The 52813-nt window shown below is 42.2% G+C and carries 53 protein-coding genes, 2 tRNA genes and 1 pseudogene; 53 read left to right on the top strand and 3 right to left on the bottom strand.

The features are described 5' to 3' along the window. Positions 1–610 precede the first annotated feature (610 nt). The 10 genes from TY16_RS10295 to rsmI all read left to right on the top strand — a co-directional run bounded on the left by TY16_RS10295 (position 611) and on the right by rsmI (position 7825). Positions 611–817 (top strand): sigma factor G inhibitor Gin, encoded by a 207-nt coding sequence (locus TY16_RS10295; RefSeq protein WP_043931819.1) that lies wholly within the window; start codon positions 611–613, stop codon positions 815–817. Between the two features lie 80 nt (positions 818–897). Then, entirely contained in the window at positions 898–2358 is a 1461-nt protein-coding gene (locus tag TY16_RS10290; RefSeq protein WP_043931817.1) for an aminotransferase class I/II-fold pyridoxal phosphate-dependent enzyme, read from the top strand. Beyond that, a complete protein-coding gene (gene tmk, locus TY16_RS10285) occupies positions 2351–2986 on the top strand; it encodes a dTMP kinase (protein ID WP_043934642.1) in 636 nt (211 codons plus the stop codon). Before TY16_RS10290 ends, tmk begins: the two co-directional genes overlap by 8 nt. 221 nt (positions 2987–3207) lie before the next feature. Further along, the gene (locus TY16_RS10280) at positions 3208–3537 is read left to right on the top strand and encodes a cyclic-di-AMP receptor (protein ID WP_043931816.1); all 330 of its coding nucleotides are present in this window, start codon (positions 3208–3210) and stop codon (positions 3535–3537) included. Between the two features lie 51 nt (positions 3538–3588). After that, positions 3589–4596, top strand: coding sequence for a DNA polymerase III subunit delta' (gene holB, locus TY16_RS10275; protein ID WP_155922205.1), 1008 nt, complete (start codon positions 3589–3591; stop codon positions 4594–4596). After that, complete coding sequence (locus TY16_RS10270; RefSeq protein ID WP_043931815.1) at positions 4589–5416, top strand: PSP1 domain-containing protein; 828 nt, start codon at positions 4589–4591, stop codon at positions 5414–5416. The genes holB and TY16_RS10270 overlap by 8 nt, the downstream gene beginning before the upstream one ends. A gap of 13 nt (positions 5417–5429) precedes the next feature. Then, positions 5430–5789, top strand: a complete 360-nt coding sequence (gene yabA, locus TY16_RS10265; RefSeq protein ID WP_043931814.1) for a DNA replication initiation control protein YabA — start codon at positions 5430–5432, stop codon at positions 5787–5789. Positions 5790–5957: 168 nt separating this feature from the next. Next, positions 5958–6701, top strand: a complete 744-nt coding sequence (locus tag TY16_RS10260) for a tRNA1(Val) (adenine(37)-N6)-methyltransferase (RefSeq protein WP_043931813.1) — start codon at positions 5958–5960, stop codon at positions 6699–6701. Beyond that, a complete protein-coding gene (locus TY16_RS10255) occupies positions 6688–6975 on the top strand; it encodes a GIY-YIG nuclease family protein (RefSeq protein ID WP_043931812.1) in 288 nt (95 codons plus the stop codon). Before TY16_RS10260 ends, TY16_RS10255 begins: the two co-directional genes overlap by 14 nt. Beyond that, positions 6953–7825, top strand: a complete 873-nt coding sequence (gene rsmI / locus TY16_RS10250) for a 16S rRNA (cytidine(1402)-2'-O)-methyltransferase (RefSeq protein ID WP_043931811.1) — start codon at positions 6953–6955, stop codon at positions 7823–7825. The genes TY16_RS10255 and rsmI overlap by 23 nt, the downstream gene beginning before the upstream one ends. Before the next feature lie 157 nt (positions 7826–7982). Here rsmI and TY16_RS10245 read toward each other — a convergent pair whose 3' ends face one another. Further along, positions 7983–8261, bottom strand: coding sequence for an AbrB/MazE/SpoVT family DNA-binding domain-containing protein (locus TY16_RS10245; RefSeq protein ID WP_043931810.1), 279 nt, complete (start codon positions 8259–8261; stop codon positions 7983–7985). A 507-nt stretch (positions 8262–8768) separates the two neighbouring features. On the opposite strand from TY16_RS10245, the gene metG reads away from it, so the two are divergent. The 27 genes from metG to TY16_RS10115 all read left to right on the top strand — a co-directional run bounded on the left by metG (position 8769) and on the right by TY16_RS10115 (position 34633). Continuing rightward, on the top strand, positions 8769–10742 hold the full coding sequence (gene metG, locus TY16_RS10240; protein WP_043931809.1) for a methionine--tRNA ligase: 1974 nt from the start codon (positions 8769–8771) through the stop codon (positions 10740–10742). Positions 10743–10962: 220 nt separating this feature from the next. After that, the gene (locus TY16_RS10235) at positions 10963–11730 is read left to right on the top strand and encodes a TatD family hydrolase (RefSeq protein WP_043931808.1); all 768 of its coding nucleotides are present in this window, start codon (positions 10963–10965) and stop codon (positions 11728–11730) included. A gap of 238 nt (positions 11731–11968) precedes the next feature. Then, entirely contained in the window at positions 11969–13156 is a 1188-nt protein-coding gene (locus tag TY16_RS10230) for a G5 and 3D domain-containing protein (RefSeq protein WP_043931807.1), read from the top strand. A gap of 180 nt (positions 13157–13336) precedes the next feature. Beyond that, positions 13337–13897 carry a ribonuclease M5 gene (gene rnmV / locus TY16_RS10225; protein WP_043931806.1) on the top strand — a complete coding sequence of 187 codons (561 nt, stop codon included), beginning with the start codon at positions 13337–13339 and terminating at the stop codon, positions 13895–13897. Further along, positions 13890–14771, top strand: coding sequence for a 16S rRNA (adenine(1518)-N(6)/adenine(1519)-N(6))-dimethyltransferase RsmA (gene rsmA, locus TY16_RS10220; protein WP_043931805.1), 882 nt, complete (start codon positions 13890–13892; stop codon positions 14769–14771). The genes rnmV and rsmA overlap by 8 nt, the downstream gene beginning before the upstream one ends. A 116-nt stretch (positions 14772–14887) precedes the next feature. After that, positions 14888–15775, top strand: coding sequence for a sporulation peptidase YabG (gene yabG, locus TY16_RS10215; protein ID WP_043931803.1), 888 nt, complete (start codon positions 14888–14890; stop codon positions 15773–15775). A 228-nt stretch (positions 15776–16003) separates the two neighbouring features. Then, positions 16004–16267 carry a biofilm formation stimulator Veg gene (gene veg, locus TY16_RS10210; protein WP_043931802.1) on the top strand — a complete coding sequence of 88 codons (264 nt, stop codon included), beginning with the start codon at positions 16004–16006 and terminating at the stop codon, positions 16265–16267. Positions 16268–16397: 130 nt separating this feature from the next. Beyond that, positions 16398–16577, top strand: coding sequence for a small, acid-soluble spore protein, alpha/beta type (locus TY16_RS10205; RefSeq protein WP_043931801.1), 180 nt, complete (start codon positions 16398–16400; stop codon positions 16575–16577). Then, positions 16574–16750, top strand: a complete 177-nt coding sequence (locus tag TY16_RS26145) for a hypothetical protein (protein ID WP_155922204.1) — start codon at positions 16574–16576, stop codon at positions 16748–16750. The genes TY16_RS10205 and TY16_RS26145 overlap by 4 nt, the downstream gene beginning before the upstream one ends. A gap of 247 nt (positions 16751–16997) precedes the next feature. Then, positions 16998–17864 (top strand): 4-(cytidine 5'-diphospho)-2-C-methyl-D-erythritol kinase, encoded by an 867-nt coding sequence (gene ispE / locus TY16_RS10200; RefSeq protein ID WP_043931800.1) that lies wholly within the window; start codon positions 16998–17000, stop codon positions 17862–17864. Positions 17865–17918: 54 nt separating this feature from the next. Further along, complete coding sequence (gene purR / locus TY16_RS10195) at positions 17919–18755, top strand: pur operon repressor (RefSeq protein ID WP_043931799.1); 837 nt, start codon at positions 17919–17921, stop codon at positions 18753–18755. Continuing rightward, the gene (locus TY16_RS10190; RefSeq protein ID WP_043931798.1) at positions 18755–19129 is read left to right on the top strand and encodes a RidA family protein; all 375 of its coding nucleotides are present in this window, start codon (positions 18755–18757) and stop codon (positions 19127–19129) included. Before purR ends, TY16_RS10190 begins: the two co-directional genes overlap by 1 nt. Positions 19130–19287: 158 nt before the next feature. Continuing rightward, entirely contained in the window at positions 19288–19578 is a 291-nt protein-coding gene (spoVG, locus tag TY16_RS10185) for a septation regulator SpoVG (RefSeq protein WP_042453823.1), read from the top strand. Between the two features lie 229 nt (positions 19579–19807). After that, positions 19808–21181, top strand: coding sequence for a bifunctional UDP-N-acetylglucosamine diphosphorylase/glucosamine-1-phosphate N-acetyltransferase GlmU (gene glmU, locus TY16_RS10180; protein WP_043931796.1), 1374 nt, complete (start codon positions 19808–19810; stop codon positions 21179–21181). A 21-nt stretch (positions 21182–21202) separates the two neighbouring features. Beyond that, the gene (locus TY16_RS10175; RefSeq protein WP_043931795.1) at positions 21203–22159 is read left to right on the top strand and encodes a ribose-phosphate diphosphokinase; all 957 of its coding nucleotides are present in this window, start codon (positions 21203–21205) and stop codon (positions 22157–22159) included. 207 nt (positions 22160–22366) lie between these two features. Then, positions 22367–23014: a 50S ribosomal protein L25/general stress protein Ctc gene (locus TY16_RS10170; protein ID WP_043931794.1), complete on the top strand. Its 648-nt coding sequence runs from the start codon at positions 22367–22369 to the stop codon at positions 23012–23014. Between the two features lie 181 nt (positions 23015–23195). Next, on the top strand, positions 23196–23756 hold the full coding sequence (gene pth, locus TY16_RS10165) for an aminoacyl-tRNA hydrolase (protein WP_043931793.1): 561 nt from the start codon (positions 23196–23198) through the stop codon (positions 23754–23756). A gap of 105 nt (positions 23757–23861) precedes the next feature. Next, positions 23862–24092: an anti-sigma-F factor Fin family protein gene (locus TY16_RS10160; RefSeq protein ID WP_043931792.1), complete on the top strand. Its 231-nt coding sequence runs from the start codon at positions 23862–23864 to the stop codon at positions 24090–24092. Between the two features lie 535 nt (positions 24093–24627). Next, entirely contained in the window at positions 24628–28173 is a 3546-nt protein-coding gene (mfd, locus tag TY16_RS10155) for a transcription-repair coupling factor (protein WP_043931790.1), read from the top strand. Positions 28174–28404: 231 nt separating this feature from the next. Then, complete coding sequence (spoVT, locus tag TY16_RS10150; protein ID WP_043934640.1) at positions 28405–28941, top strand: stage V sporulation protein T; 537 nt, start codon at positions 28405–28407, stop codon at positions 28939–28941. Positions 28942–29124: 183 nt separating this feature from the next. Next, positions 29125–30729: a putative polysaccharide biosynthesis protein gene (locus TY16_RS10145; RefSeq protein ID WP_043931789.1), complete on the top strand. Its 1605-nt coding sequence runs from the start codon at positions 29125–29127 to the stop codon at positions 30727–30729. Beyond that, complete coding sequence (gene mazG / locus TY16_RS10140; RefSeq protein ID WP_043931787.1) at positions 30729–32198, top strand: nucleoside triphosphate pyrophosphohydrolase; 1470 nt, start codon at positions 30729–30731, stop codon at positions 32196–32198. The genes TY16_RS10145 and mazG overlap by 1 nt, the downstream gene beginning before the upstream one ends. Before the next feature lie 209 nt (positions 32199–32407). Then, entirely contained in the window at positions 32408–32677 is a 270-nt protein-coding gene (locus tag TY16_RS10135; RefSeq protein WP_043931786.1) for an RNA-binding S4 domain-containing protein, read from the top strand. Between the two features lie 101 nt (positions 32678–32778). Beyond that, positions 32779–33081, top strand: coding sequence for a sporulation protein YabP (gene yabP, locus TY16_RS10130; RefSeq protein WP_043931785.1), 303 nt, complete (start codon positions 32779–32781; stop codon positions 33079–33081). Further along, entirely contained in the window at positions 33078–33710 is a 633-nt protein-coding gene (gene yabQ, locus TY16_RS10125) for a spore cortex biosynthesis protein YabQ (RefSeq protein WP_043931783.1), read from the top strand. The genes yabP and yabQ overlap by 4 nt, the downstream gene beginning before the upstream one ends. Positions 33711–33722: 12 nt before the next feature. Beyond that, the gene (locus tag TY16_RS10120; RefSeq protein ID WP_043931782.1) at positions 33723–34112 is read left to right on the top strand and encodes an FtsB family cell division protein; all 390 of its coding nucleotides are present in this window, start codon (positions 33723–33725) and stop codon (positions 34110–34112) included. 95 nt (positions 34113–34207) lie between these two features. Continuing rightward, a complete protein-coding gene (locus TY16_RS10115; protein ID WP_043931781.1) occupies positions 34208–34633 on the top strand; it encodes a S1 domain-containing RNA-binding protein in 426 nt (141 codons plus the stop codon). 173 nt (positions 34634–34806) lie between these two features. On the opposite strand, the gene TY16_RS10110 is transcribed toward TY16_RS10115, so the two are convergent. Then, positions 34807–34878: transfer RNA gene (locus TY16_RS10110), tRNA-Glu, on the bottom strand. Positions 34879–34922: 44 nt separating this feature from the next. Continuing rightward, positions 34923–34996: transfer RNA gene (locus TY16_RS10105), tRNA-Met, on the bottom strand. Positions 34997–35271: 275 nt separating this feature from the next. Between TY16_RS10105 and spoIIE the strand changes: the two genes are divergently transcribed. The 16 genes and pseudogenes from spoIIE to lysS all read left to right on the top strand — a co-directional run bounded on the left by spoIIE (position 35272) and on the right by lysS (position 52418). Then, positions 35272–37737, top strand: coding sequence for a stage II sporulation protein E (gene spoIIE, locus TY16_RS10095; protein WP_043931779.1), 2466 nt, complete (start codon positions 35272–35274; stop codon positions 37735–37737). 84 nt (positions 37738–37821) lie between these two features. After that, positions 37822–38562: pseudogene (locus tag TY16_RS10090) on the top strand (VWA domain-containing protein); the annotation flags it as partial. After that, positions 38531–39544, top strand: coding sequence for a protein kinase domain-containing protein (locus TY16_RS10085; RefSeq protein WP_043931777.1), 1014 nt, complete (start codon positions 38531–38533; stop codon positions 39542–39544). The pseudogene TY16_RS10090 and the gene TY16_RS10085, both read left to right, overlap by 32 nt. Positions 39545–39690: 146 nt before the next feature. Further along, positions 39691–41103, top strand: a complete 1413-nt coding sequence (gene tilS / locus TY16_RS10080) for a tRNA lysidine(34) synthetase TilS (RefSeq protein WP_043931775.1) — start codon at positions 39691–39693, stop codon at positions 41101–41103. Position 41104: 1 nt separating this feature from the next. Next, positions 41105–41650, top strand: a complete 546-nt coding sequence (gene hpt, locus TY16_RS10075; RefSeq protein ID WP_043931774.1) for a hypoxanthine phosphoribosyltransferase — start codon at positions 41105–41107, stop codon at positions 41648–41650. A gap of 98 nt (positions 41651–41748) precedes the next feature. Then, positions 41749–43713: an ATP-dependent zinc metalloprotease FtsH gene (ftsH, locus tag TY16_RS10070; RefSeq protein WP_043931772.1), complete on the top strand. Its 1965-nt coding sequence runs from the start codon at positions 41749–41751 to the stop codon at positions 43711–43713. Between the two features lie 179 nt (positions 43714–43892). Next, positions 43893–44681: a type III pantothenate kinase gene (locus TY16_RS10065; RefSeq protein WP_043931771.1), complete on the top strand. Its 789-nt coding sequence runs from the start codon at positions 43893–43895 to the stop codon at positions 44679–44681. Positions 44682–44696: 15 nt separating this feature from the next. Next, on the top strand, positions 44697–45575 hold the full coding sequence (gene hslO / locus TY16_RS10060; RefSeq protein WP_043931770.1) for an Hsp33 family molecular chaperone HslO: 879 nt from the start codon (positions 44697–44699) through the stop codon (positions 45573–45575). A gap of 20 nt (positions 45576–45595) precedes the next feature. Next, positions 45596–46474, top strand: coding sequence for a peptidyl-prolyl cis-trans isomerase (locus TY16_RS10055; protein ID WP_043931768.1), 879 nt, complete (start codon positions 45596–45598; stop codon positions 46472–46474). Positions 46475–46627: 153 nt separating this feature from the next. Continuing rightward, positions 46628–47554 carry a cysteine synthase A gene (gene cysK / locus TY16_RS10050; RefSeq protein ID WP_043931766.1) on the top strand — a complete coding sequence of 309 codons (927 nt, stop codon included), beginning with the start codon at positions 46628–46630 and terminating at the stop codon, positions 47552–47554. A 262-nt stretch (positions 47555–47816) separates the two neighbouring features. After that, entirely contained in the window at positions 47817–48638 is an 822-nt protein-coding gene (folP, locus tag TY16_RS10045; RefSeq protein WP_043934639.1) for a dihydropteroate synthase, read from the top strand. Next, positions 48631–48990, top strand: a complete 360-nt coding sequence (gene folB, locus TY16_RS10040) for a dihydroneopterin aldolase (protein ID WP_043931765.1) — start codon at positions 48631–48633, stop codon at positions 48988–48990. The genes folP and folB overlap by 8 nt, the downstream gene beginning before the upstream one ends. A gap of 2 nt (positions 48991–48992) precedes the next feature. Further along, positions 48993–49520 (top strand): 2-amino-4-hydroxy-6-hydroxymethyldihydropteridine diphosphokinase, encoded by a 528-nt coding sequence (folK, locus tag TY16_RS10035; RefSeq protein ID WP_043931764.1) that lies wholly within the window; start codon positions 48993–48995, stop codon positions 49518–49520. Beyond that, positions 49472–49681, top strand: coding sequence for a helix-turn-helix domain-containing protein (locus TY16_RS25660; RefSeq protein WP_043931762.1), 210 nt, complete (start codon positions 49472–49474; stop codon positions 49679–49681). The genes folK and TY16_RS25660 overlap by 49 nt, the downstream gene beginning before the upstream one ends. A 54-nt stretch (positions 49682–49735) precedes the next feature. After that, entirely contained in the window at positions 49736–50734 is a 999-nt protein-coding gene (dusB, locus tag TY16_RS10025; protein WP_043931760.1) for a tRNA dihydrouridine synthase DusB, read from the top strand. A gap of 199 nt (positions 50735–50933) precedes the next feature. Beyond that, entirely contained in the window at positions 50934–52418 is a 1485-nt protein-coding gene (gene lysS, locus TY16_RS10020) for a lysine--tRNA ligase (RefSeq protein ID WP_043931759.1), read from the top strand. The last annotated feature ends 395 nt before the right edge of the window (positions 52419–52813 follow it).

Below are 52813 nucleotides of genomic sequence, written 5' to 3'. Positions count from 1 at the left end.
TCCCATCCCGAACACGGAAGTTAAGCTTCTCAGCGCCGATGGTAGTTGGGGCGTAAGCCCCTGTGAGAGTAGGACGCTGCCGGGCAACAACAAAAGGGCAACCCATTACGGGTTGCCCTTTTCTTATGCTTAGGAAATTATGGATACTGCGTCTGTGGATAACCATTTTATTGAACATATGTATGCCTAGCTCCACAAGGCGCTTTTATTCTTATATATAGTACAAATTGCATTTTCATTCTTTATGGTAAATCACTAATTTTGCAACTGTCTTCATACAGATAGAGTTCTGACTTTTAAGGCAAACCTATAACCTTCGGGAGGCAGCAGGAAGGTCGTAGGTGGAGAATAACAGAACAGTGTATCGCCATTGGCGGTGAATGGCTGTAGTATGCCGGGAGGGAAATTCTTCTTTTATCTTCCCTTTCACATCACCGTACGAGCTAACCCACGAATAGACTTGGTTTTCTTATTGTTCCACTGACAACCAAAAGAATTTCCGTTAGACATACACGAATTCAGCGGATACACATACACTAAGAATGGTAGTTATCTACGTGACAATTCATAAAATTGTATACAAATCTTTAGGAACGGGCATGCTTATTATATGGAGGTGGGAGAAGTGAATTCACAGGCAATAAGTGAAACATGTGTGGTTTGCGGGGAAATTAAAACAAAAGGAATCCATTTATACACTTCTTTTATATGCATGGAGTGTGAAATGGATATGATAAAGACTGAAACAAATGATCCCAAATATCCATATTATCTAAAACAGCTCCGAAAAGTTACAGCGCCAGGCATTTTTTCTTAAAAAGTCCACTAGGGCTTTTATTTTTTTGTTTCCAAAGAAGTGATACAATGAAAAAAGACTTTCGTCATTCAGGAGTAGACATGAATCAATCTAACACACCTTTATATACTGCTTTACATTTACATAACTTGAAAAATTATGTTTCTTACCATGTACCTGGACATAAGAATGGGTTTGTTCAGAGTAATATTAATGAGGATTATTTTTCAGCGATAATGAAAATTGATGCTACGGAGCTAGCTGGGTTGGATGATCTTCATTCACCAGAGAGCGTCATATTGGAAGCCGAGCAGCTGCTTGCGGAGCTGCACGGGGTTAAGAAAAGTTTCTTTTTGGTAAATGGTTCGACTGCCGGAAATCTGGCAATGATTCTTGCTGTTTGCAAGGAAAATGACCGGATGATAGTACAACGGAATTGCCATAAATCTGTTATGAATGGTTTACAGCTTGCGAAGGCAAGGCCTATATTTATAGAACCAAATTATATTAACAGCTGGGATGTAGCAGGGGGCATCAGCAGGGAGGCCGTTATACAGGCAATCAGGGAATATCCTGATGCAAAAGGAGTTATTGTGACCTATCCAAATTATTATGGTATGGCGGATTCCATAAGAGAAATAGTTGATGAGGCACATAAATATGGAATTCCCGTACTGGTTGATGAAGCACATGGAGCCCATTTTTCAGCGGGAGGTTCATTCCCAGAACCTGCTTCCTCACAGGGAGCTGACATTATCGTACAGTCAGCCCATAAAACTCTTCCTGCAATGACGATGGGCTCGTACTTACATGTTAACAGTAGCTTGGTATCTATAGATAAAATAAAGGAAAAACTTCAATTCCTGCAATCAAGCAGTCCATCTTATCCAATAATGGCTTCTTTGGATATAGCAAGGTGTTACCTTTCAGGATACAATCACAATGATTTGGGATTTTTGATGGATCAGGTAAGCTCTTTTCGACGAAAGTTAAGCCAAATTAAGCAAATTACTGTGCTTGACTATCCTGGAGAAGGGGATCTGTTAAAGGTCACTATCCAGTCAGCCTGCCAGCTCAGTGGTTTTGAGCTTCAAAGGGAACTTGAAAAAGCAGGGATATATACAGAACTTGCAGACTCAAAAAATGTTTTATTTGTCCTGCCCCTTTTAAAAAAGGGCATGTTTTACCCTTTTGAGGACACCGTACAAAGAATTAATGCTATTCTAAGCCCATATGAGCAAATTATAAACCACAAAGCGACAATTAAGATAGGGCGCCAGAGCCACTCCAAATTGTCATTGACCTATAAAAAAATGGAAGAGAGCGACTTTATTCTTTCTAAGATTATAGAAGCAGAAGGGATGATTGCTGCCGAAACTATCATTCCTTATCCTCCGGGAATACCAATTATCATAAAAGGTGAGAGGCTCCAGGGGGACATAATAAAAAGACTTATGGAAATGAAGCAAAATGGGGCCCGCTTTCAAGGCGGAATCCACTTGGACAAGGGGGAAATTCTTGTCTTTGTTGAAGAGGAAGCAGATGGAGGTTGCAATGGTTAAAGGATTATTTATAACAATAGAAGGCCCAGAGGGTGCTGGAAAGTCGACAGTAGCATTGATGGTTGCCGAACATCTAAAGAAATGTGGGTACGATGCTTTAATAACTCGTGAACCTGGCGGAATTGATATTGCTGAACAAATTCGAAAGGTCATTCTTGAGCCAGAAAATATAGCGATGGATCCTAGGACAGAGGCTCTGCTTTATGCAGCCGCCCGCAGGCAGCACCTCATGGAAAAGGTAAGACCAGCGTTGGGGAAGGGCAGTATAGTCATTTGTGACCGGTTTATTGACAGCTCTCTTGCTTACCAGGGCTATGCTCGAGGTCTGGGAATAGAGGAAGTCTACAAGATAAATCAATTCGCGATTGAAACAATGATGCCTGACTTAACCATTTACTTTGACATTGAACCACAAGAAGGTTTGGAAAGGATAGCAAAGCATAAGGATAGAGAAATTAACCGGCTAGACCTGGAAGAACTAAGTTTCCACAGCAAAGTGAGAGAAGGGTATCTTATTTTACTGGAGCGATTCCCTGATCGCATAAAAAGAGTTGATGCATCTTTTGAATTGGAAGATGTATTTCGTTCAGTCAAGACGATAATTGAAACATTCCTCCCTCAAAAGTAGGGAGGATTTTTTTACTCACTAATTAAAGTAACCCTCTTTGTGGGATCGAATGTAATCGTTGGCTGAAAACCTAAAAGTAAACTAGTGGGGAAATTCCTCAGTCCCTTTTCTCCCATAAGAAAGTGTAAGTACATTCAATGTATAGTTCCATAGGTGAAAGAGTGTCCGTAATCAAAATTCCTGATATAATGAAAGGAAGAACACTTTAGGGGGCTGGAAAAATGAAATTAATAATAGCAGTCGTACAGGATCAGGATAGCAACCGGCTTTCCAATGCACTTGTTGACCATAACTTCAGAGCAACAAAACTTGCGACAACTGGAGGCTTCCTTAAGTCCGGCAATACGACATTTATGATTGGGGTAGAAGATACTCGGGTACAGAAGGCTCTGGATATTATTAGAGATAACTGCAAGTCCAGAGATCAGCTTGTTGCACCGGTATCTCCAATGGGAGGAAATGCAGATTCATATGTCCCATATCCAGTTGAGGTCGAGGTTGGTGGAGCAACAGTTTTTGTTCTTCCAATAGAACAATTTCTCCAATTCTAATTTTAATTATAAAGATTATATATACCTAGGAACTTACTGAGGGTGAAAAATGTGGCAATGTCTTGGGATGAAGTAGCTGAAATGCAGCCCGATGTAATAACATATATCAAAAATAGCTTTCAAAAGGAACGAGTTGCCCATGCATACTTGTTTGAGGGAATGCATGGCACCGGAAAACGAGATACAGCGATCCTGCTGGCTAAGGCGCTTTTCTGTGAGAATCTTCATGAGCGCTATAAACCATGTGAATCTTGCTTAAATTGCAAACGGATTACCAGCGGAAACCATCCTGACCTGCATCTGGTTGAACCGGATGGTCTTTCAATAAAAAAACAGCAAATTAAAGACTTACAGGAGGAATTCTCTAAAAAGGGAATGGAATCATCGAGAAAAGTATATATGGTTATTGATGCTGAAAAAATGTCAGTCAGCGCGGCTAATTCTTTACTGAAGTTCCTTGAAGAGCCCGGAGCTGATACGGTTGCCATACTGCTGACTGAAAATCCACAGCGAATACTACCCACCATATTATCGAGATGCCAAATAATTGCTTTCCACCCACTTAAACCCGACTTTTTTATAAAAAAGCTAATTGAAAACGGGGTTGATCCAAACTCTGCCCATCTGCTGGCACAAATGACAAATAATGTTCATGAGGCCATGGACCTAAATGTACAGGATTGGTTTGCACATGCCCAATTGGTAGTGGTAAAATTATATGAAGTGTTGAAAAAAAAACCTCTTGAAGCCATGGTCGCGCTTCAGGGTGAGTGGTTTGTACACTTCAAAGAAAAAGAACAGATAGACCGCGGCCTGGATTTGTTACTTCTTGTCTTTAGGGACCTATTATATATACAGTTGGGAAAGCAGGAGCAAATTGTTTTCAGGAGGGAAGCTGCACGCCTACAGCAATTAGCCCTGCATACCCGGATGAGCAGCTTGCCAGACCAAATGGCTGCGGTGCTCGAGGCGAAACGGAAACTTCAAGCCAATATGAACCCGCAGCTATTGATGGAGCAGCTCGTGCTAAAATTGCAGGAGGGATCGGCATTTGTATGACGTAGTTGGGGTACGCTTTAAAAAAGCGGGTAAGATATACTATTTTGATCCCGGAGATCTGCCAATCAACAAGGATGAATATGTCATAGTTGAAACTGTACGGGGCGTTGAGTTTGGCAGGGTCGTCATTGCCAGGAAACAAGTGGACGAGCATGACGTAGTTCTGCCATTAAAAAAGGTCGTACGGATTGCGGATCAAAAGGACAAACTCATTGTAGAGGAAAACAAGCTTGCAGCAAAAGAAGCATATGATGTTTGCTGCGAGAAAGTCAGTGGCCATCAATTGGATATGAAGCTAGTTGATGTAGAATACACGTTTGACAGGAATAAAGTAATTTTTTATTTCACTGCAGATGGCCGGGTTGATTTTAGGGAATTAGTTAAGGACCTTGCTTCCATCTTTAGGACAAGGATTGAACTTCGTCAGATTGGTGTTAGGGATGAAGCCAAGATGCTCGGAGGAATTGGCCCATGTGGAAGGATGCTCTGCTGTTCAACTTTCCTTGGAGACTTTGATCCAGTCTCAATAAAAATGGCAAAGGATCAGAACCTGTCGTTAAATCCCACCAAGATTTCCGGTCTATGCGGACGGCTTATGTGCTGTCTGAAATACGAAAATGATGAATATGAAACAGCAAAGGATCTTCTTCCTGACCTGGGTGAAATTATTTCAACCCCGCTTGGCAGAGGAAAGGTCGTTGGCTTAAATATTCTTGAACGTGTACTCCAGGTGGAAATTAAAGATCAAGAGAAGGTTCTGGAATTCACTTTGGATGAAATCTTAAAAGAGGGTGCTTTATCTATACCATCCACAGACTAATGAGGTGGAACACGTGGATAAAAAGGAAATATTCGAGTCGGTAGGCTCTATGGAAACTCAGATAGGAAACCTCTATCAGCAATTGGGAGAATTGAAGGAACATCTTGCTGAAATACTGGAGGAAAATCACTCTCTCAAGCTGGAGAATGACCTTCTAAGGCGCCGACTGGAAAAATTCGAAGAACAGACAGGCCTGGCAGGTAAAAAGGGAAAGAAGGGCCGAACCGGGACCAAGCCTGTTGATATTGGAGAAGGCTATGACAATCTTGCGCGTCTTTACCAGGAAGGGTTCCACATCTGCAATTTGCACTTTGGAAGCCTGCGTAAAGAAGGCGACTGTTTATTTTGCCTTTCATTCTTGAATAAAAAATAGTGCCTTCCTTATTATAAGGAAGGCTTTTTTGAATGAGCGAAAGGATAACGCTTTTAAAATTTACCTTGTTTGTCATAGCAGCAGAGTTTCGAAAAGTGTGTAAAATAATACTATTGATTCAATAATAATTCAATTAGTGCTTGAGCAAATAGTGCCGGAGGATTAAAGATGGTAGAGTTAAAAGAAGATGAACGCCTTGACTATTTACTTGCAGAAAACTTGAGGATTATTCAAAGTCCTTCAGTTTTCGCTTTTTCTCTTGATGCAGTCCTATTATCAAGATTTGTTTATGTTCCTATCCAAAAAGGGGAACTTTTGGACCTATGTAGTGGCAATGGAGTTATCCCGTTGTTTTTAAGTACCCGTTCAAAGGGAAGAATTACAGGAGTCGAGATTCAGGAAAGGCTTTATAGCATGGCAGAACGGAGCATTCATTATAATGACCTGGACAATAGGGTGAAAATGGTTCTTGGAGATATAAATGATATGACAAAAAAACTTGGCTATGGCAAGTTTGATGTAGTAACATGCAATCCCCCATATTTTAAAACACCTCCCGAAGGGGAGATTAATGAAAATGAGCATTTTGCTATAGCCAGGCATGAAATTCTTTGTACTCTGGAAGACACTATTAGAGTTTCTGCCGCAATGGCCAGGGCTGGCGGGAAAGTTGCGTTTGTGCATAGACCAGAAAGGCTGATTGAAATAATTGAATTGATGAGAAAATACCGGCTAGAACCTAAAAGAGTTCAATTTGTACATCCTAAGGTAGGAAAGGAAGCTAACACATTATTAATAGAAGCTACGAAGGGCGGACAGCCTGGCCTCAAGGTTTTGCCTGCTGTTATTGTCTATAATGAGGAAAATGAATATACCCCTGAGTTAAGAGAGATTTTATATGGAAGAAACTAATCACTATTTTTATGTATTATCATGCCGGGATGGAAGCTTTTATGGGGGATATACAAATAACCTGGCCAGGAGAGTGCAGCTTCATAATCAAGGGAAAGGGGCTAAATATACAAGGGCAAGGGTACCCGTAACGCTTCTATTCGCCAAGTCATTTCCCACAAAGACCGAAGCTATGCAGGCAGAGTACCGTTTTAAACAGCTTTCCCGTCAGAAAAAAGAAGAATTTTTGGCCAATGAAAAGGGTGAGGATTATGTGGCAGCAAAAAAGCTTTGATAATGAGGAGTCAAAAGGAATCTTGTATCTTGTCCCAACACCTATAGGGAATCTTGAGGATATGAGCTTTAGGGCGGTTAGGATCATGAGGGAAGCAGACATAATAGCTGCCGAGGACACGCGCAATACAAAGAAGCTATGTAATTATTTTGAAATAACTACCCAAGTTATAAGTTACCATGAGCATAATAAGGAGGCAAGCGGCTCCAAGCTTATAGGGAAATTAAAGGATGGTCTGAAAATTGCCTTAGTAAGTGATGCTGGCATGCCAACAATCTCAGACCCAGGTTATGAGCTAGTTGTACAGGCAGTAAATGAACAGATTGCGGTTGTACCTCTTCCTGGTGCAAACGCCGCATTAACCTCATTAATAGCATCCGGCCTTCCTGCACAACCCTTTTACTTTTATGGCTTTCTGCAACGGCAGAAGAAAGATAAAAAAAAGGAATTGGAACTTCTTAGTCAGCAAACAGGGACTATTGTCCTTTACGAATCGCCACACAGATTAAGAGAGACATTAGGCCTTATTCTGGAAATTGTGGGGAATAGAAGGATTGTTCTTTGCAGGGAATTGACCAAAAAGTATGAGGAATTTATCAGGGGGACTGTTTCTGAAGCAATTGAATGGTGTGGGAATGGCGAGGTAAGGGGAGAATTTTGCTTAATATTGGAAGGGGGAACAGAGAACCCAATCCAAGTAGAATCCTGGTGGGAAAACCTGTCGATTGAAGAACATGTGAACCATTATATTAATGAAAAACAAGCATCCTCAAAGGAAGCAATTAAGCTTACATCAAAAGACCGAGGGATGAGTAAGCGGGATATCTATCGAGAGTTTCATATTGAATAAAAAATAAAAGTGCAAGCATCTTTGTGCAGGCAAATGGAAACCTCGTAAGAACGGCCTTGGGACAAGCCTATTCTTGGGGTCATTGCATTGCTTTTGCGGCTGAACGTACGTACAAAAAAAGGGCTTCACCATATAGGAGAAGCCTTTTTTTAGTAAATTATTTGGAAAATACATTCTGAATTTCTTTTATAAGAAGTTCTGCGCCTTCGCGGCTTAAGATGAGCTTGCCATCTGCAAGAGCTATGTTGTCATCAGATACTTCACCAGTTACCTGGCAAGTCATATTTGGTTTATATTTCTTAAGAATGATGCGCTCATCATCTACATAGATTTCCAATGCATCCTTCTCTGCGATACCCAAAGTACGTCTTAGCTCAATTGGAATAACAACACGTCCAAGTTCATCAACTTTACGGACAATACCTGTAGATTTCATTAAATTATCTCCTCTCATTTTCCACGTTTCTCTTTTTATTGTTGTTACAAAGTTCGTCATAATTCGACATTTTTCTAATAGCTTTATGATACCAGTAGTTCCCATATTCGTCAATTACTTTCTTTTTAAAAATGAATTAACAACTTTTGGTTTTTGGAATAAACTCTTGATAAATCAGGCTTTTAAAAAGAAGATAAAAAGAAGAGTAAAAAATCGAATATTTTTTGAACATTTTTTTAGAATAATAAAATGCGTTGTTGAAAATCATAATTCGACAAAAAACAACAAAAAAGGGATAACGAACATATATACTATTCGTATAATACAAAAATTTTATTGGGATAGGGGGAAACTTTTTGTGTTATCCTGCTCCATTCCTCCTCTCAGGAAACCTATGTTATTGCAGAAAAGTTGATTTTTCGGTATATTTTGATGATAGAAGCTGAAGTGAATAGGCAATAATGGACTTAAAAAGTATCTGGAATTGGTTACATAAAAGGAGGATTCATGGTGGAAGAAAACAAAAAAACGTTTTATATTACAACACCTATATATTATCCTAGCGGAAATCTGCATATTGGGCATGCATATACAACTGTAGCTGGTGATGCAATGGCACGCTATAAGCGCTTGCGAGGCTATGATGTTATGTACCTGACTGGTACGGATGAACACGGCCAGAAAATCCAGAGAAAGGCAGCGGAAGAAGGACTGACGCCACAGCAATATGTGGATGGCATTGTTGAAGGTATTCAGGATCTCTGGAAAAAACTTGATATTTCTTATGATGATTTTATCAGAACAACCCAGGACAGACACAAAAAATCGGTCGACAAGCTTTTTGCACAACTTGTCGAACAAGGTGATATATATCTTGATGAGTATGAGGGATGGTATTGTACGCCTTGTGAATCATTCTTTACCGATAGGCAGCTAGTCGAGGGGAACTGTCCTGACTGTGGGAGACCGGTCGAAAAGGTAAAGGAAGAATCATATTTCTTTAGAATGAGTAAGTATGCTGATAAGCTTCTTGAGTTTTATGAGAATAATCCTGAATTCATCCAGCCTGAATCCAGAAAAAATGAAATGATCAATAATTTTATTAAGCCTGGCCTTGAAGATCTCGCTGTTTCTCGTACAACGTTTGACTGGGGAATTAAGGTGCCTGGAAATCCAAAGCATGTTATTTATGTGTGGATTGATGCTTTATCAAATTATATCACTGCTCTTGGTTATGGCAGTGAGGATGAAACGAAATATAAAAAGTATTGGCCCGCCGATGTTCATCTTGTAGGAAAAGAGATTGTCCGTTTCCACACAATTTATTGGCCAATTATGCTTATGGCTCTTGACTTGCCTCTTCCTAAAAAAGTATTTGCTCATGGATGGCTTTTGATGAAGGATGGAAAAATGTCCAAATCAAAGGGGAATGTCGTCAATCCAGTTACCCTTATTGATCGGTATGGGCTTGATGCGCTCCGCTATTATCTTCTCCGGGAAGTTCCTTTTGGAGCAGATGGCGTCTTCACTCCGGAAGGTTTTGTTGAAAGGATAAACTTCGACTTAGCAAATGACCTTGGCAATCTTCTTAACCGCACAGTGGCTATGATTGACCGATACTTTGGCGGCCAGGTTCCTGTTTACTCCGGGTCTGTAACGGAATTTGACCATGTTCTTTTATCAGTAAACAAGGAAACTGTCGAAAAGTATGAAGAAGCAATGGATAAAATGGAATTTTCAGTGGCACTGACGGCCGTTTGGCAGCTAGTTAGCCGTTCGAATAAATACATTGATGAAACCCAACCCTGGGTTATTGCAAAGGATGAGGAACGAAAGGCTGAGCTAGAAGCGGTTATGGTTCATTTGGCTGAAACCCTTCGCCGGGTTGCCATTATGCTGCAGCCTTTCTTGACTCGCTCGCCGCAAGGGATTTTTGAACAACTGGGAATTTCCGATGAATCTTTGAAGGCTTGGGAAAGCCTTGCGGAATTTGGAGCAATTCCTTCAGGTACCAAGGTGGCAAAAGGAAATCCTTTGTTCCCTCGTCTTGAAATCTCTGAAGAGGTCGAGTTTATTAAAGGAGAAATGCAAGGTTCGGCCCCAGCTGTTGAAGAGAAAAAGCCTGAGGTAAATAAAACGGAAGAAGCTCTTGAAGCTGAGGAAATTTCCATTGAAGATTTTATGAGGGTGGAATTGCGTGTGGCGGAGGTTCTGCAGGCTGAGCAAGTAAAGAAAGCCGATAAGCTGCTGAAGCTGCAGCTTGATCTCGGCTACGAAAGGCGTCAGGTTGTTTCGGGAATCGCCGAATATTACAAGCCTGAAGAAATCATTGGCAGAAAGGTTATTTGTGTTACAAACTTGAAACCAGTAAAACTCCGTGGAGAACTTTCACAGGGAATGATTCTAGCCGGGAAAACAGAAGGAACCTTATCGCTTGCTTCAGTGGATCAAAGCCTTCCTAACGGGACAAAGATAAAGTAAAACTTCAGTCAGTAGGATTTTTCCCCCACTGATTGGCAGAGCGGAAACCCTGATTGTTGATTTCCAGGAGCAGAGGCCCAAAAAACTTACTTTACCAAACAGACCTTTTGGGAGGCAGAGGCTCACTGCCATTAAGGCTGCAGAAAATAATATAATCAAATGAGAAGGGAATGCCGAATTGAAAAGCATTCCCTTTTTCAACAGCGAGGTGGCGTGGTTTATGCTAATTGATACTCATACTCATTTAAATGCTGACCAGTTTGAAGAAGATATAAACGATGTGATTGCCCGTGCAAAAGACAATGGGGTAGAAACCATGGTTGTTGTGGGTTTTGACAGGCCCACGATCAAAAAGGCGATGGAACTTGCCGAGGAGCACGATTTCATTTATGCGGTAGTTGGATGGCATCCAGTTGATGCTATTGATATGACCGATGATGATTTAGCCTGGATAGAGAAACTTTCTTCCCACCCTAAAGTAGTGGGAATTGGGGAAATGGGGCTTGACTATTATTGGGACAAATCTCCAAAGGATATTCAAAAAGAGGTCTTTCGGAAGCAAATCAGGCTAGCTAAGAGGGTAAAGCTGCCAATTGTCATTCATAATCGTGAAGCAACAGCAGATATTGTAGAAATACTAAGTGAAGAAGATGCAGCTGAAGTAGGCGGTATTATGCATTGTTTCAGTGGAAGTGTAGAAACCGCAAAGAAATGTGTGGAAATGAATTTCCTTATTTCTCTCGGAGGCCCAGTTACTTTTAAAAATGCGAAAAAGCCAAAAGAAGTAGCCGCCGAGGTTCCTCTGGAAAAGTTGCTAGTCGAAACGGATTGCCCATACCTTGCCCCGCATCCATACCGTGGCAAGCGGAATGAACCTGCCCATGTGCGTTTAGTGGCTGAAGAAATTGCTAGAATCAAGGAGATCCCATTCGAACAAGTGGCAAATGTTACAACTGAAAATGCTAAACGGATTTTCGGCATAAGTTGACATCAAATAGTGTCGTAACCGGCAGTTGCTTGTCCAAATACGAACTAAAAACTTAAAGTTCTACACGTCTCCTTTTCAACATAGGATAATCATGTCGATAAGTTATTCTTTGCAAATTGGGGAAGGATGTGCATAATTAGAACTACCTTCGGCAAAGGTCCAGAGTTGACAGCTGGTAATATGGTTCTATATAATCACTCCAAGAGAAAAGGAGGCGTTTTTCATCGGATTCATAAACATGAAAAACCTGTTTCCACCATCTTTGAGTAGAAAAAAACTGGTAATCTTTATTGCTAGTTTCCTAGTTTTCACCGTTACACTTGGGTTTTCTTTTTATGAGGGGACCAAAAAAACAGTCGCCTTGACATTGAATGGCCAGGACAAAGTAGTACAGACCCATGCACAAACGGTGGAAGAGGTTTTAAAGGAACTAGGGCTTACCATAAACTCAAATGATTATTTGTTTCCATCGGTAAAGACAAAGGTGAAAGATAACCTTGAAATTGTCTGGAAACAAGCTAAACAGGTTGATATTGTCAAAGATAACGAGAAGAAAACGGTTTGGACAACAGCCGATACGGTTGCAGAGCTCCTTAAAGAGCAGAAGATTTCCTTGATTGAGCAAGATGATATTTCTGCAAAACCTGAAGATCCAATCAGCGACAAAATGAGTATTGAAATTAATAAAGCCCTTTATCTAACTTTTATTGATGGCAGCAAAAAGGCACAAAAAGTGTGGTCTACTTCGGCTACTGTCGCTGACTTTTTAACACAGCAAGGCATTACACTAAAAAAGCTAGATCGAGTTCAACCCTCATTACAGGAGAAGGTTGAACAAAATGCCGTGATAAAGGTCATTCGGGTAGAAAAAGTCACCGATGTAGTGGAAGAACCAATCAATTTTGCAGTAGTAACAAAGAAGGATACGAACCTTGCCAAAGGAAAAGAGAAGATTGTAAAAGAAGGAAAACAGGGACTTAAGACCAAAAAGTTTGAAGTAGTCCTTGAAAATGGAAAAGAGGTTTCACGCAAACTGGTTAGTGAAAAAACGGTTCGTGAAAAAGAGGATAAAGTGGTTGCACTCGGTACAAGAGTCCTAGTTGCCCAGGTCTCTCGTGGTTCTATGCCTTCAGGAGGCAAGGAGTTCTATGTATCTTCAACAGCCTATACAGCAGGATGCAATGGGTGCTCTGGTATTACTGCGACTGGAATCAATCTCCGTGCCAACCCAAATGTAAAGGTAATAGCTGTTGACCCTAGAATCATCCCACTAGGCACAAAGGTTTATGTCGAAGGATATGGATATGCGATAGCTGCTGATAAAGGTTCTGCTATTAAAGGTTATAAAATAGACGTGTTTTTTCCTAACCTCTCTGATGCTTATCGATGGGGAAATAGGAAGGTTAAAATTAAAATCCTTAACTAAATAGTCCTTCAAAATGCAGGGTTCCGTCCCTGCATTTTGTTTTTGTGCTGTTTTTTCCTTATACTAAGAATGAAAATGTCTTATCTATATAGACGGAAGAGATTACAAAATGGTTTCACTTTTATATCAAATTCATTAAAAAAATTATAAATTTAGTGCTTGCTTATTTTGGAGGAAATAATGAAAATCAAGGAAATCATCGTAGTGGAGGGCAAGGACGATACGACTGCAATAAATAGGGCCGTTGAAGCAGACACCATTGAAACAAACGGCTCAGCTTTAAACGAGGAAACAATTGAAAAAATCAGATTGGCCAGTCGGGTTAGGGGTGTCATTGTATTTACCGATCCTGACTTTCCAGGTGAAAAGATACGGAGTGAGATTTCTAGGCAAATTCCCGGATGCAAACACGCTTTCCTTGAAAAGGAAGAAGCCAGAGGTAAGCCTGGCAGCAGCCTTGGTGTAGAGCATGCAAGTCCAGAGGCAATCCGTAAAGCTTTATGGGCAGCACAATGGATGAATGAAGATGCGCAAGAGGAGATTACACAGGAAGATTTGCTGGCTGCCGGGTTGGTCGGAGGTCAGGGTTCAAGTTCAAAGAGAGAGCGGCTTGGGAAGCTGCTGAAAATTGGATATACAAACGGGAAGCAGCTTCATAAACGGCTGAAGATGTTTCAAATAAGCAGACAGCAATTTACGGAAGCCCTTCAAGCAATCCGTCAGGAGGAAAGAAATGGATAAAGATATTGCAACTCCCTTAAGAACACGAGCAATTCTTGAAAAGTATGGCTTCTCATTTAAAAAAAGTTTGGGGCAGAATTTTCTTATAGATACAAATATACTTAGAAAAATTGTAGATGCTGCGGCAATTACATCCGATACAGGTGCAATTGAAATTGGGCCGGGAATTGGAGCGTTGACAGAACAGCTTGCTAAAGCAAGCAAAAAAACGGTGGCTTTTGAGATTGATCAGCGCCTTCTCCCAATCCTTGAGGATACTTTATCCCCATATGAGAATGTGAAAGTTATTCACAGCGATTTTTTAAAGGCGGATGTTAAATCAGTTATTGAGCAAGAGTTCCCACCAGGGATGGATCTTGTTATAACGGCTAATCTTCCTTATTACGTTACAACGCCAATTATCATGAGAATTTTGGAAGAGCAACTGCCTGTCAGAGGAATTGTTGTCATGCTACAGAAAGAAGTTGCGGACAGAATAACAGCCCGCCCTGGCACAAAGGATTATGGCTCACTGTCAATAGCCATTCAATATTATACCAATGCTGAGGTTGTCATGATTGTTCCCAAAACGGTCTTTGTACCACAGCCGAATGTAGACTCTGCCGTAATAAGGCTTACGGTAAGAGAAAAACCTGCTGTTAAAGTGAAAGATGAAGAATTCTTCTTTGAAGTAACGCGAGCAAGTTTTGCCCAAAGGCGCAAGACAATACTGAATAACCTGACAAGCCAGCTAGAGCAAGGTAAAGAAAAAAAGGATTTAATAATTGCGGCACTTAACGATTCAGCTATTGAACCGACACGTCGGGGAGAGACTTTGTCATTGGAGGAATTTGCCCGGTTAAGCAACTCGCTCCTTCCTGTTTTCAGAACTTAGGGAATCTAAGAAATTATTTAAGGCTATTCCATACGGATTGCTACTGTTTTAATCATATGTCACCTGTTCCCAGAAAACCGCATAGCCTATGAAAGAAACCTATTGGGGTGAATTCTGTGGCTATTAAACGGATGGATATTGTCGGAAGACGATCGTATAATTGTGATATTCTTTTTAGAGTAATTGATATTATTGAAAAAGATGGGCGGCAGATTGCCTATCTTTATGGAGAGTATGTTCGCCTTGCAGCAGATGCGCCATGCGAGGACCTTGTGATTATGGGTCATTCTGAAAGGCAAAAGTTGAACAACGAATATTGTTCCAAGGAAGAACAATCATTGGAACTGTTTCGCCAGGATGTAACTCTCCTGAAACAGAGGCAAGAGTATCAGGCTACTGCTGGTTATGCAAAACCAGCCAACTACTTTCAAATCCCCGGAAAGGTCCTTCATCTGGATGGGGATCAATCATACCTTAAAAAATGCCTTGATCTTTATGAAAAAATAGGAATACCGGTTTATGGAATTCACTGCAATGAAAAGGAAATGCCAGAAAGAATAGGAGGACTCATTGATTATTATCGCCCGGATATTCTGGTTATAACGGGTCATGATGCCTATTCAAAGTCGAAAGGGAAAATGAGTGATATCAATGCTTACCGGCATTCAAAGCATTTTGTCCAGACAGTTCGGGAGGCAAGGCGCAAAGTTCCGCACTTGGACCAGCTTGTCATCTTTGCAGGGGCCTGCCAATCGCATTTCGAATCTTTAATTGCCGCTGGAGCCAATTTCGCCAGCTCGCCATCAAGAATTAATATTCATGCCCTCGATCCTGTTTATATTGTCGCTAAAATTAGTTTTACTCCTTTTATGGAGCGGATTCATGTATGGGATGTATTAAGAAATACATTAACAGGTGAAAAGGGTCTTGGCGGAATCGAGACAAAAGGAGTGTTAAGAACTGGTATGCCCTATCGACCGGAATATGCAGAAGAAGGGGAATAAGCCTAATAACAGGGCTTATTCTTTTTTGTGCACTACTCTGGTTCCTTTTTACAGTTGGAAGCCTTACATATATCGGCTAAGGTAAGGGCATTATAATATTTGTTGAATTTTACAAGAAAAAGTAGAACAAAAAATATTGACAATCATTTTCAAGAACTATATAATTTATGCTTTTTCTTTGACAAAACTATGTCAGCGTGTTATACTTTACACAGTGAGGTGGATCGAATGCCAAAAACACTTGCCGATATCAAAAAGGCTCTGGATTCAAATCTGGGAAAAAGGCTTCTGTTAAAAGCGAACGGAGGCCGCAGAAAGACCATTGAACGTTCCGGAATTTTAGCGGAGACTTATCCTTCAGTTTTTGTTATTGAACTGGACCAGGAAGAAAATGCATTTGAACGGGTATCTTACAGCTATGCAGATGTACTTACAGAAACAGTGGAAATTACCTTCTATGAAGAAGCAGCAGGACAAGCAGCTTTAAGCTAGGATATAAGTATGCAGGGCAGCGGGCGATTCGTCCGCTGTTTTTGTGTTTGTAGTTAAGTGTTACTAGGATGAAAAAACGGAATGGTTTGCATACTAATATTGCCGCGGTTGATTGGAGGGGTTGTTTTAAATGGCCAGAAGAAAGGGAGTAATGTCTGACCGTTTTAAAGAAGAACTAGCAAAGGATCTTGGTTTCTATGATGTTGTTGAGAAGGAAGGATGGGGCGGTATACGAGCGCGTGATGCAGGAAATATGGTCAAGCGCGCGATTGAACTTGCTCAACTGCAACTTCTGCAGGATCGGCAATGAATCCTGCCCTTCGAAAACTTGGAAACCTGATTGTAGCGGCCAGGCTCAGTTTTAAACGGCTGGGCCGTATGGTCTCAAGCCGGAACGATGAGGCTACCGTTCCTGTAACTCAACATCGTCTTGAAGAAACAGCAACCGTTTGGTTTGCGAAAACGGGTAAAGGAGACACCTGAATACGGCAAAGACCGTCTTCGAGCACTTAAAATAACAAATCTCTGCGGCAAGTCCGGGATGATCTCCCGGGCCTTTTTGTTTTAGTTAGTACCGCGGCTTTCCCCTAGCAAAATTTATTTGGATTATCAGTTTCACTTTATATTTTTGGGTGTATTCATCAAACAAGGTCTTATCAGTAAGGTTTTGTGGTAAAATAGGACAAAATTAGTGTTCTTGTTGTATTTATACTAAAGTAGGTGGACTTCTTTGAAGCTATTAGTTAAAGCCCCGGCAAAAATCAATCTTTCCCTTGATGTATTGCATAAACGGCCGGATGGCTATCATGAAGTAGAAATGATTATGACAACAATCGATCTGGCAGACCGACTTGAGTTATCCCCTAACGAAACCGGTCAAATCAAAATCGTGTCCCAGAGCCGTTTTGTTCCGGATGACCATCGTAATCTGGCATACCAGGCAGCTCAGCTATTAAAGGATAGATTTGGAGTAAAGCAAGGTGTAACCATTTCGATTGATAAAATTATTCCGGTTGCTGCAGGGCTGGCTGGCGGAAGCAGTGATGCTGCGGCTGCCCTAAGAGGGCTGAATAAAGTATGGGGGCTGGGACTTTCCCTGGACGAGCTTGCTGTACTGGGAGCTGAAATTGGTTCAGATGTATCTTTTTGTGTGTATGGAGGGACGGCCCTCGCGACAGGCCGTGGTGAAAAGATCGAACAATTGCCAACTCCGCCTACATGCTGGGTCATTCTGGCCAAGCCGTTTACAGGGGTATCTACTGCCGATGTTTATAGGCGCTTGGATGTCTCGAGTATTATACATCCCAAAACAGCAGCAATGATTGACGCTATAAGGGACAATAACTATGCAGAGGTATGCAGGAATGTAGGAAATGTCCTTGAAGGTGTTACATTAAAGCACTACCCTGAAGTTGCGCAAATCAAAGAACAGATGAAGAGATTCGGTGCGGATGCAGTCCTGATGAGCGGGAGCGGCCCAACTGTATTCGGTCTCGTCAAGCATGATTCAAGAATGCACAGGATCTATAACGGATTGAGAGGTTTTTGCGATCAAGTTTTTGCCGTCCGTATGCTTGGGGAGCGGAATATTGAATAAATCCGGATGATTATGATAAATTTAAATTAAAATATTCGGTATTCGGAGGTCTTCATGAAATTTCGCCGTAGTGAACGCTTAATTGACATGACAAATTACTTGTTAGAACGGCCCCGCGAACTCGTTCCGCTAACCTTTTTCGCAGAACGCTATTCGTCAGCTAAATCATCAATTAGTGAGGATCTCGCCATAATCAAGGAAACATTTGAAAAGCGGGGAATCGGGACGCTTCAAACTGTTCCTGGCGCAGCTGGCGGGGTTAAGTTTTTGGTAAGGATAGGAGAAATTGAAGCAAGAGATTTTGTATCGGAATTATGTGAATTGATTGCAAGGCCGGACCGCCTTTTACCTGGTGGATATTTGTATTTAGCTGATATCCTGGGAAACCCTCAGACTGTCCAAACCGCAGCGAAGATTATCGCTTCCGCCTATGCTAGAACAAAAATTGATGTGGTGATGACGGTTGCAACAAAAGGAATTCCGCTTGCGTATGCAGTGGCGACAGAATTGAATGTGCCCTTGGTAATAGTTAGGCGTGATAATAAGGTTACTGAGGGACCGACAGTCAGCATCAATTATGTTTCGGGTTCAACTAAACGGATTCAGACAATGGTCCTTTCAAAACGCAGCCTTGCAGAAGGTTCAAAAGTTCTGATTGTTGATGACTTCATGAAAGCCGGGGGTACAGTGGCTGGAATGATTAGTTTACTTGATGAATTCAAGGCGACCGTTGCGGGGATAGCCGTCTTAGTCGAATCCGAAAAAATTGAGGAAAGGCTTGTTGATGAATATATATCGCTTGTCCAGCTTGCAGACGTCGATGTTCGTGAGAAGCGGATAAGTGTTACAGAAGGAAATTATTTTAGCCGCAACAAAAGGGAGGAACAGTAATGAAGGTAGTGCAGACAGATATGGCACCAGCTGCAATCGGCCCATATTCACAAGGGATTGTTGTTAACAACATGTTCTATAGTTCCGGACAAATACCTCTTACGAAAGAGGGCGTACTTGTAGAAGGAGATATAGCTGCCCAAACAAGGCAGGTATTCAAAAATCTGGAGGCTGTCCTGGCTGCGGCTGGATCTAGTTTTAATACAGTTGTGAAAACGACTGTTTTTATTAAAAACATGGATGACTTTGCCGCGCTCAATGACGTATATGCCGAATTTTTCCCAATTCATAAACCAGCAAGATCTACAGTCGAAGTGGCCAGGCTGCCAAAAGACGTACTTGTTGAAATTGAGGTAGTTGCACTGGTAAAGTAACAAATCTTATAGTATTTATTCCATTTTATACCTTTTCTTCTAAAGTTCACTAATTTGACGAAATTTTTCTAAAAAATCTCAATTAAAAGAAGGAAAACAAAAATTTCTGACGAATATAGTATTAGGTTTTTTTATTTACGAGAAAAGGGTGTGAAGGTATGGAAGTGACAGACGTAAGATTGCGCCGCGTAAATACAGAAGGACGGATGAGAGCAATTGCCTCAATTACGCTCGATAATGAATTTGTCGTCCACGATATCCGCGTGATCGATGGCAACAATGGCTTGTTTGTGGCAATGCCGAGCAAGCGTACTCCGGACGGGGAGTTTCGCGATATCGCCCATCCGATCAATTCCGGTACCCGCGGAAAAATCCAGGAAGCGGTCCTCGCAGAGTATCACCGCCTGGGCGAATTAGAAGTTGAATTTGAAGAAGCCGGAGCTTCATAAGCATAATGCATCAAGGGCCTACTGTAAAAAGTCAGGCTCTTTTTCATTTCTACAGGCTTACTCCCCTTAAATACCACGCTATGTAAAAATTATACATTCTTCCAGTATCCTTGAAATAACAACCTATTTACGATAATATTTTAAATTGGATAAACAGAAGATGGCTTTGTACGGAAAATACTTTATAACAGCCATTTTGCTGTATATATGTAAAATTGGAGGCATGTGCATGTCGAATCGTTTTGCTGTCATCCTGGCTGCCGGTCAAGGGACACGCATGAAATCAAAGCTTTATAAGGTTCTCCACCCTGTTTGTGGGAAACCGATGGTAGAGCATGTTATTGACCAGATTTCGAATCTTTCCATAAATGAAATAGTAACAATCATCGGCCATGGAGCCGAGAAAGTAAAAGCGCAGCTTGGAGAAAAAAGCAGCTACGCACTCCAGGAAAAACAGTTGGGAACTGCTCATGCTGTTTTGCAGGCTGCAGGCCAGCTAGGCGACAAGGAAGGTGTTACCCTGGTTGTTTGCGGGGATACTCCTTTAATCACTTCTGAAACGATGGAAGCTTTGTTCAGCCACCATAGGACAACGGGTGCAAAGGCGACTGTATTAACCGCTCAGATGAGTGACCCAGCGGGATATGGCCGCATTGTCAGGAATGGGAAAGGCCATGTAGAAAAAATCGTTGAGCATAAAGATGCAAGTGAAGCTGAAAAGGCAATAACGGAAATCAATACGGGAACATATTGTTTTGATAATCAAGCTCTATTTTCTGCCCTCAAGAATGTTTCCAATGAAAATTCACAAGGTGAATACTATCTTCCTGATGTCATTGAAATCCTCAAGAAACAGGGTGAGATCGTTTCTGCGTTTATGACAGCTGATCAGGCTGAAACACTCGGAGTCAATGATCGGATTGCGCTTTCTGAGGCCGAAAGGATTATGAGAAACCGAATTAATACACTGCATATGCGAAATGGTGTCACAATTATTGATCCTGCCTCCACATATATTGGCCCGGACGTCCGAATTGGACAGGATACTGTAATCCTGCCGGGTACAATTATAAGCGGCAGTACCGTCATCGGCTCGGATTGTAAAATTGGTCCCCATACAGAAATTGATTGTTGTGAAGTAGGAAATGAAACAGTTATCAGGCAGTCGGCTGCTTTCCGAAGCTCAATTGGATCTTGTGTGAATATCGGTCCATTTGCTCATATCCGTCCTGATTCCCAGCTTGGCAATGATGTCAAAATCGGCAATTTCGTCGAGATTAAAAAGGCTGTTATTGGAAATTCTAGTAAAGCCTCTCATCTCAGCTATATTGGCGATGCGGAAGTTGGCAGTGATGTGAACATTGGCTGTGGTTCAATTACTGTTAATTATGATGGCAAAAACAAGTTTTTGACCAAAATAGAAGATGGAGTATTTATCGGGTGTAATTCGAACCTTGTAGCCCCAGTGACAATCGGAAAGGGAGCTTATGTTGCTGCAGGGTCGACAATTACTGAAAACGTCCCGTCTGAAGCCTTGTCTGTCGCGAGAGCTCGGCAGGTAAATAAAGAAAATTATGTTCAAAAACTTAACATAAAGAAATAATGAATCCAATTGGAGGCCATCATGTCAAACCAATATTTAGATCCAAATTTAAAGGTGTTCAGCCTAAACTCAAATTATCAGCTGGCAGATGAGATTGCTAAGGTAATTGGAGTAGAGCTTGGTAAATGTTCAGTAACGCGTTTTAGTGACGGAGAAATTCAAATTAATATTGAAGAAAGTATCCGTGGCTGCGATGTATATGTAATTCAATCCACAAGTGCGCCAGTCAATGAGAATATTATGGAATTGTTGATTATGATTGATGCTCTAAAGCGCGCTTCGGCAAAAACAATTAATATTGTTATGCCTTATTATGGTTATGCCCGTCAGGATAGAAAGGCACGCGCTCGTGAACCTATCACTGCAAAGCTAGTCGCTAACCTGTTGGAGACGGCAGGTGCCACACGCGTTATTACTCTTGATTTGCATGCTCCGCAAATCCAGGGGTTCTTCGATATACCTATCGATCACTTAATGGGTGTTCCAATCCTGTCAGAGCATTTTAAAAGCAGGGATCTGAAAGGTGATATCGTCATTGTTTCCCCAGATCATGGCGGTGTTACCCGTGCGCGCAAAATGGCTGAACGATTGAAAGCCCCGATTGCCATCATTGATAAGCGCCGCCCGCGCCCAAATGTGGCAGAAGTAATGAATATCGTTGGTAATATTGAAGGCAAGGTAGCCATTCTTATTGACGATATTATTGACACAGCGGGTACCATAACGCTAGCAGCAAATGCACTTGTTGAGAATGGTGCGGCTGCAGTATATGCATGCTGTACCCATCCGGTTCTTTCCGGCCCTGCAATCGAACGGATCCAAAATTCAAAAATTAAGGAACTTGTCGTAACGAACTCGATTGAGCTGGGGGAGGAAAAGAAAATTCCTAAAATCCAATCCCTTTCAGTGGCACCTTTAATTGGCGAAGCCATTATCCGTGTCCATGAGGAACAATCCGTAAGTACTCTTTTTGATTAAACATATTGGGCCCGTCCGAAAAGGCAGGCCCTTTTCCTGCTTCCTTATTTTTAAATTTGAATTTAAAATCACGCGGAATGCCCTATGGAGTATGTGATTTTAAGGAAATCCCTTTGAAGCTATAAGAATGTTGTGTTTAGACCTTCCTTTTTTGGGGCATTTTTTTATATAGGCACAAAATGATGAAAGAAGAGGAAGGGGATCATTATGAGCACAACTCTACTAGCTAAAAATCGCGGTGGGGAACAAAATTTACGGCCTAAGCAGCTGCGCAAACAAGGCGACATCCCGGCGGTTGTTTACGGATCAAAGGTAGATAGTACACCTGTTTATGTTAGTTCAGCGGAATTTGCCAAAACATTAAAAGAGGTTGGCAGAAACGGAGTCATCTCTCTGGATATTGAAGGCAATAAACAGGATGTAATTATGACTGATTATCAAAAAGACACGATCAACAATGAAATTCTTCATGCCGACTTTCTTGCAGTAGATAAAACATCAAAACTCAGTGTTGATGTCAATGTCGTTCTTACTGGTGACGCAGCAGGGGTAAGGGATGGCGGAATTCTTCAACAGCCGCTATTCACCGTATCCATTACAAGTACGCCGGAAAACATACCTCAATCCCTTGAAGTGGATGTAACAAATTTACAGGTAAACGAAGTCCTAACAATTGCGGATTTAAGTTCAGATGGTAAATTTGAATTTAACCATGAGGGAGACGAAGTTATTGCCTCCATCCTTCCTCCAAAGGTAGAAGAAGAAATTAATAGTGGTGAGCAACAGGACGGTGGAACACCTGAAAATGAGGAAGGCAGAGAAACAGAGCCTTCCGGAGCTTCTGAAAAAGAATAGAGGTCGAGACGTAGCCTAAGGTTTTAGGTTACGTCTTTTATGGTTTACAATAAAAGTATGACCATTTCTTTAAAAGGAAAGGTTTTAGGAAAGCTTCAGGGATAATCATCACAGGGATAGGCGGTCTTTGCCTGTCACGAAGGCGCTTGCGCTTTTCTTGTAACGAATGGGGGATTCAGAGATGAAATTGATTGTTGGATTAGGCAATCCAGGCAGACAATACGCCGGTACCCGCCATAATGTAGGCTTTGAGGTAATTGCTTTATTGGCAGAACGCCTAGGTATCGCAATGGATCAAGCAAAGTATAAAGGTTTGTTTGGAACAGGTATACATAAAGGGGAAAAAGTGCTGCTTCTCATGCCTCTTACATATATGAACTTATCAGGGGAGTCAATTCGGGCTGCTATGGACTTTTATAAGCTGGATACTGAAGACCTCGTAGTCATTTATGATGACCTTGATTTACCCGCCGGGAAAATCAGGTTACGGCAAAAAGGAAGCCCAGGTGGCCATAACGGCATAAAGTCGACGGTTGCCCACCTTGGGACACAGGAATTCAACCGAATTAGGATTGGTATTAGCAGACCGCCTGAGGGGGTAGCGGTTACTGATTATGTATTGGGCCGTTTTGGCAAGGAAGAAGAACCGCTTATTGAGGAAGCTGTCCATAAGGGTGCCTCTGCATGTGAGGCCTGGCTTGAAAAGCCATTTTTGCAGGTTATGAATGAATTCAATCAATAGCTTGCTGCATGCTTAAAGTCATCACATCATAAAATGGAAAGGCCTGAATAATTAACCCTAGAAAAGTCCATACTACGAATAGTGATGGGATAGGGAGGCAAAAAGATGGCTATCCATTATAAATGCAGGCATTGTGGCACTGAGCTTGGCTCGCTTGACATGATGACAGCTGATGCGATCAGGCTTGGATTACATGCATTAAACCAACAGGAACGTTCTCAAATTGTTTCCTACGGTGAGAATGGTGATATGGAAATAAAGTCAATTTGTGAGGATTGTCAGGAATCCCTTGAAAGAAACCCCGAACTTCACCAATATGATTATTTGATTCACTGAAAAGGCTTTGGAGGAAGATCCAAAGCATTTTTCTGTTTTCATATTGATCCTGTTCATCTTTTTCTTTTTACTTGTTAATTTATTGTTTTTTAAACATAGTTGATTGTAGCGGAAGGCGTGAGTATTTGTTTGTTAGTGCAAAAAATGCATATTTTCCCCTGTGGTGCTTTTTCCGGGAAGATTATTCAACTGGGAGACCCCACAGGCTCTCGCCGAGGAGTATGAAATGCGTATGCGTCTTGGTCAGCACTGACAAGCGCTCCTCGAAAAAGCTATCGCATTTTCTTCGTGCGATGCTATGCTTTCTAAGCATACTCTTGTGGGGGCATGAAGGAGAAGTCGTTCTTTGACTTCACCTGAGGGACCGAAGCAATCTCGAGGGACTAGGCGCTGAATCAAGACTGGCTCACAGCCCGTGGAAAGTGAAGAGCCTGGGGCGGAAATCGTAATTGGAACTAATATCAATTTATATAGCAAAAAAGATAAGTAGCTTACATCCATATTGGAATTTAGATAGATAGGAAGGAGGAGAAGTATGGAAGGCCTAACAACCTTGTTCCTCAAGCAGGAGGACATACAATCAATTATTAGCGGTTTGAAAGGCGGCTTGAGGGAACAGCTGGTAGCGGGCTTGTCTGGATCATCCAGGACAGTTATGGTTGCGGCAATTCACAACCAAACAAAAAGGCCAGTTCTCCTTGTCACCCATAACTTGCTGCAAGCTCAAAAATTATATGATGATCTAGTTAATCTTATAGATGAAAGGGAGGTTTATTTATTTCCGGCAAATGAGCTAATTGCTGCGGAAATGAGTATCGCCAGCCCGGAACTTCGGGCCCAAAGGATAGAAGTGTTAAACAATTGGAGCAATGGTGGGAACGGAATATTAGTTACACCTGTAGCGGGATTAAGAAAAATACTCCCCCCTGTCGACGTTTGGTCCAAGTACAAGCTGCTGATCCAATTAGGTGAAGATATTGACATAGATGAACTGTTGCTGGATTTTGTTAGAATGGGATATATTCGCTCAGAGATGGTTGCAACACCTGGGGAATTCAGTGTCCGGGGCGGAATTGTCGATATCTTTCCTCTGACAGAGGCCGATCCCATTAGAATTGAATTTTTTGATACTGAGGTAGAGTCAATCCGAACATTCTCTCTTGAGGATCAAAGGTCAAAGAAGAAGTTATCCAAAGCAGTTATTGGACCTGCCAATGAAATACCGTTAGAAGAAGCGAATTATATAAGGCTTTATGAAGAACTTAAGGCTCAATTAGGAGCGAGCCTTAAAAAAATAAAGGATGAAAAAGCAAAACAGCAGCTTTCCCAAAATATATCATTTGAATTGGAGCAATTTAAAAACGGGCAGCGTACGGATGATATTTTTAAATATGTATCGCTTGCATACGATTCCCAAGCTAGTTTACTAGATTATTTCCCTGCAAATGGGCTAATTGTGGTCGATGAGGTCAGCAGGGTTCACGAAATGAATGAAAGCCTTGATAAAGAAGAGGCAGAATGGTACACATCTCTTCTTAGTGAAGGTAAAATTGTTCATGACTTATTGCTTTCCCATAACGCTCAAGAGTTGTTCCAGACTTCAAAAAAACCAGTTTTGTACCTATCGCTTTTTCTTCGGCATGTAGCTAATACCAGTCCGCAGAATATAATCAATCTTTCCAGCAGGCAAATGCAAAATTTTCATGGACAAATGCACCTGCTTAAGACGGAATTGGAACGCTGGAGAAAGGGAGGCTACTCAGTTGTTTTCCTTGGCCCTGACAAAGAAAGGGTAGATAAGCTGCAGCGTGTCCTCGGTGACTATGAAATTGAAGCAGGCCTTGCAGAAAGGACAAGCAAACTGTTGCCCGGAACTGTACAGATTATTCCAGGAAGCCTGCAAAGCGGCTTTGAACTTCCGATGCAGCGGCTCGCGGTTATTACCGAAGAGGAATTATTCAATAAGCGGCCAAAGCGGTCTCGCCAGCGACAAAAATTATCAAATGCAGAGCGGCTAAAAAGTTACTCGGAGCTTAAGATTGGTGACTATGTTGTCCATATAAACCATGGGATTGGAAAGTATCTTGGAATAGAGACCCTGGTCATTAACGGGGTTCATAAGGATTATTTGCATATCCGTTATCAGGGGTCAGATAAGCTTTATGTTCCTGTTGAACAAATAGACTTAGTCCAAAAATATGTTGGTTCTGAAGGCAAGGAACCTAAAATTTATAAGCTTGGCGGAAGTGACTGGAAAAGGGTTAAGAAAAAGGTTGAGTCATCCGTTCAGGATATTGCAGATGATCTTATTAAGCTTTACGCAGAGCGTGAAGCTGCCGTGGGCTATGCCTTCAGCCCTGATGGCGAAATGCAGCGTGAATTTGAGGCAACTTTCCCTTATCAGGAAACCGAAGATCAACTCCGTTCTATTCATGAAATTAAGCATGATATGGAGAAATCACGGCCAATGGATCGGCTTCTTTGTGGTGATGTTGGGTATGGAAAAACTGAAGTAGCCATTCGGGCAGCTTTTAAGGCGATTGCTGATGGAAAACAGGTTGCCTTTTTAGTACCGACAACAATATTGGCACAGCAGCATTACGAGACAGTGAGGGAACGATTTCAGGACTATCCAATAAATATCGGACTATTAAGCAGGTTCAGGTCCAGAAAGCAACAAACTGAAACGCTAAAGGGCCTTAAAGCTGGAACTGTTGATATTGTTATAGGAACGCACCGTCTCCTTTCAAAAGATGTCGTGTATCGGGATATCGGATTATTAATTATTGATGAGGAACAACGGTTTGGTGTGACTCATAAAGAAAAAATCAAGCAATTGAAAACGAATGTTGATGTTCTGACATTAACTGCCACACCGATTCCTAGGACACTTCACATGTCGATGCTTGGGGTTAGGGATTTGTCCGTTATAGAAACGCCTCCGGAAAACCGTTTTCCGATACAGACATACGTAATGGAATATAATGGTGCACTTGTAAAAGAAGCAATTGAAAGAGAGCTTGCCAGGGATGGTCAAGTATACTTCCTTTATAATCGAGTAGAGGATATCGAACGTAAGGCAGAGGAAATTTCCATGCTAGTTCCAGATGCCCGGGTTACCTATGCACACGGCCAAATGTCCGAAAATGAGTTGGAATCCGTAATGATCAGCTTTCTTGCCGGGGAGTTTGATGTTCTGGTTAGCACGACAATTATTGAGACAGGAGTAGACATTCCAAATGTAAACACCTTAATTGTCCACGATGCCGACAGGATGGGGTTATCACAGCTGTATCAATTACGTGGGCGGGTAGGGCGTTCTAACCGGATTGCCTATGCTTACTTTACTTATAGGAAAGACAAGGTATTGAATGAGGTTGCTGAAAAAAGGCTTCATGCGATAAAGGAGTTCACAGAGCTAGGGTCGGGTTTCAAAATTGCTATGAGAGACTTATCCATCAGGGGGGCTGGTAACCTGTTAGGTGCCCAGCAGCACGGCTTTATAGATTCCGTCGGTTTTGACCTGTATTCTCAGATGCTGAAGGAAGCAATTGAAGAAAGGCAGAGTACTGGAAAAGAACAGGTTGCACAAACAATCGAGATTGATGTAGAAATCGATGCCTATATCCCCGAATCCTATATTCGTGATGGCCATCAAAAGATTGAGATGTACAAACGATTCCGTGGAGCGTCCGAGCTTAGCGAAATAGAGGAACTAGAAGCAGAGATGAAAGACCGCTTTGGGGAGTATCCTGATGAAGTAGCATACCTGTTTCAGGTTGCAGAAATCAAAGTTCATGGACGAAGGGCTGGAATTGAATCCATTAAGCAAACCAAAGACACCATTACACTTCTTTTAAGCGAAAGAACAGTTACTGAAATCCCTGGTGATAAAATCATTGGTGTCACCGAGCCATATGGCAACGCGGCTGGTTTTGAAATGGACGGGAAGAAGTTTAAAATCAATCTGAATAAAAAAGGAATGGATACTGCGGTTTGGCTGCATGCAATTTACCAAATGACAAAAGGCTTGGATGATGCACACGCTAATGCAATGGCGGCAAAAAAATCGGTCCATTAAAAAAAGGACGTTTGACTCAGGAAAAACATGGGTAATTATCCAATGTAAATAACTATTAGTGCTGGAATGTTTATCCGTTTTTGGAAGTTTTATTAACACCGTAAAAAAATATCCGCTTATGTATAGAACTTTCCATATGAAGGATACTAAGTTCAAACTTGGCGAAGCTTTCACGAAAAGGAAGGAAAGCCAGCCAATTTCAATCATCAGATGAAAGTGAGGCAACATTGGATGAAAGCAACTGGTATAGTTCGTCGTATCGATGATTTAGGTCGTGTTGTTATACCGAAGGAAATTCGCAGAACCCTTCGTATTCGGGAAGGGGACCCGTTGGAAATATTCGTAGACAGAGACGGGGAAGTCATCCTGAAAAAATACTCGCCAATAAGTGAATTGAGCGATTTTGCGAAAGAATATGCCGAAGCATTATATGACAGCCTTGGCAATCCGGTTCTTATTTGTGACAGGGATACCTATATTGCAATGGCGGGTGGATCCAAAAAGGATTTCCTAAATAAAAATATTAGTGACCTTGTTGAAAAAACAATGGAAGACCGTTCATCTGTTCTCGTAACCCAGCAGGGAACCATTGCCCTTACTGATGGCAATGAAGAATCGATTTCCTCTTATACCATTGGACCCATCATTGCCAATGGAGACCCGATAGGAGCCGTTATTATTTTTTCTAAAGAAGGAACACTTGGAGAAGTCGAGCAAAAAGCAGTTGAAACGGCAGCTGGCTTCCTTGCGAGGCAAATGGAGCAATAATAACAGCTCTAACAAAGAGGGTGGCCATACATGTGCCGCCCTTTTTGCTATTATATAGGCAGCTTCAGTTCCCAACCCATCTATCAAGCAGGTTTTCTCGTCTCCTCTAAACGATAATGCATGAAGATATCTATTTTCACTGTGCTATAATAGGTGACGAATTCATTCATGAAGGAGATAGAAATGGGGCCGAGTAACCAGACGAAAAATCTATTTAAAGGTGCCTTTATCCTGACGGCAGCTGCACTATTTACCAAACTGTTAAGTGCCGGGTACCGGATTCCTTTTCAGAATATAGCAGGGGATGTAGGTTTTTACATATATCAACAGGTATATCCCTTCTACGGGATTGCCATGGCTCTAGCGACAACAGGATTTCCAGTTGTGTTATCGAAATTATTTGCAGAACATCGCAATAGGGAACGCCAGCTCTTTGCTGCTTCGTTTTTACTACTGCAGTGCTTTGGTATTGTATGCTTCGCCACACTTTACCTGGGAGCTAATTTTATTGCTCGTGTAATGGGAGATGAGGGCTTGGCGATATTGCTAAAGGCTGTGGCTCCTGTTTTTTTGCTATTTCCAGGTATTTCCGTCCTTAGAGGCTACTTCCAGGGAAGAGGAGATATGGTACCAACTGCTGTTTCCCAAATCGGGGAACAAAGTATTCGTGTAGCAACCATCTTGGTAATTGCACTCTTGTTTGTCCAACAAGGCTATTCCTTATACTTAGTTGGAGCGGGAGCGATGTTTGGTTCGATTACTGGAGGTATTATAGCGCTTATTATTTTATTACTTTTGTTAAAAAATAGAAGGACATCCCGTCGGGAAAGCGGGAAGGAATTCTTCATGCTTCGGTTTTCAGAGTTTAAACAAATTGCACATTTACTTGGGCTTCAGGGCATGGCAATTTGCATTAGCAGCCTCTTGATGGTATTTATTCAGTTAGGCGATGCATTAAATCTTTATGCACTTCTTGTCAAAAATGGGGTTGAACCGGAGCGTGCGAAGGAATTGAAAGGGATATTCGATAGGGGGCAGCCACTTATCCAGCTAGGCCTCACTGCGGCTTCCACTATTGCATTCTCGATAGTTCCTCTAATTGCCGCTAGCAAGCTTCGGAGGGAAAAGGATTTTTTAATAGGAAAGATTAGACTTGCGGTCCAGGTTACGATTGTAATTGGGGCTGGGGCCGCCGCGGGGCTTTGGGCCATCGTTGAACCAGCTAATATTATGCTGTTTCAGAACAGCAGCGGGACGGCAGTGCTGGCCGTACTGAGTATAGCCATTCTATTCAGTTCGTATATCTTAACCGCATCTGCCATACTGCAAAGCCGCGGGGTCCTGCTATTTCCTGCTGCTGTCATCCTTACAGGATTCCCACTGAAGTATGTACTGAATTTAATCCTTGTTCCGCGTTTCGGAACCATGGGCGCAGCATGGGCAACGACAATAGCTTTATTTATGATGGCTGTTACAGTCGGCCTGGCTCTAAAAGATACCTTTAAGGGCGAAATATTGAATTTTTCGTTTATAAAAAATGTTATTTATGCCTTGGGAGTAATGATTGTATCCTTAAAGTTATTTTTGGCGGGAACTGATTTTCTATATCATTTGGATAGCGTTAGAACTGCGGCATCCCTTCAGGCAGTCATAGGCTGTCTAGTGGGTGGTTTTCTTTATGTATGGCTTGTGATTAAGAGGGGTGTTTTTCGGGCTGATGAACTGGCGTTGTTTCCGTTTGGAAGCAAATTGATTTTACTTTTGCCGGAGGATAGGAGAAGGAAATGATGAAGAAGCAGATAGAAATTATCGGGCTTGGTTCCGCCGAGCTCGATCAATTGCCGCTTGGCGTTTACAGGAAATTAATGAACGCCGGCAGAGTATACTTGCGGACAAAAGAACACCCTGTGGTCCGTGAGCTGGAAACTGAGGGCTTCCGATACACAGCTTTTGATGATATTTACGAAAAACATGATAATTTTGAAGAGGTATACCGGGAGATATGTCACAGAATACTGGAAGAGGCAAGTACAGGCCCAGTCCTTTATGCTGTACCGGGACACCCGCTGGTAGCTGAAAAGACAGTTCAGCTGCTTTTGGACGCATCGAACGCGGATCAAACCATCCAAATTGTTTTTGGCGGAGGGCAAAGCTTTCTAGATGCGCTTTTTCAAGCACTTCGAATCGACCCTGTCGAGGGATTTCAGCTTTTGGATGGGACGGAGCTGAAGGCAGACGATCTTCAAGTCACCCAGCACATGTTCATCAGTCAGGTATACGATAGATTCACGGCTTCGGACGTCAAGCTTACCCTAATGGAAAGACTTCCTGATGAATATGAGGTATATATTGTTACAGCAGCGGGAAGCAGTGACGAGAAAGTTGAAAAAGTAATGCTATATGAACTTGATCGTAAATCAGAGGTTCATAACCTTGTAACCATTTATGTTCCGCCTCTCAGGGAGGAGGAGTTGAGATGGCGTGATTTTTCGAAGCTTCGAGAAATTATTGCAACGTTAAGGGGACCAAGTGGTTGTCCTTGGGATAAGGAACAAACGCATGAATCTTTGAAGAAGTACTTAATTGAGGAAACGTACGAGACGATTGATGCTATTAATCAAGGTGATATCGATAACCTAGTGGAAGAGCTTGGTGATGTTTTGCTTCAGATCATGCTCCACGCACAAATAGGAGAGGATGATGGGTACTTTACTATCAATGATGTAATTGAATCCATATCTTCAAAAATGATTAGAAGGCATCCGCATGTTTTTGGTGATAGACATGCCAGTACCCCTGAGGAAGTGGTGGCAAACTGGGAGGAAATAAAAGCGAGTGAAAAAGGGATGGTGGAGGCTGGTTCACTACTTGATTCGATTCCTGGTTCTTATCCGGCTCTAATTAAAGCATACGAACTGCAGAAAAAAGCAGCGAGGGTAGGCTTTGATTGGAAGGAAATAGGGCCCGCATTTGAAAAAGTTAAAGAAGAGCTTGGTGAATTTGAGGCGGAGCTTGTCGATAAGAATCATTTACATCTTGCGAAAAAGGAGTTTGGAGATTTCCTCTTTGCCTTTGTAAATGTAAGCAGATTTTTAGGCATTCATCCTGAAGAGGCTCTGTCGGAAACAAATGATAAGTTCACCCGGCGTTTTCAATATGTCGAAAAAAAGGTACATGAAAGTGGAAAGCCATTCGAGAACCATTCTCTTGAAGAACTAGATGCATTTTGGGATGAAGCAAAAAGAGAAGGGCTTTAATATAGGCTGTGTTAGTGGATAGTGTTAATTTTATAGCAGTGTTGATTGGAGCGGATGGCATCGTGACAGGCAAAGAACGCCTGTCCCTGCGATCTTAGAAGCTTCCCTTTGTGTAGCGGAAATCAACATACTTGTTTAACAAAGCCTTAATATAAAGAAAACATAATCAATGAGGGGTTTCGCACTTAAAAAGGTAAGGGGGAAGTTACGTGAGGTTAGACAAATTTCTTAAAGTTTCGAGAATTATTAAAAGAAGGACGCTGGCTAAAGAGGTCTCTGAACAAGGAAGAATTCTTGTTAATGGAAAGGAAGCAAAGGCCAGTACAACTGTTAAGGTTGGCGATGAGTTAACCATTCGATTTGGCCAACGGGTTCTGACTGCCAGGATTGATCAAATCCAGGAAACAACCCGCAAGGATGAAGCCGCAGAAATGTATACGATTATCAAAGAGGAAAGGGTAAATCAGGACTCTTTCTAATGCATCGCCCTAACACCTGAGCAGGAGTTAGGGGGGCTTGTTCTATTTAACACGAATATGGCATAGGATGTACAAAACTATGTGATTCGGGGGTTGAACAGATGAGCCAGTATTATGAAACGAATCAAAACAAAGGAACAGTACCTGAACATGATGTCATTATGAGAGGGCGCAAGCTTCTGGACATTACCGGAGTAAAGCAAGTCGAAAGCTTTGATAACGAAGAATTCCTCCTTGAGACAACTATGGGGTTTCTCTCTATTAAAGGCCAAAATTTGCAAATGAAGAATCTGGATGTCGATAAAGGAGTTGTCTCAATTAAAGGAAAAGTGTTTGAACTTGTTTATCTGGATGAACAGCAAGGAGAAAAAGCTAAAGGCTTCTTTAGCAAATTGTTCCGATGACACTGAATGTCCAGTTCATGACCATGGCGGCAATGATTATTTCGGGGATTGGCTTCGGTATGACGCTAGACACTTACCAGCGCTTCTTAAACCGCCCAAAACGAAAGAGCTGGATCTCCTTCATCAATGACATATTGTTTTGGGCTGTACAGGCCCTGGTAATTTTTTATGTGCTTTTTATAGTGAACCGTGGAGAAATCCGCTTTTATATATTTCTGGCTTTGTTGTGCGGATTTGCGGCGTATCAGGCGTTGATAAAAAGTTTCTATCTTTGGTTATTGGAAAAGTTGATTCATTTCGTGAAAACAATATGGCGGTTTCTCGTTAAAACGTGCAGTCTTTTAATCTTTAAACCTGTTGTTGGACTTATCCAAATTGTCGCAGGGCTAGTACTCCTTCTTGGGAAAACGCTCCTATCCACAGGGAATTTTATATTAAAAATTTTACTTAAAGCTATTAAAGTCATTTTTTTCTTGCCGTTGAAGAAATTTTTTCAAATTTGTTGGAAACTCATGCCGAAAGGGATTAAAAAAAACGTCGAGAAGTTATATAATAAAATGGCAGGATTATTTATAAAGACAAAGAATGTTTATAAAAGGGCGATTAGGTGGAATAAAAATAAAAAGTAAAGGGGGACCAGCATGAAGGAGACAAAGAAACGGAATGTAGCCAGGATCAACAATGAATATGTGGAAGCTAAGCTTTATTCATCAGAAGCTGCATTGCGGAAGCGGAAAGGGCTCATCCGCCGATTGTCTGCGTTTGCGTTGCTGGCAGCCCTTTTGATGTATTTCGCAGTCTCGTCAATGTATACAAGAGCAACTATGCTAGAAGAAAAAAAGTCTGAGAAGGCACAGCTTAAACAACAGCTGACAGAACTTGAGAATGAGCGTGATGTGCTCAATGAGGAAATAAAAAAACTCAACGATGATGAATACTTAGCAAAACTGGCCAGGAAGCTGTACTATTATTCTGGTGAAGGGGAGACGATCTTCACGCTTCCCAATGATGGAAATGATAAGGAAAAATGAACCACATGGTTGTTCCATTGCACTCATTTTTTAATTTCGGTATAATATAGAGTAAGTATGATTTTTTTATATTTTTAAGGAGGAAAATTCTTTTTATGTCAATCGAAGTAGGCAGCAAGTTACAAGGAAAGGTAACAGGGATAACAAATTTCGGAGCGTTCGTCGAGCTGCCGGAAGGGTCGACTGGCCTTGTCCACATCAGTGAAGTAGCGGATAACTATGTCAAGGATATCAACGACCATCTTAAAGTGGGTGACATGGTTGAGGTTAAAGTCATTAATGTTGAAAAGGATGGAAAAATTGGCCTTTCAATTAAAAAGGCTAAGGACCGTCCGGAACAACAGCAGAGGCCATATACACCACGTCCGCGTCAGGGTAGGACGAATGACCACCGTGCTCCACGCCCTGAGAATTTCGAATCCAAAATGGCTAAATTCTTAAAGGATAGTGAAGATCGCCTAACATCCCTAAAGCGCCATACCGAATCAAAACGAGGCGGCAGAGGTGCCAGACGAGGATAACTTGTTGCTGCTAAAATTGAACTATATACTTTTCAATATCAGGCAGGCCCAGTGGGTCCTGCCTGTTTTTTTATCTTCTATAAACTTTACACTATGATTAGATTAGAAAGAGTTATACAAAAAAAGGAGCCCCCAATTGGAGTGGCTCCTTTTTTCGTTATTCGCGACTTTAATGACCCCTACGGGATTCGAACCCGTGTTACCGCCGTGAAAGGGCGGTGTCTTAACCGCTTGACCAAGGGGCCAAGTTCAAAGAAAATGCCTGGTTTGCCAGGCATTTTCCTTAATATAGCGGCGGAGGGGATCGAACCCCCGACCTTACGGGTATGAACCGTACGCTCTAGCCAGCTGAGCTACACCGCCATTTTGCACCAGATACTGGTGGCAAGGGCAAGTGCCTTTTTAAAAAGCACAAGTTTTATAATACAGACAATAAAAAGGGCTGTCAATATATTTTTTTGTTTTTCCCCACCTCAAGGGTCAGATAGGCGAAAAAGTCTTGGCAAGTTTTGTATGACTGTGGCAAACCGTGTGAAATGCGTCGAACAAAACTAATTGGAGCAGCCTTTATTTTGACAATCTTTGAATGCTTGTCCATTTATAATTAGCCCAATGATTACAGACGGGGGAGTGTTATTTTGGAAAGAGCAGATGAATCAATTATCGGGCAGGTTTCTAACTCTGGATTGGGGACCAGATGGGAAATTGGAAATCTATTTGCAAAAATGCAGGACAAGGCTAAACTTTTTTTTCTCAAACAGGGATATCTTCTTATCATTGTTGGTTTTCTGCTGGGCAGAGCCCTGATACTATCAAAGTTGACTCCTTTTGGTTTACCCTTCTTTGCAGCTGTCTTTTTAATTAAAAAAGAACGGGCTCCACTGGCGCTCCTAGGTTTAATAGCTGGTGCAGCCACGATATCTCTTGGAAATGCATTATCCTCCTTTACCATCATCTTTTTATTCCTGCTTTTATTTAGGGCTACAAGGGAGTGGATTAAAAATCCGGCAAAGGTTATCCCTTATTATACAGGAATTGTTCTTTTCGCAGGTAAACTGGGTGAGAGGTTTGTAGTGACTGGAAATCTTACACTATACGATGGAATGATGGCATCGGTCGAAGGAGTACTTGCCTTCATTCTATCATTAATATTTTTGCAGAGTGTTCCGCTTGTGACAATAAATAAACGAAAGCAGCCGTTAAAGACAGAAGAGATTGTCTCTTTGATCATTCTGCTTGCATCCATCATGACAGGGACCATTGGATGGACAATGTACGGGGTTTCAATAGAGCATGTAATGTCAAGATATCTCGTACTAGTATTCTCGCTTGTTGCCGGGGCCGCTGTTGGCTCAACAGTCGGTGTCGTAACAGGGCTTATCTTTAGTCTGGCAAATGTATCGAGTTTTTCGCATATGAGTCTCCTTGCTTTTTCCGGTGTACTTGGCGGCTTATTGAAAGAAGGGAAAAAAATAGGAGTATCCTTTGGCTTAATTGTTTCAACGTTGCTTGTTGGAATGTATGGTGAAATTGGAAGTTCGCTTTCAGGTACCCTATTGGAAACAGGTGCCGCCATTGTTTTGCTTTTTATGACCCCTATAGCCCTAACAGAAAGAATAGCAAAATATATACCTGGTACTCCGGAACATACCGCTGAGCAGCAAAAGTACATGCGTAAAATGAGAGATGTTACGGCAAAAAGGGTTGCGCAGTTTTCGGATGTATTTGAAACACTATCAAAAAGCTTTTCGCAAAACGATCCAGAACCGGGTGAGGATAAGGAACTGGACTTCTTTCTTAGCAATGTTGCTGAAAAGACATGCCAGACCTGCTTTAAGAAAGAACATTGCTGGACAAGGAACTTTACAACAACATATGACTATATGGAAGAAATTATGCTGCAAATGGATCAATCTAAGGCGAACATTCCTCCAAAACTGGCCAGGGAGTGGGAGAAGCATTGTTCACGCCCAAAGAAGGTTTTAGAAGCCATTCATCAGGAACTAGCGGTATACCAGGCCAATCAAAAACTGAAAAAACAGGTCCATGAGAGCAGAAGGCTGGTAGCAGACCAACTGCTTGGGGTTTCGGAAGTCATGGGTGATTTTGCTAAAGAAATTCAGAGAGAGCGGGAGAACCTTCATAAACAGGAAGAGCAAATTCACGAGGCAATCCAGGGTTTTGGCCTTCAAATAGAGAATGTTGAAATTTATAACCTTGAACAAGGTAATGTTGATATTGACATGACTATTCCATTTTGTAATGGGCATGGTGAATGCGAAAAGTTAATTGCACCGATGCTCTCTGATATATTAGGGGAAACGATCATTGTCAGTACGGAAGAGTGCGGCACATTTCCAGGTGGGCTATGCCAGGTTACATTTCGGTCTGCAAAGGCTTATACCGTTGAAACGGGAGTGGCCTATGCAGCAAAGGATGGAGGTTTTGTGTCAGGGGACAGTTTTTCAACGGTAGAGCTTGGAAGCGGCAAATACGCAATTGCAATAAGCGATGGAATGGGCAACGGCAAGCGGGCTCACGATGAAAGCCAAGAAACATTAAAATTGTTACAGCAAATCCTGAAGTCCGGTATTGAGGAAAAGGTGGCCATTAAATCTTTAAACTCCGTGCTATCATTACGGACAAATGATGAGGTTTTTTCGACACTGGATCTTGCGGTTATTGATCTGCAGAACGCTTCAGCAAAATTCCTGAAAATTGGATCAACGCCAAGCTTTATCAAGAGAGGGAAAAAAGTAATGAAAATCCAGGCCAGCAACCTTCCGATGGGAATCGTTCAGGAGTTCGATGTTGATATGGTAACAGAGCAACTTAAGGCCGGAGATATCCTTATTATGATGAGCGATGGCGTCTTCGAAGGTCCAAAGCATGTGGGGAATTATGAGATGTGGATGAAAAGAAAGATTCATGAACTAGAGACAGAAGATCCTCAGGCTATAGCAGATTTAATCATGGAGGAAGTCATCCGCTCAAGGTCCAATCAAATAGAGGATGATATGACTGTCGCAGTTGCAAAGATAAAACATAATACTCCGAAGTGGGCATCCATTCCGGTGCAAAGCATAAAGAAACGTCGTGCCTAATTCTTTATGAGCTTCTGGTCTGTAAATAGGTATAAATCCCCTTCATCACGTCGAAGATGGTAACATTTCAAGAATGGAGGGAACGGAATGCGAACGGGAAAGATCCGGCAGATATTGGTCATTACCGATGGATGTTCTAATCAGGGAGAGGACCCTGTTGCAATGGCGGCTCTTGCAAAAGAACAGGGTGTGACGGTCAATGTTATTGGTGTAATGGAACGGGAGACAATCGATGAACAGGGAATGAGAGAAATAGAGGGGATTGCATTATCAGGTGGCGGGGTTAGTCAGGTTGTATATTCCACACAGCTTTCCCAAACTGTTCAAATGGTGACGAGACAAGCGATGAATCAGACTATTCAAGGTGTAGTCAATCGTGAATTGCAGCAAATCCTGGGCAGGTCAAAAACAATGGAAGACCTTCCGCCTGAAGAGCGAGGCGAGGTCATGGAGGTTGTCGATGAGCTGGGAGAAACGGTTGACCTTGAAGTCCTGATTTTGGTCGATGCAAGTGCAAGCATGAAACATAAACTCCCAACAGTGAAAGAGGCGCTGCTTGATTTATCAATTAGCCTCAATGCAAGAACAGGCAAAAACAATTTCTCTGTGTTCGTATTTCCCGGGAAAAGGGAAGATGTCGAAAAAGTCCTTGATTGGACCCCGCGCCTTGAATCCATTACAAGTATATTTTCAATGATTACTCCCGGAGGAATCACTCCAACTGGACCAGCTATACGCATTGCACTCCGTTCGTTTGACCAAAAGAAATCATTAAGGAGCCTTATCGGGCAAGATGATGAATCATACTTCGAAGAATCCATGTAAGCTGCCTCCGGCTACTGTTATTGAAGGGAAATGGCATAAGCAAAAATATATTTTGCTAAAGGAATTAGGCGAAGGGGCTAATGGCGTTGTTTATTTAACCAGGTACGGAAATAAAAAAGCCGCGCTTAAAATTAGCAGCAATGGGTTAACAGTCACATCCGAGGTCAATGTGTTGAAGTCTTTTGCCAAGGCCCGGGGCACCGCCCTAGGGCCCTCTTTGCTTGATGTTGATGATTGGCAGGGGCCAGGAGGCCTATTGAGTTTTTATGTAATGGAATATATAGACGGTCCATGCTTTGATACATTTATAGCAAATAAAGGCCGAGACTGGATTGAGGTAATTTTTCTTCAACTTTTAAATGATCTCGATGAGCTTCACCAAAGTGGCTGGGTATTTGGTGATTTAAAGCCTGATAATTTAATTATAGCCGGTCCGCCATACAGAATCCGCTGTATTGATGTTGGCGGAACTACGTTAGCAGGACGGGCGATCAAGGAGTATACGGAGTTCTTTGACCGCGGATATTGGGGGATGGGTTCTAGGAAAGCCGAACCTTCTTATGACCTATTTGCCGCTGCAATGGTCTTTATATCAATTGCATACCCAAAGAGATTCAGCAAAGTTGGAGGAGGCTTAAAGCAGCTTCAGGAAGCAATACGGCAAAAAAAAGAACTAATCAAGTATGAGCCGGTGCTTCTTAAAGCATTGAAAGGCGAGTATCCTGCTGCAAGAGACATGAGAGAGGCCCTACTGGAAAATGGGGAACGGCGATGGCACCGGAGTAGTGGGGTTCAGCCAAATGCAGCGAATATTGGCAGCAACTCTCCATATCAACAGCCAAGCCGACAGCGAAAGCGGGCAATTGGAAACAAACACCTCCAGGCAGTTACAAGCAAACAAGGTGGAATGAAGGAGACCGTTTTTATTGTATCTGCAATGGCATTTCTTTATATTGTTTATATTGCTGTACAATTAAATTAGAAGGAATTGAAACAAATTTGTTTAGCTTGTGAAACTTTTCTCCATTCTTAACGTAAACAAATGGAAAAGCAGTTTTACTAAAAATCGCTGGTTATTCAAAGTTCGTTTTGGGTAAACAGGGTAACATATTATAGGGAAGATTGCAGATGCTTGAAGAAAAAATTGAGGCGCTTTTAAAACGAAAAGCCATTTCCTTAAAAGGAAAAAGAATTCTTATTGGTGTATCTGGCGGGCCGGATTCAATGGCAGTTCTTCACTATCTTTGGGAGCAAACAGAAGTTATGGATATAACACTTTCTGTTGCCCATGTGGACCATATGTTTAGAGGGGAAGAATCATTTGAGGATGGCATGTATGTGAAACGGTACTGCGATGAAAGAAGCATAGCTTTCAACATGGCTAGAATTGATGTGCCGGCTATCATTTCCGCTACCCGAAAAAATGGCCAGGAAGCTGCCAGAGATGCGCGATATAGCTTTTTTCGGGAAATGATTAAGGAAGGTGGCTATTCGTATCTTGTGCTGGGACATCATGGGGATGACCAGATAGAGACGATCCTTATGAGGCTGACAAGAGGTTCAATTGGTAAGGGCAGGGCAGGGATTCCGTTTAGCAGACCCTTTCATGGTGCCGAAATTATTAGGCCGCTTCTTGGTGCCACCCGGAATGATATAATGGATTATTGCCACAAAAAAGGGATTGAACCGCGCTTTGACCCAAGTAATGAAAAAGAAATTTATAGCAGGAACCGGTTTCGGAAGATTGTCCTGCCTTTCTTGAAGAAGGAAAATCCCAATGTTCATGAGCAATTTCAGCGATTCAGTGAAGAGTTGGAAAGAGATGAGGTTTATCTCGAGGAATTGGCTGCACAAAGAATGGATACAGTAATGACAAGAAGGGAAAAGGATAGAATAGTGATTGATATATTGGCTTTTCTTGGGATGCCAATGCCTTTACAAAGAAGAGGGATTCAACTAATATTAAACTATCTTTATGAAGAGATACCCGCTTATTTCGCTGCTATACATATTGATCAAGTCCTTTCTCTGATAAATCATCCTCATCCATCAGGCAAGCTTAATATGCCTGCCGGGCTGAAAGTTACTCGTTCCTATCAACAATGCATTTTCCACTTTAGTGACAGTGATAATGCCCCATTCAGATTTGAATTAGATGGAATAGGGAAGTTAGACTTGCCAAATGGCTTTACACTTTCAGTTGAAGTATGCAGTACCCTTGAATATGGGTTGGGGAATGATAGCACCTTTCTTCCGGTTTCCCTTATAAAGCTGCCGCTCATTATCCGGAATAGGGAAAAAGGGGACAGGATGGCATTAAAAGGGCTGGAAGGAACCAAAAAGATCAAGGATATTTTCATCGATTGCAAGGTACCCGTTTCTGAACGTGGAAACTGGCCTGTCATAACAGATAGCAGCGGCCGGATAGTCTGGCTGCCAGGTCTGAGGAAAACACCCTATGATTCTGCGGGGGAACCCGGAGAACGCTATCTGAAGCTAAGGTATAAAAAGGAACCAACAACCTCTGGGGGGCACATGTGAAATGAAAAATGACATTAAGGAAATTCTGATTTCTGAAGAGGAAATCCAGGAAAAGACAAAGGAATTGGCTGCGCGGCTTACTGAGGATTATAAGGATAAATTTCCTTTGGCCATTGGCGTCCTTAAAGGAGCCATGCCTTTCATGGGAGATCTTTTAAAAAGGATGGACTGCTATCTTGAAATGGATTTTATGGATGTTTCAAGCTATGGCAATTCCACAGTATCATCCGGAGAAGTTAAGATTCTCAAGGATTTGGATACTTCTGTTGAAGGACGGGACCTGTTAATTATTGAGGACATAATCGATAGCGGCCTTACACTTAGCTATCTTGTCGAGTTATTTCGTTACAGGAAGGCAAAATCAATCAGAATTGTCACGCTTCTCGATAAACCAACTGGCAGAAAGGTAGACATTAAAGCTGAATACGTCGGTTTTGTAGTGCCGGATGCTTTCGTTGTTGGATATGGGCTTGATTATGCGGAAAAATACCGTAATCTTCCTTATATTGGCGTTCTTAAGCCTGAAGTATACACAAAGACCGAATAGGGAGTTCTATGGAAATTCCCTAAAGCACAATTGTTGAAGCGGTATCATTATTTATGCTACTATTTTATATACGTTTTCACCGTGGGAGGAGGTAAGGGATGAACCGGATTTTCCGTAATACCATCTTTTATTTACTAATATTTTTAGTAATCATAGGCGTTGTAAGCTTCTTTAATGGAAGCAATGAACGTTCAGAAAATATATCGTATGACAAATTTATTTCTCACCTCGATAAGGGGGAGATTAAATCTGTCACGTTACAGCCTGAACGGGGTGTTTACGAGGTGCGAGGGCAGCTTGAAAACGCCAAGGAAGGCGAGTACTTCCTAACTTATGTCCCAAATAGCGAGAGGATGCTTAACCGGATTGATGAAGTTCTTCCGGAGGCAAAGGTTGATGTACTTGCTGCTAAGGAAACAAGCGGCTGGGTAACCTTCTTTACTTCAATCATACCGTTCGTGATTATATTCATCCTGTTCTTCTTCCTGCTTAACCAGGCTCAAGGCGGCGGCAGCCGTGTCATGAATTTTGGGAAAAGCAAGGCCCGACTTTACAGTGAAGAAAAGAAAAAGGTTCGCTTTAAAGATGTAGCCGGTGCTGACGAAGAAAAGCAGGAACTTGTCGAGGTTGTCGAGTTCCTGAAGGATCCACGCAAATTTGCCGAACTTGGGGCACGTATACCAAAGGGTGTCCTTCTTGTTGGACCTCCAGGAACAGGTAAAACGCTTCTTGCCCGTGCTGCAGCAGGCGAGGCAGGAGTTCCATTTTTCTCAATTAGTGGTTCAGACTTTGTTGAAATGTTTGTCGGTGTCGGGGCTTCCCGTGTCCGTGATTTATTTGAAACCGCGAAGAAGAACGCTCCATGTATCATCTTTATTGATGAAATTGATGCTGTAGGACGCCAGCGTGGCGCAGGCCTTGGCGGCGGCCATGATGAACGCGAACAGACTTTAAACCAGTTGCTTGTTGAAATGGATGGATTTGGCGCGAATGAAGGAATTATCATTATCGCTGCAACCAACCGCCCTGACATCCTTGACCCTGCACTTCTTCGTCCGGGCCGTTTTGACAGGCAAATCACAGTTGATCGTCCTGATGTTGTTGGACGCGAAGCTGTTTTGAAGGTCCATGCCCGCAATAAGCCGCTGGATGAAGCTGTAAACCTGAAAAACATTGCAATGCGTACTCCAGGGTTCTCTGGTGCGGATCTTGAAAACCTTTTGAATGAAGCAGCGCTTGTTGCTGCCCGTCGAGACAAGAAAAAAATAGAAATGACAGATATAGACGAAGCGACAGATCGCGTCATTGCAGGTCCAGCTAAAAAAAGCCGCGTGATTTCTCAAAAGGAGAGAAGGATTGTCGCTTTCCACGAAGCAGGACATACCGTCATTGGGCTCATGCTTGATGAGGCCGAAATGGTTCACAAAGTAACGATTGTTCCACGTGGCCAGGCTGGAGGTTATGCGGTTATGCTGCCGAAAGAAGACCGCTACTTTATGACAAAGCCTGAATTGCTAGATAAAATTGTTGGCTTGCTGGGCGGACGTGTAGCAGAAGAAATTGTATTTGGTGAAGTAAGTACTGGTGCTCATAATGATTTCCAAAGGGCAACAGGAATTGCGCGAAGAATGGTTACCGAATTCGGAATGAGTGATAAGCTCGGTCCAATGCAATTTGGCCAAGCGCAAGGGGGCCAGGTATTCCTGGGGCGCGATCTTCATAATGAGCAAAATTATTCCGATAAGATTGCCTATGAGATTGATTTGGAAATCCAGCGCTTCATTAAAGAATCCTATGAACGATGCAGAAAAATTCTTACAGAAAACCGGGATAAGCTTGACCTGATTGCTAATACGCTTTTAGAAGTGGAAACGTTGGATGCTGAAGGCATTAAGCATCTAATCGATCATGGCAGGCTTCCAGATGGCAAGGTTCCTGTAAAAACAACCCCTGCTGAGGTCAAGGAAACACTTGATGATGTGATTATCAACATTTCAGGTAAAAAGAATGACGAGCAAGACCTTGGATTTACTAAGCCTGAAGAAGATAAAACTGATAAATAATTTCATGACAATATCGAGAAGGGCATCGCTTTTGCGGTGCCCTTCTCATTTTAAGTTCCTAAACAGCACACTTTTAACGAATCTTTTTTCTATCTGGTTTCTATTTATGGTATTATGTTTTCAGCATTTGTGCAGCGTAGAAAAAAGGACTCGTATACAAACAGTAAAGTGGTGAGGAAATGATTTTTGTTTTTGACATTGGAAATACAAATATTGTTTTAGGGGTATATAAGGGTGATGAACTTCTTCATCATTGGAGGATTGAAACAAACCGGCATAGAACTGAAGATGAGTATGGAATGGTAATAAAATCTCTTTTTGAACATTCGGGGATGTCTTTTCAGGATATTGAAGGAATCATAATATCCTCGGTTGTTCCGCCTATCATGTTTTCCCTCGAGAGAATGTGCCAAAAGTATTTCGGAGTTAAGCCGCTGGTAGTTGGTCCCGGCATCAAAACCGGTTTGGATATTAAATATGAAAACCCCCGTGAAGTGGGCGCTGACCGGATTGTCAATGCAGTGGCAGCTATAAATGAGTATGGAAGCCCTCTTATTATTGTCGATTTCGGTACTGCAACTACCTATTGCTATGTCAATGAACATAAGCAGTATATGGGTGGGGCAATAGCACCTGGTATTGGGATTTCGACAGAAGCGCTATATTCAAGAGCCGCAAAACTTCCTCGTATCGAAATTGCGCGGCCTGAAGGTGGAGTTTTAGGGAAGAATACTGTAGCAGCCATGCAGGCAGGAATTCTATATGGGTATGTTGGACAGGTTGAAGGAATTGTAAAACGGATGGTAGACCAAAGCTCAAAAACACCAACGGTAATAGCAACTGGTGGATTGTCTGCTTTAATTGCCTCCGAATCGAAGTTGATTGATATAGTTGATCCATTCCTAACCTTAAAAGGACTTCAGCTTATTTATAAGCGGAATGTGGATACATTAAAAACGTACAATTAGGAAGGGAGCAAAAAAATGAGTGATTACTTAATTAAAGCCCTCGCCTATGGCGGGCAAGTTCGTGCTTATGCTGTAAGAAGTACGGAGACAATATCAGAGGCACAACGAAGGCATTATACATGGCCTACAGCTTCTGCTGCGCTGGGACGGGCAATGACTGCCGGACTAATGATGGGTGCGATGCTAAAGGGCGATGAGAAGCTAACTATAAAGATTGAAGGTGGAGGTCCCATAGGGAACATCCTTGTTGATAGTAATGCCCGGGGTACGGTAAGAGGATACGTATCAAATCCGCAAACCCATTTTGAACTGAATGAGAAGGGCAAGCTTGATGTGAGGAGAGCTGTTGGGACAGATGGGACCCTTACTGTAGTGAAGGACCTTGGGTTAAGGGACTTCTTCAGCGGATCTATACAGTTGGTATCAGGTGAACTTGGGGAGGATTTCACTTATTATTTTGCCACTTCAGAACAAGTGCCTTCATCGGTAGGGGTTGGGGTCCTGGTTAATCCTGATAACTCTATCTTGGCTGCTGGAGGATTTATACTTCAGCTTATGCCAGGAACATCTGATAATACAATTTCGGTGATGGAAGAGCGCTTAAAAACAATAGAACCAGTTTCAAAAATGATTCAGCGCGGTTTAACCCCAGAAGAGATATTGGAACAGTTGGTTGGCAAAGAAGAGCTTAACATCCTTGAAAAAATGCCGGTCTCTTTTGAGTGTACATGTTCCAAGGAGCGATTTGCAGATGCAATTGTCTCACTCGGCCAGGGGGAAATAAGAGATATGATTGAAGAAGATGGCCAGGCAGAGGCACACTGTCACTTCTGCAATGAAAAATATCTTTATACTAAAGAAGAGCTGGAAGAGTTATTGAATCAGGCTAAATAAACTCAGCCGGGAGAGGGAACATGAAAACGAGGGAATTGTGGCTGGTAATAGCTGCCCTAATTATATTGAATGCTTTGACGTTTTTCTACTTTAACTCCAGAACTGATTCAATGCCTAAGGATGGAGAAACAGTCGCAACGATTGGAAAAGGGACCATAACAAGGCAGGAATGGCTTGCCGAACTCGAAGAGCGTTATGGGGAAGAAACGTTAAGGGAACTAATTGACCAGGAAGTCGTTGCCCAGTTGGCGGCGAAATACGATGTAAACATCCCTGAAACAGATGTTGAAAGGGAGTTAAGATTGTTCCAAACTGCATATGGAGGATCTGCTGCCGGAGGTAAAGAAGACCTTGCCAGGTGGGAGAAGCAAATAAAAACATCCCTGCTTCTGGAAGAAATTTTAACAAAAGACGTTGTCGTTTCCGAACAGGAAATAAAGGCCTATTATGAAGAAAACAAGGACTTGTATAATGTGCCAGCAGCCTACCATCTATCGCATATTGTGGTAAAACAGGAGGACGCGGCAAACCAAATTTTAAAGGAACTCGAGGAAGGATCGAGTTTTTCAGCACTTGCCCGGGAAGCTTCCCAGGATGAATTTACTTCCTCCAAAGGCGGCGATCTTGGTTTTACCCAAATAGGCGATGACCGTTATCCGGAGGAATACATGCAAGCTGCCGCGTCACTAAAAAAGGGTGAATGGAGCAAGCCGATTGAAACATCTTCAGGATATGCGATCATCCAGCTGAATGAAAGCATCGACGAGCGCAGCTACTCGTTTGAGGAAGTGAAAGGTGAAATAAAGAGACAAATTGCTCTCGCTCAAATGGATTCCCCTGCTTTAGCGAGTGCTCTCTGGGATGAAGCCGGTGTTGACTGGTTTTATGGTAAGCAATGAAATTGCTCCACTTTTAAAAAAGTGGAGTTTTTTTGTAGAAAATTTGTGTTAGAGATGATTATTTAGGGAATGCTATTATATTGACTATTTTTTGGTAAAGTGATAAATTTTAGGTAAATCCAATAAAGATACTCGGAATAAGGAGTGGGAACAATGGTACGTATTGCGAATTCGGTAGCTGATCTGGTAGGTAACACCCCGATTGTAAAGCTGAACCGACTGGTTGATCAAAATAGTGCTGATGTTTATTTGAAGCTGGAATATATGAATCCAGGCAGCAGTGTTAAGGACCGGATTGCTGTTGCAATGATCGAAGCAGCAGAAAGAGAGGGCGGCTTGAAAGAAGGCGATACGATCATTGAACCTACTAGCGGTAACACTGGGATAGGCCTTGCAATGATTGGCGCTGCAAAAGGATATAAAACGATTTTAGTCATGCCTGAAACAATGAGCCTTGAGCGCCGCAATCTTCTTCGTGCATATGGAGCAGACATTGTGCTTACCCCAGGTCCTGAGGGGATGGGTGGCGCAATTCGAAAAGCGGAAGAATTGGCAAAGGAAAATGGGTACTTCATGCCTCAGCAATTTAACAACGAGGCCAACCCTGAAATTCATAGAAATACAACGGGTAAAGAGATTGTTGAACAATTCGGTGATCAGTTGGATGCATTTATCTCCGGGATTGGTACTGGTGGTACTATAACAGGCGCAGGAGAAGTTCTTCGCGAAGCCTATCCTGGGATTAAAATTATCGCGGTTGAGCCAGCTGATTCTCCTGTACTATCCGGTGGGAAACCCGGCCCGCACAAAATCCAGGGTATTGGCGCAGGTTTCGTACCTGCTATCCTGAATACGGAGATCTATGAAGAAATTATTACTGTTCAAAATGATCAGGCGTTTGAATATGCCCGCCGTGCCGCTAAAGAAGAAGGTATCCTAGGTGGAATTTCTTCTGGCGCAGCGATTTTTGCAGCGCTAAAGGTAGCGAAGGAATTGGGTAAAGGAAAAAAGGTACTTGCGATCATTCCGAGTAACGGGGAACGGTACCTTAGCACTCCGTTATATCAATTTGAAGATTAGATCAATGATTTCTAACATGGGCCGGCGTTTGCTGGCCCATGTTTTATTTTTTTGTCCAGAGATTTTATACTATGTCTGTTTGTAACTAATTTTATAATCCAGCTTCAGCACATAGCGGTGAATTTCCTTTGGTCCTGGCAGCTAAATTGGCATTTCCGCCTTTATTTTTCCGTGTGGCTCATTATGATTTAGCGGGAACTTCTTGTATGATAGTAGAGGAAATTTGAAAGAGGAGGACAACACCTTGCCTAAGAATACAGTAATTAAATGTGGCCCTTTTAAATTAGATTATTCTTCAAAAACACAGATCATGGGCATTTTAAATGTCACCCCCGATTCCTTTTCTGATGGGGGGAAATTTAATGCGGTTGACCGTGCAGTTGAACACGCAAAATTAATGGTTGAACACGGGGCTGATATAATTGATATAGGCGGTGAATCTACCCGCCCTGGACACGAACCAGTGTCTACCGATGAGGAAATTTCCAGGGTAATTCCTGTTATTCAAGCGTTAGTGGAGAAGTTATCTGTTCCTATTTCAGTTGATACGTATAAAGCGGAGGTTGCGAGAGAAGCAATTGGTGCTGGGGCTCATATCATAAATGATATTTGGGGGGCGAAGAGAGAGCCCGAGATTGCAAAGGTCGCAGCGGAAACGGGAGTTCCTATCATCCTTATGCATAACCGTGAAGACATCCCCTATAGTTCATTTATGCGTGACGCTTTTTCAGACCTATATGATTGTATTAATATTGCAAAGGAAGCAGGAGTAAAGGACGAACAAATTATATTGGATCCCGGAATTGGTTTTGCAAAAACATTTGAAGAAAACATTGAAATGATGCAAAACCTTGAACATTTAGTTGCGCTTGGATACCCGGTCCTGCTTGCTACTTCACGTAAGAGATTTATCGGGAGAGTCCTTGACCTTCCGCCAGAAGAAAGGATGGAAGGAACAGGCGCTACGGTTTGCTTTGGTATTCAAAAAGGCTGCCAGCTTGTTCGGGTTCACGATGTAAAAGAAATCGCCCGAATGGCCAAAATGATGGATGCAATGATAGGACGTGGACAAGTCAATGGATAAAATTTATATAAACAGGATGGAGTTTTATGGATACCATGGTGTCTTCCCTGAAGAGACCCGTCTGGGGCAGCGCTTTGCGGTTGACCTTGCAGTCGGCCTTAGTCTCGAGAAGGCTGGATTATCAGACAACCTTGAGGAATCCGTCAACTACGGCGAGCTGTTTCACGTATGCAAAGAGGTTGTTGAGGGCGATCCGTTTAAGTTGATTGAGGCAGTAGCTGAAAAAATAGCTTCCAGAGTGCTCCGGGAGTTTCCTCTTGTAATGGAAGTGATGGTGAAAGTAATCAAGCCTGACCCTCCAATTCCGGGACATTACCGGTCGGTAGCAATTGAAATTACAAGGAGAAGATAAAGTTGAAAAACAGGGTATATCTTTCACTTGGAACCAATATGGGGGACAGGCTTCACTATCTGTTTTCTGCAATTCGTGAACTGAATCGACATCCATCAATCCGCCTGATAAATTATTCATCAGTTTATGAAACAGACCCTGTAGGTTACGAAAATCAGGATCTTTTTTTGAATATGGTGGTAGAAATAGCGACGAATTCAGACTCGCTAACTTTATTGAAGATGTGTCAAGAAATAGAGAGGGTTTTTGGCAGGAAAAGGGAAATGAGATGGGGCCCTCGAACAATAGACCTTGACATTCTTGTCTTTAACCAAGAAAATATTGAAACAGAGAGCCTGTGCATTCCTCATCCAAGGATGAGTGAACGAGCTTTTGTGCTTGTTCCGTTGCATGAAATCGCCGGAAACATTTCTCTTCCCGGCTTTGAAAAGCCACTGACTCAAACTTTGGAACTGTTACCTGATAAAGAAGGAGTACGGATATGGAAGCGGAAAAATGGGGAAGACGAATTCGGGCTTTTAGAAAACTAAAGGGATTTACCCAGGATAGATTCTCAAAAGAATTGGGTGTGTCGGTTTCAATTCTTGGAGAAATTGAAAGAGGAAACCGAATGCCACCGGCAGATTTGCTTATAAGAGTCTCGCAAGTTTTACACGTCAGTATTGATGAGATAGCTCCTCCCAAGGAGTAATATAGGGATTTAGCCGTAGGTTCAAAAATAATAAGCGGAAAGGAGGCTTATGCAATGTTGAAAATTGGCGATATTGTCATGAAAAATCCTGTTGTTTTGGCGCCAATGGCTGGTGTCTGTAATTCAGCTTTCCGGTTAACGGTCAAGGAATTTGGTGCCGGCCTGGTTTGCGCCGAGATGGTAAGTGATAAAGGCATTGTGTTTAAAAATGAGAAGACGATGAATATGCTTTATATCGATGAGCATGAAAAACCTTTGAGCCTGCAAATTTTTGGGGGTGAAAAGAAAACTCTCGTTGAAGCTGCCCAATTCGTAGACAAAAATACAAATGCCGACATCATTGATATAAATATGGGCTGCCCTGTTCCTAAAATCACAAAATGTGATGCAGGGGCAAGATGGCTTTTAGATCCTAACAAAATTTATGATATGGTTTCCGCGGTTGTAGATGCAGTTGAAAAGCCGGTCACTGTTAAAATGCGGATTGGCTGGGATGAAGAGCATATTTTTGCAGTGGAAAATGCCCGCGCGGTTGAACGTGCAGGAGGAAAAGCTGTTGCTGTCCATGGACGTACCCGTGTCCAAATGTACGAGGGCAAAGCAAACTGGGATATCATTAAGGAAGTTAAACAATCCGTGGCTATTCCTGTTATCGGTAATGGTGACGTACAAACTCCGCAAGATGCTAAACGTATGCTTGATGAAACTGGGGTTGACGGCGTAATGATCGGGCGCGCGGCTCTGGGAAACCCTTGGATGATTTATAGAACTGTCAATTACCTGGAAACGGGCGAGTTAATGGGTGAGCCATCCGTTCGTGAAAAAATTGATGTAGCTATCCTGCACCTTGACCGTTTAATTGCCCTTAAAAATGAGGATATTGCTGTGAGGGAAATGCGCAAGCACGCAGCATGGTATCTAAAAGGTATTAAGGGCAATGCGGAGGTTCGAAAAGTCATTAATGAGTGCACTACGAGAAAAGATTTTGTTATGCTGCTAAATGGCCATGTCGCTGATGTGGAGGAAAAAGAACGCCAGGCGATTGTTGGCTAATTCTGAATAATTCGGCTGCCGGTACATAACTGGCAGCCTTTCTTCTATATTCTAATATTTTTATTGGGACTGAACGCGTATTTTGTGTAAAATGGAACTAATGTCTTGTTTGATGAAAAATTGTCCAAACTAAATGGATAATGCAACAATTCAACTATAAGGTGGATTACATACCTCACTATATATAGGAGCTGATATCATGAGCCATGAGGAATTGAATGACCAATTTCTTGTAAGAAGAGAAAAGATGAACCAGATGCGCCAGAAGGGCATGGATCCGTTCGGGAAAAAGTTTGAGCGTACAGCCACAAGCAGGGAACTGATTAGCCAATATGGAGAGTTGGAAAAGGAAGAGCTCGAAACGAAAGAAATTTCGGTTGCGCTAGCTGGCCGGATTATGACGAAGCGTGGAAAGGGCAAGGCTGGTTTTGCGCACCTTAAGGACCTTACGGGGCAAATTCAAATCTATGTTAGAAAAGATGCGGTTGGGGAAGAACAGTATGAACTTTTTGATTCATCCGACCTTGGCGATATCGTCGGTGTTACAGGCACGCTCTTTAAAACCCAGGTTGGTGAACTATCCATTAAAGTTAGTGAGTACACCTTCCTTACAAAGGCACTGCGTCCATTACCTGATAAATTCCATGGTTTGAAGGATGTTGAGCAGCGTTACCGCCAGCGTTACCTTGACCTTATCGTCAGCGATGAGAGCAAGGAGACGTTTATTACACGGAGCAAAATCCTTCAGTCCATGCGCCGTTACCTAGATGAACAGGGGTATCTGGAAGTTGAAACACCAATGATGCATTCGATTGCAGGTGGTGCTTCTGCCCGTCCATTCATTACCCATCATAATGCTCTTGATATGGAGCTGTATATGAGGATAGCCATTGAACTTCATTTGAAGCGTCTGATTGTTGGCGGACTTGAAAAGGTATATGAAATTGGCCGAGTGTTTAGGAACGAAGGAGTCTCAACGAGGCATAATCCTGAGTTCACCATGATTGAGCTGTATGAAGCGTATGCTGATTATGAAGATATTATGAAGTTGACAGAAAATCTGATTGCTCACATTGCGCGTGAAGTACTGGGAACTACCGTCATCCAGTACGGCGAATATGAGGTTAACTTGGAGCCGGCATGGAAGAGACTGCACATGGTTGACGCGATTAAGGAGCATACTGGCGTTGATTTTTGGAAAGAAATGAGTGTCGAAGAAGCTCGGGCGCTTGCGAATCAGCATGGTGTTGAAATTAACGAGCATATGCTGTATGGACATATTGTTAACGAGTTCTTTGAACAAAAGGTTGAGGAGAAACTTATTCAACCTACCTTTATTTACGGTCATCCTGTAGAAATTTCTCCACTAGCGAAAAAGAACGAAGAGGATCCTCGCTTTACTGACCGTTTTGAATTGTTTATTGTTGCCCGTGAGCATGCTAATGCATTTACTGAGCTGAATGATCCTATAGACCAGAGGGAACGGTTTGAAGCTCAACTAAAAGAGCGGGAGCAAGGAAATGATGAAGCGCATGAGATGGATGAGGATTTTGTTGAAGCTCTTGAATATGGAATGCCTCCAACTGGGGGGCTTGGGATTGGCATTGACCGTCTCGTTATGCTTCTGACCAATTCTCCATCTATAAGGGACGTATTGTTGTTCCCGTTGATGAGACATCGTTAATGTACCTGCAAAGTGCCGGCTTCCTTCCTGGAGGCTGGCACTTTTTTATTTATGTAGTTCCTTTTGATTCACTTCCGGAAGAGTCCTATACTAGTGCAGTGGAGTGTAGAAAAATTTGAATTTTGGTACTTTGCGATTTCCGGAAAGAAATTTAAAAAAGCTATTGCAAGGGCTACTCAAAGGTGCTATATTAATAAAGTTGCTTCTGAGGCAAACAAAAACAAGTAAAAAAACTTGTTGACTTCTCACTAGCAACCTGGTAATATTATAAAGTCGTCTTTGAGAGACGCAGGCATTATTGCTCTTTGAAAACTAAACAAACAAGCGTCAACAAACAATAATATTTTGATGGCTTCGGCCATCAGCCAACGTAACTTATGAGCTAATCACTCACT

Source organism: Bacillus sp. EB01 (genome assembly GCF_000613125.1).
Taxonomy (GTDB): Bacteria; Bacillota; Bacilli; order Bacillales; family Cytobacillaceae; genus Bacillus_D.
This window is presented reverse-complemented; position numbering and strand designations above follow the sequence as displayed.

Coding starts and splice junctions, on each gene's coding strand:
- yabQ (WP_043931783.1), top strand. CDS start 33,078: ATGACACTGAATGTCCAGTTCATGACCATGGCGGCAATGATTATTTCG.
- TY16_RS10190 (WP_043931798.1), top strand. CDS start 18,755: ATGAAGGTAGTGCAGACAGATATGGCACCAGCTGCAATCGGCCCATAT.
- TY16_RS10295 (WP_043931819.1), top strand. CDS start 611: ATGGAGGTGGGAGAAGTGAATTCACAGGCAATAAGTGAAACATGTGTG.
- TY16_RS10115 (WP_043931781.1), top strand. CDS start 34,208: ATGTCAATCGAAGTAGGCAGCAAGTTACAAGGAAAGGTAACAGGGATA.
- TY16_RS10175 (WP_043931795.1), top strand. CDS start 21,203: ATGTCAAACCAATATTTAGATCCAAATTTAAAGGTGTTCAGCCTAAAC.
- pth (WP_043931793.1), top strand. CDS start 23,196: ATGAAATTGATTGTTGGATTAGGCAATCCAGGCAGACAATACGCCGGT.
- hslO (WP_043931770.1), top strand. CDS start 44,697: ATGAGTGATTACTTAATTAAAGCCCTCGCCTATGGCGGGCAAGTTCGT.
- spoVT (WP_043934640.1), top strand. CDS start 28,405: ATGAAAGCAACTGGTATAGTTCGTCGTATCGATGATTTAGGTCGTGTT.
- rsmA (WP_043931805.1), top strand. CDS start 13,890: ATGGATAAAGATATTGCAACTCCCTTAAGAACACGAGCAATTCTTGAA.
- cysK (WP_043931766.1), top strand. CDS start 46,628: ATGGTACGTATTGCGAATTCGGTAGCTGATCTGGTAGGTAACACCCCG.
- TY16_RS10120 (WP_043931782.1), top strand. CDS start 33,723: ATGAAGGAGACAAAGAAACGGAATGTAGCCAGGATCAACAATGAATAT.
- mazG (WP_043931787.1), top strand. CDS start 30,729: ATGAAGAAGCAGATAGAAATTATCGGGCTTGGTTCCGCCGAGCTCGAT.
- TY16_RS10065 (WP_043931771.1), top strand. CDS start 43,893: ATGATTTTTGTTTTTGACATTGGAAATACAAATATTGTTTTAGGGGTA.
- lysS (WP_043931759.1), top strand. CDS start 50,934: ATGAGCCATGAGGAATTGAATGACCAATTTCTTGTAAGAAGAGAAAAG.
- hpt (WP_043931774.1), top strand. CDS start 41,105: ATGAAAAATGACATTAAGGAAATTCTGATTTCTGAAGAGGAAATCCAG.
- yabP (WP_043931785.1), top strand. CDS start 32,779: ATGAGCCAGTATTATGAAACGAATCAAAACAAAGGAACAGTACCTGAA.
- TY16_RS10170 (WP_043931794.1), top strand. CDS start 22,367: ATGAGCACAACTCTACTAGCTAAAAATCGCGGTGGGGAACAAAATTTA.
- mfd (WP_043931790.1), top strand. CDS start 24,628: ATGGAAGGCCTAACAACCTTGTTCCTCAAGCAGGAGGACATACAATCA.
- purR (WP_043931799.1), top strand. CDS start 17,919: ATGAAATTTCGCCGTAGTGAACGCTTAATTGACATGACAAATTACTTG.
- TY16_RS10085 (WP_043931777.1), top strand. CDS start 38,531: ATGATGAATCATACTTCGAAGAATCCATGTAAGCTGCCTCCGGCTACT.
- TY16_RS10145 (WP_043931789.1), top strand. CDS start 29,125: ATGGGGCCGAGTAACCAGACGAAAAATCTATTTAAAGGTGCCTTTATC.
- rnmV (WP_043931806.1), top strand. CDS start 13,337: ATGAAAATCAAGGAAATCATCGTAGTGGAGGGCAAGGACGATACGACT.
- ftsH (WP_043931772.1), top strand. CDS start 41,749: ATGAACCGGATTTTCCGTAATACCATCTTTTATTTACTAATATTTTTA.
- tmk (WP_043934642.1), top strand. CDS start 2,351: ATGGTTAAAGGATTATTTATAACAATAGAAGGCCCAGAGGGTGCTGGA.
- TY16_RS26145 (WP_155922204.1), top strand. CDS start 16,574: ATGAATCCTGCCCTTCGAAAACTTGGAAACCTGATTGTAGCGGCCAGG.
- metG (WP_043931809.1), top strand. CDS start 8,769: ATGGTGGAAGAAAACAAAAAAACGTTTTATATTACAACACCTATATAT.
- TY16_RS10235 (WP_043931808.1), top strand. CDS start 10,963: ATGCTAATTGATACTCATACTCATTTAAATGCTGACCAGTTTGAAGAA.
- veg (WP_043931802.1), top strand. CDS start 16,004: ATGCCAAAAACACTTGCCGATATCAAAAAGGCTCTGGATTCAAATCTG.
- TY16_RS10290 (WP_043931817.1), top strand. CDS start 898: ATGAATCAATCTAACACACCTTTATATACTGCTTTACATTTACATAAC.
- TY16_RS10255 (WP_043931812.1), top strand. CDS start 6,688: ATGGAAGAAACTAATCACTATTTTTATGTATTATCATGCCGGGATGGA.
- tilS (WP_043931775.1), top strand. CDS start 39,691: ATGCTTGAAGAAAAAATTGAGGCGCTTTTAAAACGAAAAGCCATTTCC.
- TY16_RS10260 (WP_043931813.1), top strand. CDS start 5,958: ATGGTAGAGTTAAAAGAAGATGAACGCCTTGACTATTTACTTGCAGAA.
- rsmI (WP_043931811.1), top strand. CDS start 6,953: ATGTGGCAGCAAAAAAGCTTTGATAATGAGGAGTCAAAAGGAATCTTG.
- spoVG (WP_042453823.1), top strand. CDS start 19,288: ATGGAAGTGACAGACGTAAGATTGCGCCGCGTAAATACAGAAGGACGG.
- TY16_RS10230 (WP_043931807.1), top strand. CDS start 11,969: ATGAAAAACCTGTTTCCACCATCTTTGAGTAGAAAAAAACTGGTAATC.
- TY16_RS10160 (WP_043931792.1), top strand. CDS start 23,862: ATGGCTATCCATTATAAATGCAGGCATTGTGGCACTGAGCTTGGCTCG.
- TY16_RS10205 (WP_043931801.1), top strand. CDS start 16,398: ATGGCCAGAAGAAAGGGAGTAATGTCTGACCGTTTTAAAGAAGAACTA.
- dusB (WP_043931760.1), top strand. CDS start 49,736: ATGTTGAAAATTGGCGATATTGTCATGAAAAATCCTGTTGTTTTGGCG.
- TY16_RS10245 (WP_043931810.1), bottom strand. CDS start 8,261: ATGAAATCTACAGGTATTGTCCGTAAAGTTGATGAACTTGGACGTGTT.
- folB (WP_043931765.1), top strand. CDS start 48,631: ATGGATAAAATTTATATAAACAGGATGGAGTTTTATGGATACCATGGT.
- TY16_RS10280 (WP_043931816.1), top strand. CDS start 3,208: ATGAAATTAATAATAGCAGTCGTACAGGATCAGGATAGCAACCGGCTT.
- TY16_RS10055 (WP_043931768.1), top strand. CDS start 45,596: ATGAAAACGAGGGAATTGTGGCTGGTAATAGCTGCCCTAATTATATTG.
- glmU (WP_043931796.1), top strand. CDS start 19,808: ATGTCGAATCGTTTTGCTGTCATCCTGGCTGCCGGTCAAGGGACACGC.
- TY16_RS25660 (WP_043931762.1), top strand. CDS start 49,472: ATGGAAGCGGAAAAATGGGGAAGACGAATTCGGGCTTTTAGAAAACTA.